Below are 57,671 nucleotides of genomic sequence, written 5' to 3'. Positions count from 1 at the left end.
TTAGTCGCTTTAGAGTCATTAACATAAATTACCCCATTATCTTCTGCAACCAGTTGGCAGCGGTGTGCCAACCCTGAGAATTGATTAAATGCACGCTTATAAATTTCAGAGGAAAGATTTAACCGAGATAACAAAGCCATTACAGCTAAAGCATTTAACTGGTTGTGAATACCAATTACTTTTAATTCACTGGTCTGGAGTTGTTTTTGACCATCAATGTTAAAAGCACCGTCTAATAAGTACAAATCCCCCTGTTTAATGCCAAAACTAACTTGAGGTTGATGCGCTGTATACGTTAATTCGTCATCGAGGTTAAGCACTGCAAGTTTGCTATGTAAATGAATACGCTGTTTAGCATTAACATAGTCTGCAAGGCTATCGTAACGATCCATATGGTCTTCGCTAATATTAAGCACACAACTTGCTTCGCATATCAATGAATGGGTTGTCTCTAATTGAAAGCTTGAAAGCTCCAAAACATAATAATCAAAATCTTGATCAACAACATCTAAAACAGGTGTGCCAATATTGCCAGCTAAGGCGACATCAAATCCTGCTTGATTTAAAACATCATAAGTAAGTGTAACAACAGACGATTTACCATTAGAGCCTGTAACGGCATATACAGGTTTAGTGTTGAGCCTTGCAAAGAGCTCGACGTCCCCAATTACTTCAACACCTCGTGCTATCGCATCTTGTATATACATATTTGATAATGCTATACCCGGGCTGATAACAATCAGTTCAGCATCATTAAACACCGAGTCTGTTAAAGCACCGAAGTGAACTCGAGTAGCCAGTTGCTCTGCAACCGCTAAATTCGGAGGTGTCTCACGGCTATCTACCACACTAAAATCAATATTTTTACGAGCAAAAAAACGCATTGTGCTCAGGCCGGAAACTCCCAACCCAAGCACTGTAATTCTTTTGTTTTTCAGTTCGTCTAAATAATTCATTTATCTCAACTTTAATGTTGCCAAGCCAGCTAAAACAAGCACAACTGATATAATCCAAAAACGCACAATAACACGTGGTTCTGGCCAACCTTTCAGTTCGTAATGATGATGAATAGGTGCCATTCTGAAGATACGCTGACCACGTAATTTGTAAGAGCCAACCTGCAAAATAACCGACAGTGCTTCCATAACAAATACACCGCCCATAATGACTAACACGAGCTCTTGGCGCACTAATACTGCGATAATACCAAGGGCACCACCTAATGCTAATGAACCCACATCACCCATAAATACTTGCGCAGGATATGTGTTAAACCACAAAAAGCCCAAGCCAGCACCAACAATCGCAGTACAAAGTACAACTAACTCACTAGCCTCAGGGATATACGGAATATGTAGGTAGTTGGCAAAATTTACATTACTCGTAACATAAGCAATAAAAGCAAAAGCACCTGCAACTAAAATAGTCGGCACAATAGCGAGTCCATCTAAACCGTCAGTTAAGTTAACGGCATTCGAAGTGCCCACAATCACAAAATAAGCCATTACGATATAAAACAACCCAAGCTGTGGCATAACCTCTTTAAAAAATGGCACAACTAACGCTGTTTCTTGCGGAAGTGCTGCGCTATAAAATAAAAATGCTCCCGCCGTGAGTGCAATAACTGATTGCCAAAAATATTTCCAACGGGCGATGAGGCCGTCGGTATTTTTACGAACAACTTTGCGGTAATCATCAATAAAGCCAACCGCACCTAACGAGCCAATTACAAACAAGGTAACTAATACATAGCGGTTACTGAGATCCGCCCAAAGTAATGTACTGGCAAAAATAGAGCCCAAAATCAAAATCCCACCCATAGTTGGTGTGCCTGATTTTGATAAGTGCGACTCAGGCCCATCATCACGTACCGTTTGACCAATTTGCATCAGTTGTAAACGACGAATTAATTTCGGACCAAAATAAAGCGATAGCATAAGTGCAGTTAATACACCCAAAATAGAGCGAAATGTTAAGTACGAAAATACGTTAAAGCCAGAGTAAAACTGGGTTAAATATTCAGCCAACCACATTAACATGACTGTTCACCTTTCTTATTATTTAGCTCGTCTACTAACAATTCCATGCGAGAACTGCGCGAACCTTTTATGAGTATTGTTGTGCGTTCGTTATTACTAGCTAGGTGGCCTGATAAAGCCTGCTTTAAAGCTTCAACGAGTTTTTCACGTGTTGAGAAGTGGCGCCCAGGCTGTTCAAATACATCACTTGCTGATTGACTCAACACACCTAATGTATATACATGGTCAATGCCTTTATTTTGGGCGTATTCGCCAACTTCTTGGTGATAGACACGTGCATCTTCTCCAAGTTCAGCCATATCGCCTAAAACAAGGATTTTTTCACCATTGATCCCACTGAGTAGATCAATGGCAGCACGAACAGAACCAGGGTTTGCATTATAGCTGTCATCAATTAATGTTAAATCGTCTGATACTTCAATAATGTTAACGCGCCCCTTGACCTGCGGCATGTTACTTAGACCCGACGCTACCTCAGAAAGACTAACTCCAAGAGGTAACACTAATGCTGCGGCAACAAGACTATTTGTTACATTATGTGAACCTGGAATTGGCAACTTAACAGGTACAGATTCACCTTTATAAACAAGGTTAAATTGTGCTCGACCAAAATCATCTAGCTCAATGTTTTCAGCCCAAATATCCTTTTGTTTAGTCGCGGAAAATTGCGTGACCTGTTTATCTTCAAGTCGTGCTAACCAATAATCAATAAACTCACTGTCAGCGTTAACAACCGCAACACCGTTATCTGGTAAGCCTAAGAAAATTTCACCTTTAGCACGTGCAACGCCAAATAAATCACCAAAACCTTCTAAATGAGCTTCAGCAACATTGGTAATAGCTGCAACCTGAGGTTTCACTAGATCTGTGGTGTAGGCAATTTCACCTAAGTGATTTGCACCGAGTTCAATCACGGCATATTGATGTTTTTCTTCAAGACGTAATAGGGTTAGGGGTACACCTATATCATTATTAAAATTACCATTGGTCGCTAGCACCTCACCGAGTTGCGACAAAATTGCGGCTGTCATCTCTTTAACTGTGGTTTTGCCCACACTGCCTGTCATAGCGACTGTTTTTGGTTTTACGTGAGCCATAACCGCAGCGCCTAATTTGCCAAGTGCAAGACGCGTATTTTCAACAACAAACTGTGGCATATCGACATCTTGAAGCGCTTCTACAATCAATGCTTTGGCACCAAGCTCTTGCGCTGTTTTGGCAAATTTATGGCCATCAAAGTTTGGCCCTTTCAGTGCTAAAAAAACTTCACCAGCCTGCAGTTGGCGAGAATCAGTTACGATTGTTGAAAATGGTGTATTTTCACCTTGGTAAGACACACCTAAGACATCCGCTATCCAATTGAGATCAGCCGAAATCATGCATTTTCCCCTTTTAAAATCTGCTGCGCAGCTAAACTGTCACTAAAGTGAACTGTGTTAGTGCCTATAATCTGGTAGTCTTCATGGCCTTTTCCGGCAATAAGTACAATGCCATCAGGTGAAGTGGAAGTAATCGCAAGCTTTATTGCGGCAAAGCGATCAAGCTCTACCACCGCTTTTTCTGGGGATTGAAATCCAGTAAGAATATCCGCTGCAATAGCATCAGCATTTTCAGTGCGTGGGTTGTCATTTGTTACAACCACTCTTTTTGCGTATTTTTCTGCAATCTGAGCCATCAATGGGCGTTTACCTTTATCGCGATCACCGCCACAGCCAAATACGCATGTTATGTTGTTACCAACATGGTGTGATAAAGCAACAAGCGCTTGCTCTAATGCATCTGGTGTATGGGCATAATCTATGATACAGGTTGGATAATTATCTGCGCTGAAAGCTTGCATTCTTCCGACTACCGCATCTAATTGTTCAATCTTATCAATTAACCAATCAAAGTCATATGCTAAATTCAGTAATGTCGCGAGTGCAGCGGTTAAATTATATAGATTAAATTTACCAAAAAGCGGTAAAGTAATTTGTCTTTCACCCCAGCTAGAACGAATAAGGCATTTGAGCCCTTGCTTGGAGTAAGTTGCATTATCAAATGAAACAAATGGATAGCTATTGTCGCTTGGCACATTTTCACCAAACACCACAGGGTTAGGTATTTTCTTTTCAACTAACCACTGTTTTACTTGCGCGTCATCAAAGTTAACGACATTACATTTTGTCGAAAACTCAGTAAGTAAGGTAAGCTTTGCTTCACCGTAAGCATGCATCGTGCCGTGATAATCTAAATGATCTCGACTCAAATTGGTAAACACTGCAATATCAAATTCACTATCATCAACTCGACCTTGTACTAAACCGTGTGAAGACACTTCCATTGCAACGAGTTCATAATCTCGCATTTGCGAGAACAAATGTTGTAATTCAATAGCTGAAGGTGTGGTATTTGCAAGTGCAGTGAGGTCATGTGTTTGTCCCCAACCAAGCGTTCCGATAACACCTGTTTTTTGCTTGGGTGCATTAGCAAGATTGGCGATCATACTGGTAACCGTAGATTTACCATTAGTGCCTGTTACACCGACTAATTTAAATTGCGCACTTGGCTTATTATAAAAGGCACTCGCAAACAGGCTAAGCTTATTTGCCAAGCCATCAATCACCAATACATTTTCACGCGCTGGTAAGTATTCGCATTGGCTATCAACCAACACGAGTGATGCGCCTGATGTCAATGCAGAATCAATAAAACGCGATGCATCAAGCTGATGACCTTTAATCGCAATAAACGCAGTACCGGGCGCAATGGCCCGGCTGTCTAAAGTCAGAGTGTTTGTTTCAATGCCGCAACTAGGTTCACCTATTGCGAGCAATGCGCGATCAATAGGTAACATAGTCTCGCCGTTGATTAAGTTGTGCGACCGCTTCTAAATCAGGTGCAACATTAAGAATACGAAGCGAGCCAGACATAATTTCAGAAAATGCAGGGCCAGCAACATCGCCACCATAATAAACATCACCGGCTGGCTCGTTAATCATTACAACAACAGCTAAGCGCGGATCGGATACAGGGGCTATGCCTGCGAAGTAGCCAACATATTCATCACCATAACCACCAAATGCGGCTTTTTTAGAGGTACCGGTTTTTCCACCCACACGGTAGCCATCAAGTTTAACGCGTGTTGCGGTACCGCCTCGCTCAAATACGCTTTCCATCATTTCAAGTACTGCATATGCATTACGTTTTTCAAATACACGCTCGCCATGCACCTTGCCATTTTGTTTTAGAATAGTTAGCGGGCGATTAATACCACCAGAACCAATAGCTGCATAAGCACGTGCCATTTGCGCGGTACTAACTGAAATGCGATAGCCATACGAAAGCGTTGCAACTTCAAAATCTGACCAACGTCCATGTGGTGTAAACAAGCCATCACTTTCACCTACCATGCCTGTTCCAGTTTCTTCACCAAAACCTAAACGTTGGAAGAAACCGATGAAATCTTGTTTTGGCATGGTTTGCGCTATTTTTGATACACCCACATTTGACGATTTTTGCAAAATTGTACGCAAATCCATTGGGCCATTATTCTTACCATCTGTAACAATACTACCGCCAACACGCATCCAACCTTTGGTTTTTATCACGCTATCATGGTCAATAGTGCCATATTCTAAGCCAGCTAAAACTGAAATAGGTTTCATCGTTGAGCCCGGCTCAAATAAATCAGTAATTGCACGGTTACGGCGTTTATGCGGTGCCGCATTTTTTAAATTGTTTGGATTAAATGACGGGCTATTCACCATCGCTAACACTTCACCAGTATGCACATCAACAACCATGGCACTACCCGAAGTGGCCTTATAGCTTAATACGGCAGATTTCAGGGAACGATAAGCCAATGATTGAATACGCTGATCAATGCTCAGCTGAATATTCTCAGGTTCAATGCGCGCACGCTCATCTAAAATTTCAATTTCTCGTCCTTGCGCATCTTTACGAATAGTGCGCTTGCCTGCTTCACCTGTCAGTGCTTCATTGTAAAGCTTTTCAATGCCTTCGATGCCTTCGCCATCGATATTGGTGAAGCCTAAAACATGTGCCGTCACTTCACCCGCAGGGTAAAAGCGTTTTGATTCATCTAGCAGATAAATACCCGGTAATTTAAGTTCAGAAATATAGCGTGCAACAGGCGGCGTAACTTGGCGTTTTAAATAAACAAAGCGACGTGAGCTATCACTTGTTAATTTGCCATCAACAAGTGGTTTTTGCAGGCGCAGCACTTCTGCTAAATCCTGCCAACGTGAATCGCTATTATAAATTTCTTCTTTTTGCTGTGCTAACCGTGCGGGGTCCTTATCAAGTGCAGCAACAGCTTGTTTAAGATCTAATTGATTTTCTCGGGCATGCTTACGGGTTAAGCTATAAGCCTTTGCAGTTAATGCTTTATCAAGTTGTTTTGGATCGCCATAAACACTTACTACAGGTACACTAATCGCAAGCTCATTACCGTGGCGATCTAAAATCAGGCCTCGTTGTACATTCACTTTTTCAACACGTACTGTACGTTTATCACTCTCAGACACAGCAAAATCAGGCTCAATCACCTGAATATATGCAGCACGAGCAACAAGGGTGGCAAATACTGCAAAAACGGTGGCGCACACAAGTAGGTATCGCCAGCGAATTATTGCGCCTTGTTTAGGTTTTGGGTTATTTCGTTTCATGGCAATACCACCAGCTTTTCATCCTTGCGTTCTGGTCGCTTCATGTCGAGTTTTTTCTTTGCAATGTCTTCAACACGGGCATGCTGTGCATAGAATTCACTTTCTACCACTAAATAGCCCCATGCCAGATCCAACTCATCTTTCTGTTGTAATAATTTATCTTGTTTGATCACTTCAGCACGTGACGCATCGGTGACCATCACAACGGCAAGTGCCGTCGCAAAAATAGAAAAAAGCAGCCCCAAAGTGACTTTCTCCCTAAAAAGTCCCTTAGTGATCTCGATAAACAGGTTTGGCTGACGCGTGTTATTTTTACTAGCCACTACAACCTCTTTGCGACCCTAAGTACGGAGCTGCGCGCACGGCTATTACGAGCTATTTCTTGCTCGCTTGGCTTAATAGCCTTTCCTATCGCTTTCAGCGTTAGGTTTTTATTTAGTTGATCTTCAGTTAAAGGCAGACCTCTTGGTACAGCCTCTCCTTTACTTTGCTTTTTAACAAACTGTTTGACGATGCGATCTTCTAGTGAATGGAACGAAATCACTGCGAGGCGACCATCTTGCTTTAATACGTCAAGTGAACCTTGTAATGCCGTTGTGATCTCTTCTAACTCACTGTTTATGTAAATGCGAATTGCTTGGAACGTGCGTGTTGCCGGATGCTTATTCTTATCTTTTACAGGCACAGCCTCATCCACTAACTTTGCCAGTTGTCTTGTAGTGGTAATTGGCGTTTCATCACGGGTTTCGATAATTTTTGTTGCGATACGGCGACCAAACTTTTCTTCGCCATACTTTTTAATCACAAAAGTAATTTCTTCAAGCTCAGCTTCCGCTAGCCACTCAGCTGCACTGCGGCCTGAACTCGGATCCATACGCATATCAAGTGGGCCATCGTTCATAAAACTAAAGCCGCGATCCGCTTCATCAAGCTGTGGGCTAGAAACACCTATGTCGAGTAGAATACCATCTACTTGATGTAACAAGTTCAAACTTTCTGCCACTTGGCGAATATTTGAAAAACGATCATGCACAATTTGAAAACGTGCATCATTTGCAAACTTTTTAGCAGCTTCAATTGCTGTAGGGTCACGATCTATCGCAACTAAACGACCATTTTCACCCAAGCGTTTTAAGATTTCACCCGAGTGGCCACCGCGACCAAAGGTACCGTCAATATAAATACCATTTGGCTTTATATCTAAAGCCTCGATCGTTTCATCGAGTAACACGGAAATATGTTGTTGGCTTTGAGACATAAGGCGCCTATTTATTATTAAAAATTGAAATCTTGTAGTCGTTCGCTAACGGTCAGATCTTTTTGTTGTTCTTGTGCGATATCTAGTTGAAGCTTCTCGTTCCAAGTATCTTCATCCCACAGTTCAAATTTGTTCAACTGACCTACTAGCATTAATTTTTTGTTGAGCCCTGCATGTGCTCTGAGTGGCGAAGATAATAAAATTCTGCCGTTCTTATCGAGCTGACATTCCATCGCGCTACCAAGCAAGATACGCTTAACGCGACGTTCGGCTTCAACCATGTTCGACAACTGGCTAAGTTTTTGTTCAACCTCTTGCCATTCACTTAATGGATACAGCAACAGGCAGGGATCTTTTAAATCAATCGTACACACTAACTGGCCTTCACAATCTGCCTGCAACAAAGCACGAAACTTGGTTGGTATTGCCAAGCGTCCTTTATCATCGAGGTTAATTGCATGTGCGCCACGAAACATGTGAGCGTTCCTATTTTGTTGTTAGTGCCGATCCACTGAGATCCATTTTTTACCACTTTTCTCCACAACGTTAGAGTCTAGGGCTTGACACTGGTATTTGTCAAGAATTGTAACAATATTATTTTTCTCGCAAGCCCTTTATTGATAAGGGCTAGAGCAAAGTTAATGAATTTAGTGGAAAAAAGTGGAGGGAGATCTTAGATCACGCCTTTACTAGCCTTGCATTGAACCTTTTTGCATAAAAAGCGATCGAATTGATTGTACTTTTTGTACAAGCTATTAACAGCATGCCTTGACGGCCTTTTACAAACTTTAACTGTAATTTATTGTTGTTATTTTTACCCTCTGGTAATTTGAAGCAATAAATTGCGATCTTATTAAAGGAAGACAGTTATGACATTTAGTAAAGTGCAAAAAGGAATTGCTCTAGCTTTATCCTTCTCGATGCTAGCAGCATGTGGGGGAAGTTCAAATAGCAGTTCAACAACTGACGTTGATAATGGCTCAACAGGTGGCACGCCAGGCAATGGTACAAACAATCAATGGGTCGCTGGCGAATTTAAAGCAAAAGAAGATTTTGCAAATAAGTGCGCAATAGTTCGCACTGGTTCCGATCCTTTCACTGGCGAAATATACAAAGATACAGCAGGTACATTAACTGATGAAAAAATGTGGCTTCGTTCATGGAACCACGAATCCTACCTTTGGTATAACGAAGTCGAGGATGTCGATCCTGCTAACTACACTACTCCACAAGCCTATTTTGAGGTACTAAAAACATTTGCAAAAACAGCCTCTGGTGCAGATAAAGATAACTTTCACTTTGCACAAGATACCGCTGAGTATCGCGAACGCACTCAAGGAGGCGCATCATCAGGCTATGGTATTCGTTGGCGCTTTGGAAGCACCACACCGCCACGAGAGTTATTCGTAGTTCAAACAGAACCAAATTCACCAGCGACAACCGCGGGCTTTAAACGTGGCGACCAAATCTTGGAAGTAGATGGTGTTGATCTTATTAATGGTGATGACGTAGAAACACTTAATGCAGGCTTATTTCCTGAAAATGATGGCCAAACACACACTATAAAAGTAAAAGATACTTTTGGTATTGAAAAAACACTGACAGTTACCTCTGGCAGCTATGAAATAGCAGCAGTAAAAGCGACTAATACGTTTGTGCATGATGGTAATACTGTGGGTTACATTCAGTTTGATACCTTTAGCATTGCCGATGCACAAACCGACTTAATCAATAAGTTCACTGAATTTCGAAATGCCAATGTGAATGAGTTAGTGGTCGATTTACGCTACAACGGCGGTGGGTTACTTGCACTCTCATCGCAACTCGCATACATGATTGCCGGCGACGTTAATACAAACAACCGCAGTTACTACACTTTGAAATACAATGGAAAATGGTCTGACGATCAAGTGCTCGGCTTTTATGATCAAGAAATCGACTGGGATAACAGCCGTTTCACAGGCGTTGATTTACCTACCGTCGCATTGAACAAAGTCTATGTCATTTCAAGTGGTTCAACCTGTTCAGCAAGTGAAGCTCTGATCAACGGCCTTGCAGGTATCGATCTTGATGTAGTCCTGATTGGCGGACAAACTTGTGGTAAGCCATACGGCTTTGTGCCAACCGATAACTGCAGTACAACCTATTTCACCATTCAATTTAGTGGGGTGAATGCGAAGGGCTTTGGTGAATACTCTGATGGTTTTATTCCTAAACAAAATCCAAATTTCCAAACAGAAATTCAGGGCTGTACGGTAACTGACGATCTGACACGTCCTATGGGCGATATTTCAGAAGGCATGTTATCTGCCGCACTGTATCATATGGAAACTGGAAGCTGCCCAACAGTCAAAGCTACAAAAGTAGTCAACCAAACTGGAATCAGTCAGAAAAATACAGGGCCTGCGTTACATAAGCCAGATAACCGTTTCGAACAAATGATTGAAAATAACGCGATCATCACACCGATAAAAGATGCATCGAATTAACGATTAGCACTATTTAAAAGGTGGCATATGCCACCTTTTAAATAGTAATTTATCTTTACATAAGGGTTTAGCGGAAAATAAAAAACAATGATATGCCTGCGATAGCCAACACTGTGCCACTCAGTGTTTTGATTGTAGGAATTTGCCCTTTTGCTATCGCAAAGAACAAAATAAATATAGGCGAAGTAGCTATTAGTGTTTGCGCTACAGCGGGGTTAGCATGCTTTAGAGCGACCTGCTGCAACCAGAGCGTTAAAAAGGTACCCACAATAATCGCAAGCAACAGCAAAGCAAATTCTCGGCTCGCTAATTTAGCAAAGCCATTTGCGATACCAACTAACTCCTTACGCTTCAAAACAACCAACATTAAGAAAATAACACCGACTCCCGCAAGTAAACGAATTAACGCACCAAGTAAAGGCTCAATATCACCGGCAACAAGTGCATAATGAGAAATAACCACACCACTTGCCTGACAAACGCTCGCCAATAAACCAAACCCGATACCAGTTATATTGACAGCTTGCTTATCTGTTTCAGGCTGCATCACCACTAACGCCACAGCAAAGGTGGTAATAACGACACCTAACCAGCTTTGCCAGCTTAATAAGCTACCTAATAACACAACAGCCAAAATACCTGATAAAGGTGGTGCGATAGATTCAAGCAGTAAGGTTTTATTCACACCTATTCGTTTTAAAGAAGCAAAATAAGCACTATCACCAATAGCAATACCAATTACCCCTGACAACAGTAAAATAAACATGTGCTGCTTTGATAAATCGAAATTTACATCAGGTAACAAAGGGAGAGTTATCAACATCAAGGATGAAGCGATGGCACCTTTAATAAGGTTTAATTGTAATGCGCTAAAGTGATGACTAAAACGACCATACAAAATACTGGCTAAAGCCCAAAAGAACGCCGCTAATAAAGCAGCAACTTCGCCTAACATCTTATTTCCTCGAGATAATTTTAATTGAAATTTTTTATTTAACTGCCAAAGTTAAAATAACCCAAAGTTAATAAATAAAGGAACTCACAATGGCAAACTGGATTGATGGCGAAGTCACAAAAATAAAGTGGTGGAATAAGAAGTTATTCAGCCTTACCCTTTCAGCGCCATTACCTAACTATAAAGCAGGGCAATTTACTAAACTTGCTATGACAATTGAAGATAAAAAAATTGCACGAGCTTATTCTTTTGTTAATACCCCTTCGCATTCTAACTTACATGAGTTTTTATTAGTGACCGTTCAAGATGGTTTGTTATCCCCTCCGCTGTCTGAGTTATCGGTTGGCGAGACAGTTCATGTAGCAGAGCAAGCTTCTGGTTTTTTTACCCTTGATGAAGTGCCTTCATCTGAATACCTGTGGCTACTTTCAACAGGTACAGCAATTGGGCCTTTTTTATCTATGCTTGGCGACCCAAGGATCTGGCAAAAATTCGACAAAGTAATTTTAGTTCACGGTGTGCGCAAATCAGAAGACTTGGTTTATCAAGAGCTCATAGCAAGCATTTGCCAATCTCAGCCTCTCACATTTGTACCTGTGATCAGTCAAGAAAATATAACGGACGGCTTAGCAGGGCGGATCACTAACGCACTTACATCAAATAAGTTATTTGACTATGTTGGACTAGAAGCAACACCTGAAAACAGCCAGTTTATGCTATGTGGTAATCCTGAAATGGTAAAAGAAACCACTGAAATTTTATTAGATTTAGGCTTTGCACGAAATCGTCGCGCAAAGCCAGGGCATATTACCGTTGAGCAATATTGGTAAAGCGTTATTCGCCTGCAATCGACATACTTTCAATCAAGATGGAGCCTGTTTGAATACTGCCACGCACGTCTACATCTGCGCCAATTGCAGCAACTTTTAAAAACATGTCTTTTAAGTTGCCTGCTATGGTTACTTCACTTACTGGGTATTGAATTTCGCCATTTTCAACCCAAAAACCTGCAGCGCCTCGCGAGTAGTCACCTGTAACAATATTCACACCTTGGCCCATCACCTCAGTAACTAGTAAGCCTGTGCCCATTTCCTTAAGCACATTTTTTAGATCTTGGTGCGATGCTTCCACCAACCAATTATGAATACCACCAGCATGACCTGTTGCTTGCATACCTAGTTTACGAGAAGCATAGCTTGCAAGTAGATAGGTTTGTAACTCACCCTCTTTGATAATTTCACGGTCAATCGTTTTCACACCTTCGCTGTCAACTGCTGATGATGCTAATCCACCCAAAATATGTGGTCGCTCTTGAATATTGACACGCTTGCTAAATACTTGAGTGCCCAAACTATCGAGTAAGAAGCTTGATTTGCGATATAACGCGCCACCACCGATTGCAGAAACTAAGTGACCAAACAATGAGCTTGCAATATCAGCACGAAAAACAACTGGATATTTACCAGTAGGAATACGACGACAATTTAAACGGGCAATGGTCTCTTCTGCAGCTTCAATACCAACACTTTGCGCACTGCGTAAATCTGCTTCTTTGCGTGCGATGGTATAGGCTGAATCGCGTTGCATCATGCCATTTTCTTCACCAATCACCATACAGCTCACACTGTGTCTACTGCGTGGGAAACCGATTAGCTGGCCATAGCTATTTCCATATACACGAAGACCGTTATGACTTGAGAAACTTGCACCATCGGAGTTAGTAATTCGTTTATCAAATTGCATCGCGGCATCTTCAGCTTGTTTACACAACTCAATTCCCTGTTCTGCAGTTACTTGCCACGGGTGATATAAGTCGAGATCACGTGGTGCAAAATCTAATAGTGCTTTATCAGCAACACCATTACATGGATCTTCAGAAGTGTACTTCGCTATTTCTACAGCTTTAGCAACCACGGTTTTTAGTGCGTCAGCACTGAGATCTGCAGTCGAAGCAGAGCCTTTTTTATTACCAACATAAACACTAATGCCTAATGCACCGTCTTGGTTGTACTCAATGGTTTCTAACTCGCCTAAACGTGTTGAGACTGACAATCCAGATGTACTCGACATCGCTGCTTCAGCAGAACTTGCACCTAATTGTTTTGCATAATCGAGCGCTTCACTCACAGCCTGTTTAACTTCGTTAAGGCGCTGAAAAATTGGATCGTTTGAATCTGCTTGCATAGGAAAATAAGCTTTAATTTAAATATTTTTTTAAGCATATCAAAAATACCGTGATAAGGCAGAGCATCGCAGCGACTTTTTCACGTATAATATAAAGAAATTACGTATTTACCTTTTAGTTATACTAACTAATCAAAGTAATAGGCGTAACAATATTAATTTGTGGAGACAGCATGGCCAAAAAGAATAAGGTTGATTTCGATACGCCTGAAGAAGAAATTATTTACGTATCCCGTGCAGAGCTAAAACGCGATGCAAAAGAGCTGCATGAGCTCGGTGCCGATATTGCTGCAATGAGCAAAAAGCAAAGAAAAACAATTCCACTTAACGAAGAATTGATTGAAGCGATGGAACTGGCTGATCGTCTCAAAGAAAAAACAGAGGCATACAGAAGGCACTTAAACTACATAGCTAAATGTTTACGTTTAGCAGCCAACATTGAAGAAATTACCAAAGCGGTAAACATTCTAAAAAACAAACATGCACAAGGTAATGTGTTGTTTCATAAACTGGAGCATATTCGCGATGAACTAATTGAAGTTGGCGACAATAAGATCAATGAGTTAGTATCAGAATATCCAGAACTAGACAGACAAAGATTACGCCAGTTAACACGCCAAGCTAAAAAAGAAAAAGCCGCGAATAAGCCAGCCAAAGCCTATCGCGAAATTTTCCAGTGTTTAAAAGAAGTAATCACACAATAAAAAACCGATAGCAACAGTTAAGGATAAGCATGAGCACAATAAGGTACCTTAGTATTTTACTTACTGCATCTTCACTTGCAGCGTGTAATGGCTCTTCAGGTAAAAATGAAGAAGTTACTCCCCCAGATCCAGATGCACCAACGTTAATTGCGGTATCTGTGCTTGATGAGAATTGCCAAGCAATCACATCACCTTCACTCGTTGCTGGTTCAACTTTTTGTATTCAGGCTCACTTGACCAAAAATGACGCTGGCATTGCAAACACCAGCGTCAGCTTTGAAACACCTTTGGGTACTCTTTCGCCAAATAGCAAGCTGACAAATAACGATGGTATTGCACAAGTACTCCTAACAAGTAACAGTGCAGACATTGGCGCTGCTGATGTAACAGCTTCAGCACAATCGGCTAGCGACAGTGCAAGCTTTGAATTTTTGCGCGATACCAACCAAGCTAATACACTGCCTGTTGTATCACTCTCAAGCTTTGTTGGTGATGCTGCAATTAATAGTGCTAAGCAAGGTGAAGTCATTACCTTAAAAGCAAACTTAGTTGATCAACAAAATAACCCTTTAAGCAATCAACCCATTCAATTTACCGCAGAAATTGGCGAGCTGAATGCCAGCTCTTGGCTCACCGACACTAACGGTAACGCAAGTGTGCTACTGACATTAGCCAGTGATAGCCAAATAGGTGCTGCAACAGCAGTGGCAACCTTTCAATTAGATGAAAGCGATAGTGTCAGCTCACAAATTAACTACCAAGTTGTAAGTGCCGATGATATCGATACCCCTGTTGTGCAAGCAGGCTATTTTGATAGCAATGGAAACTTTGTCGCCAATCAACTCAAATTAAGCGTTGCACGTCAAAGTGATGGCAGTGTGGATTTAGCTGCTGGCGGCACTATGGGTTTATCACTGGTGTTAGTCGATGAAAATGAACAAGTCCTAACAACACCAACCGCCGTAAACTTTAGTTCAAACTGTGTATTAAATAATAAAGCCAGCATTGATGAGCAAGTACTGACGATAAACGGCGAAGCAAACTCAACATATAAAGACGTTAGCTGTGCCGGTGCAAATGGTAACCAAGACCAAATCATCGCAAGTGTTACGGTTAACGGCAGTAATATTATCCTAACCCAAGATATTAACTTATCAGGCGAGGCACTTGGTGCGATTGAATTTGTTTCAGCGGAACCAGATTCAATTGTACTAAAAGGCACAGGTGGTGTTGGCAGGCAGGAAGTTTCAACCATTACGTTTCGTGTTAAGGGCAAGCAGGGGAATTTACTTGCTCAACAAGAAGTAAACTTTAGTTCCAGCACAGATGTTGGCGGTTTAGAAATATCACCAATGACAGCGATTACCAACTCACAAGGCGAAGTGAGTACAAAAGTTATCGCAGGTACAGTACCGACACCAGTACGTGTTACAGCCAGTGCTGCAACAACCAATGACGCTGGCGAAAACGTGGAAATTATCAGCCAATCTGATTTATTGTCTGTGAATACAGGTCTTGCTGATCAAAATAGTATGTCGCTTGCTGCACAAGTACTTAACCCAGAAACCCACAACGTTAATGGTGTAACAACGCAAATCACTGCATGGTTAGCCGATAGTTTTAATAACCCTGTGCCTGATGGCACCACTGTTAACTTTACAACGGAAGGTGGCAAAATAGAGGCAACCTGCCAAACAACTAATGGCTCTTGCTCTGTCCAGTGGGAAAGCAGTGAACCAAGAGTTTACAACCATAGATCAACAATCTTAGCCACAGCACTTGGTCACGAGACCTTTTTTGATACCAATGGTAATAATCAATTCGATAATGAAGATGGCGTAGCAGTTGTCAATACCAGCGTTTCCAGTGGTTTTGGTCGCACAGAATATTTACCGTCCGGCTTTATCGATATGTCAGAAGCATGGCGTGATGATAACGAGAATGGCAATTATGACCAAGGCGAGACCTTTATTGATTTCGATAACAATAAAGCTTTTGCTAACGCTGATGGCCAGTTTAATGGCCCTCAATGCAACGGTGATTTATGTGCCAACCAAGCATCAATCAATGTACGCAAGTCACTGGTACTTATTATGGCAAGTGGTGCAAGCAACTGGGCATTTTATGAGACGCAAGAAGTAACACCGGGTCAATTTACCGAAGTGCTTGTTGCCAGTAATCGTGATTCGGTTAACGATTTCCGAACTCCTATCGCTCGTGAATCAAGCCAAACTTACTCACTGTTTTTTGCTGACACTGCATTGCAAACACTGCCTTCGGGAACAAGCGTTACGGTTGCAAGTGATGCAGGTGAGTTAGTAGGACAAACGAGTTTCACTGTAGGCAATACGACTGGCACGAGTAAAGCGATTAGCCAACAAGACCTGAGCGATAGAATTACAATAAGTCAGGCTCGTAATGAGGGAACATTTGGTGGACAGAGCATTAGCTTTTCACTAAAAAACACACTGGGTGAAGGTGAACCTGGTACTACCGCGAATTTAGTAATAGAGATCACCAGCCCTGGTAATGTTGTTACTTCAAGACTGATTACCATCGAATTACTCTAATCGTTTTTATAGTTGGGACACTAAATTAGTGTGATTTAGTATCCCAACTCAAAGCAACTGGCCAAATAACAATTAGGCAGCTGTACCACCTACTGTTAACTCATCAATTTTAAGGCTAGGCTGACCAACGCCTACTGGTACACTTTGACCATCTTTGCCACACACACCTACCCCATTATCCAGTGACAAATCATTACCTACCATAGAGATTTTATGCATGACATCTGGTCCATTACCGATAAGAGTGGCTCCTTTGATTGGTTGTGTTACTTTGCCATCTTTAATTAAATAAGCTTCTGATGCTGAGAAAACAAACTTACCGGAAGTGATATCTACTTGACCGCCCGCAAAGTTTGTCGCGAAAATCCCCTCTTCAACGCTTTCAATAATCTCTTGTTGCGTGCTCTCACCAGCCAACATATACGTGTTTGTCATTCGCGGCATCGGTAAATGCGCATAAGACTCGCGGCGACCGTTACCTGTAGGCGGCACACCCATTAAGCGCGCATTGAGCTTGTCTTGCATGTAACCTTTAAGCACACCATTTTCAATCAGTACGTTATAGCCTGCAGCCACACCTTCATCATCAACATTAAGCGAACCGCGACGGTTATCTAACGTGCCATCATCAACAACAGTACATAAACTAGATGCCACTTGTTGTCCTACTTTACCGCTAAACGCCGATGAGCCTTTACGATTAAAGTCACCTTCCAAGCCATGGCCAACCGCTTCATGAAGTAATACACCTGGCCAACCACCACCAAGTACAACAGGCATGGTACCTGCTGGTGCTTCTACCGCTCGTAAATTCACATTCGCAAGGCGCACAGCTTCATCAGCATACGTCATCCAACGTGGTTTACCATCTACTAGTTCATAAAAATAAGCATAATCTAAACGCGCACCACCACCGGCGCTGCCGCGTTCACGTTTACCGTCTTGCTCTAATAACACTGATGTATTTAAACGAATAAGCGGGCGAATATCGGTTGCAAATGTACCATCACTGGCAGCAATCAACACTTCTTCATAAACCGCAGCCATAGAACAAACTACTTGCGATGCGTTAGGTGCAATTTGACGAATGTAGGCGTCTACTTGTTTAAGCAGATCAATCTTTTCGCTATCTTTTAAACTGCTTATTGGCATGATGGGTTGGATAATATGCTTATCCAATTCCACCACCTGAGTTTTACTTGTGGTAATGTCAGCACTGTTTTTAGCTGCTACTGTTCTAGCTGCAAGTGCAGCCTGGGTAATAGCATTTTTATTGATAGCATCAGAGTAAGAGAAACCTGTTTTCTCACCAGAAATAGCGCGCACACCAACACCGCGTTCGATGTTGTAGCTACCATCTTTTACGATACCATCTTCTAATACCCAAGATTCATGGTGGCTTGACTGAAAATACAAATCGGCATAATCAATATGGTGTTCTTGAATTAAAGACAAACTATCGAGCAAATCTTGGCGAGAAAGACCGCTTTGCGTTAATAAATGCTGTTCTACGTTATTGCTCATGTTTAAACTCATAATTAAATTGGTTATGAGACAGCAGCGGCATTCTTTGCCTTACTTCTGTCAATTTATCCATATTGGGTAAGTATACGATATTGTCAGGCTGTGTTGCTAACATCGCTTCAATTTCACCCCAGGGTGATATCACCACACTATGACCATAGGTTTCACGACCTCGATCATGAGTACCTGTCGTTGCGGCCGCTACAATAAACACTTGATTCTCAATTGCTCGGGCCTGAAGAAGCGGCAACCAATGCGCTTTACCAGTTGGCACTGTAAACGCTGAGGGCACCAAAATAATATCCGCACCTTGCGCGCTAAGCGCACCAAATAATCCGGGAAAACGCATGTCGTAGCAAACCGTCATGCCTATTTTGCCAAATGGTGTATCAACCACAACAAGGTCTTTACCCGCTATCGTTGAATTCGATTCACGGTAATTCTGTTTACTATCATCAACATCCACGTCAAATAAATGAATTTTGTTATAGCGTGCAACTACCTCACCATTGGAGTTTATCAAAAGTGATGCGGCATGATATTTATCAGCCTCACCAATAGGAATTGTGCCCGCATTAATCCACACATTATATTCTTTAGCTAACGCACGCACCGAGGCGATAAACGGCTCACTGGCATGTGCAAACGCCATTAAATCACTGGGAGTTGCATCAAAACAGGCAAAACCTTCTGGTAAGCAAACAAGTAACTGTTTTGTTTTATATTGTTTGCGAAGTTTAATGAGTTCTTGGTGCAAATAATCGAGGTTTTTTTCAGGAACTGAGCTAACCGTCCATTGAAGCACTGCAATCATTGTTCTTGCTCCCGTTCGCTCTGTACTGTTGGTGCTTGTTGCTCGGTAAGCGGGATTATTTTCTTTTCTTGGGGCAAATCGTCTTGTTTTGGTTGAGGTATTTCAATTTCGCGACTTTTCTTCCCTCTTTCAGTTACTACTGGCTCATCAAACGTGCCGGTAATTGTGTATTCAATCTCTGAAATAACCCGAGCCGAATGGAGCACTTTATCGATAGCAAGTGCTGCTAAGCCTGTAACAGGATTAACCATCCAAGCAACTATCACAGGAATACTTGAAGTCACTTCTGGGGCAATCCACATGGTGTAGTCTATTTTTCGGGTATTTAAATCGGCATAGCCTTTGATCGTTAAATCTGCAGGAACACCATTAAGCTCAGCATCATTAGTGTAAGCGACCCCTTTATCAATTTGCATTGTGCCTTTCATACTGTTATAGAAAAAGCCTTTTGCAAAAACATCTCGGAAGTCGAGTTTTAGTTTACGCACCAAAGAATCGAGGCTCAGTAATGAAAAAACGCGCGCTCCGCCATCGCTAATATCCGTAATATAACCATCGCCTAATCGCCACTTTAAATCCCCTGACAAAGAAGCAGTATTAAACTCGTAAGGGGTGCCATACCAAGCTAGGTCAATATCTATTTCAGCATTTGATTCTTTAATTGAACTTGTTAGGTCAAACTCATCAGTAAGTTCACCAATATCTTTACTTACAAGTTTGCCTGTTAAGTTAGATTTTTGCTTTTGCCAACTTCCTTCACCAATAAATTGGTGCTTGCCTTTGTCAATATTCAACTGGCTTATGAGCAAGCCATTCTCAGCGGGGTCGATATCGAGAAGAATCTTATCTAGTTGATAGCTATCCACTTTACAATCAGAACAATTGAAACGTATTGCGGGCAAATGCATTAACCACTCATTGTCTTTTGGACTATCAAAGCTACCTAAGGGAGTTAACCCCACCTCAGTTTCAGGTTGTTGTTTAAAGTTCAGTCTTAAATAATCCGCCTCAATGAATACCGGTCGCTGCGCTAACACACGCGGGATACTCACCTCTGCTCGCACTTCTTTGCCATTGATTTTCAACTGAGTCGATTGTGCTAGTGCTGATAAGTTTATCTCTAAATCATTAAACTCGATTTCTGATAAGGTAGCGTATTCAATATTGGCATTAACTTCTTTTAAACTGGGAAAAATCTTATTTGAGTTACTTGATTCACTCGGCGTGGTGATCAGATGATCAATAAAAGGGATCCATTCAACAATATCGGCATTAGCTAACTGAACAGAGACATCAAAACCAGACGCATTAATGCCTAAATCTTTTTCACCAACGATTAAATGTGCATTTGTTACCGCTGCTTTACGATTATCAATAATGCTATTGAAGAACAGCTTTTGATTGATATTTGCTGTGACCAAATTCGAAATTTCATCACCTTGCACTGTTAACGAAAGAGGCCAAACTGCATCACTTTTCTTAGAGTAAGGTGCAGGTAAGTTTGTACCAAATCCAACTAAATTTGAGTTAGCGCTTGCCGAATAATTAAAACCTTGCGGTTTAAGCTCCATGTTAAATGCAATATCAAACGGTACGACACCACTTAAATAGCCCGCCATCACACCTTGTGTATGCTTGACGATATCATTCACTTGCCAAAGTGCATCGCCAGTCAGTGAGAGTGCATAGTTTTCGTCCTTCTGCTCTCCTTGCAAATTAAAGTTAAACGGCATACCTAACCAGGTTGCTTTGGCATTTTTAAGTGCGATGTCACTGTTATTAAATATTAACGTCCCCGTGACATTATCAAATGGGATTCCCGGTTTAGCGATATAAACCGGTGTATTTGAGAAGTCGACTTCACCAGTAACCTCGACTTCGCCTTGCTTGCTAAGAGGCACTAAAATACGTGTTTTACCTAAAACTTCGCCTTTTCCTTGCACCGTTTCAAGCACAGTACCTACCGAATTATTTAATGGTGTTGCAGCAAAAAAAGGTTGCAGTTTTTCTGCTTGCTGAAGCGTTTCAATATCCACATTAAGGGTTTTTGCATTGGATAAATCATCAATGCTGACAACAACGCCTTGCCCTAAACGTAACCCGGCTAATTCACCTTGTTGTGAAAGGATATCCATGCGTTCGTTAGAGAAAATTAAATCTACATTAAGATCCGTGATATCCGGCCAAGCTTGGTTAAAATTAAAAGTCGCATCAACAACTTTCGCGTCGACTAAAAAGCGGCCATTGTGATCTCGATAAGGAAAATCACTCAATTTCCCCTGCCATAAGACTTTAGCGAGATCGATGCGACCACCTCGCAAGGAACGATTTAAGTAATCAATAGTACCTTGTGGCATATAACCGCGGGGGAAATAATGACGCGCTTTAAGTGTTTCTGGCCCTTGCATTTCAGCATATAAGCTCAACTCAGTTTGCTCGAACAAATCAAGCGAAAACTCAGCGGCAAATGAGAGCTCATCATTATCTAACCAAATTGTATCGCTTTGCAGCTGCCAACCTTCTGCTTGCTTAATAAAATCAATCGCAATATCTAATTGTTTATATGGAATTGCGCGCGTAAACAACTCACCTGTCATTAAGTAATCATCATTACCCTGCACAGACAACTTAGCGGCAGTTGGATCGGCAATAAATTCTAGAGATAAGTTTTGCGCACCTGGAACACCCTTAAAATGTTGCCAAGAAAGCCCTCGCGCCTTACCTTGAACAAAATAGTCCTGGCTGTCGTGATAACGAACATAAAGTTCAGGCACTGTGCCTTTAAGTTTTAATTGTTCAAGTACATGAGTTTCTTCAAAAGGCAGTAACGGTGCGATATCACTCAACAGTGCGAGTGGAAAGTCACGCCAATGGGCAACTAGGTTTTCGCCAAGGAAGTCAAGTTTGCCGCCAAATACTGGCCATTGATTTTGATTCGCCCCAATATTTAATTCTGACGTTTCCAGTGTCCAAGCAGTATTATTGGGTCTTAAACGAAAAGTGCCGTCATTAATTTGAAAGCGTTTTTTCTCTTTCCCTTGTTGCCAAGAAATATTACTAGGTGACCAATCTAGTTGTACATTTTCAACTTGGAACTCTTTAAAACGCGCCCATGCTTTAAAATTAATATCACTTTTAACTTGGCTTACATTATCTGCCAGCACATCGCTCAGCCAGCTGCTGGCATTAAGGTTTTTACTTTCTAAAAACAAAGTGCCAAATGACTCAGCAAAATGCGCACCGTATAGATCAAGAATAACTTCTAAACGATTGTCTGAAATACCAGGTAAGGTGATGTAACCAACCCCTTGGTGCTGCGTATTGCGGTTTTGCCAAGTAACTCGTTCGATAGCTATTAATCGACTTTCATTTCGCTTAGTTCTAATAAATAGCTGGCTATCTTCAACAGCAAAATGACCGCTTTCGGCAAGAAATAAGGTTTCCAGTACTTCAATCAAGTTTGCACTGTCTTGGTTTTGCGAACCACTTGGCATTGTTTGGTTTAAATCAACTTTTGCCTCTAAACCCGACAACACAAAATAATTAGACACAAGGCGACGCTGCAAAACGGATTGCCACACATTGACATGTAAACGAGACTGCTCAACATACAGGCCAAGTGCTAAAGATTGTTCTTTACCAAATGAGACTTGGTTTAAAACCAACGCTGGGCCTGTGTGCTCCCACCCTGCAGAAATAGACCCAATAGCAATATCGGTACCCACTTGCTCTGTTAAAAGCGCCTCAATTTCGCCTTTATAATCATTAGCATAAGGCAGAGTATATTTTAACAAGGATACAAGCACAGCGACCAGCACTAGGCTGATCGCGAATATTTGCCAAATTTTACGTAAACACCAAAAACAGGTGTGCCTTACTTTTTGCACTACATCATCACCACATCAAACTGCTCTTGATTATACAAGCTTTCCGTTTGAATACTGACTTGTTTCTTAATAAAAAGTTCAAGTTCAGCAAGGTTATGATACTCATCATTGATCAACGCTTCACTGACCGCAGGCGAGGCATAAACAACAAATTTAGTGGCATCATATGCACGATTAACACGGACAATTTCACGTAAGATCTCATAGCAAACAGTTTCAACTGTTTTTAAAGCACCACGCCCTTTGCACACAGGACACTCACCACACAAAATATGCTCTAAACTTTCCCGTGTGCGCTTGCGCGTCATTTCTACAAGCCCTAATGCCGAAAAGCCATTTATATTCGTTTTTGCACGATCCGGTGCCATGGCAGTTTCTAAACTGTGTAAAACACGGCGTTTGTGCTCTGGGCTGGCCATATCGATAAAATCAATAATAATAATGCCCCCCAAATTACGTAAACGCAGTTGTCTTGCGATTGCTTGGGTTGCTTCAATATTTGTATTAAAGATAGTTTCTTCGAGATTACGATGCCCAACAAAAGCCCCGGTATTAACATCAACCGTTGTCATTGCTTCGGTCTGATCAAAAATGAGATACCCACCTGATTTAAGCTCAACTTTACGTACCAATGCTTTTTGAATTTCATGCTCAACACTAAACAAATCAAAAATTGGGCGCTCACCTGGGTAATATTCAAGTGCTTTAGCGAGTTCTGGCACAAACTCTTCCGTAAACGCGGTTAATTGCTGATAAGTCAGTTTTGAATCAACCCGAATACGCTCCATATCCTCACCAACATAATCTCTGAGCGTTCTAAATGCTAAGGTCAGATCTTCATGTAAAATAGATTCTTTACGGGTTTTTTTGCGTTTTTTAGAAATTTTATGCCAGAGTTTTTTTAGAAACTTTGCATCATGCTCAAGCTCAGCTTCTGTTGCACCTTCTGCTGCGGTGCGCACTATAAAACCCCCTTCTTGATCATGAAATGGCGCGACTATTTTTTTCAAGCGTTCACGTTCATCTTCACTCTCAATACGTTGAGATACGCCCACATGTGTGGCATCAGGCATAAAAACTAAATAACGAGATGGAATGGTAATGTCAGTAGTTAAACGCGCTCCCTTGGTACCGAGTGGATCCTTCACCACTTGCACCATAATAAATTGCCCTTGCCTAACCAACTCACGAATATCTTGTACTTTCTTGAGAGGCTGATCATCAACCCCTTCAGCAATTGAAGTGCTATTAACAATGTCTGATGCGTGTAAAAACGCGGCTTTTTCTAGCCCGATATCAACAAATGCGGCTTGCATGCCTGGTAATACACGGCTGACTTTACCTAAGTAAATATTACCAACAATACCTAAGTTGCCTTCGCGCTCAACTTGAATTTCTTGCAATACACCATTTTCAATAAGTGCAACGCGGCTTTCACTAGGTGTAACGTTAATTAATAATTCTGAACTCATACACCCTCCGCTATAAATTCGTTAAGTAACTTTTCTGTTTCATAAAGTGGCAATCCCATCACTGCAAAATAGCTACCATTGAGGTTAGTAACAAATCGCCCTGCACCACCTTGGATACCATAACTGCCGGCCTTATCAAGCGGTTCTTTCGTTGCACAGTAGTCGTTTATTTCTTGCTGGGAGAGATGCTTAAAGGTAACTTCTGTTGTTACCAGCATAGATTTAACTTTGCTTTTGTTAGCAAACGCTATAGCTGTCATCACTTGATGAGTTTGACCTGAAAGTGCTGTTAACGTGGCTATTGCATCTGACTGGTCTGTTGGTTTTCCTAACACTTGACCATTTAAAACAACGATCGTATCGGAACCAAGTACGGGATAATCTTGTTCAGCAATCTCAACACCAGCGAGCGCTTTTTCTTCGGCTAAACGGCTAACGAATGCCTCTGCAGTCTCCCCTTCTACCTGACTTTCATCAATATCTGTTGCAAATTGCTCAAACGCCACATCTAATTGTGAGAGTAATTGTTTTCGCCTTGGTGAAGCTGAAGCAAGGTAAATTTTTGTCGACATTAACGAATCCTAAAATGACGTCGATATTTACGTAATAATAAAAATAACCATGGCCATGCGAGCGCACCGGTTAAAACTGGCCAGAGATATTGAGGTAAGAAGTAAATATCAAGTAAAAAGTGGTTTAACCAAAAGACTAGCAGATAATAAAGTGCGAGGAAAAGTGCCACTAAAATTGCTTGCTGCCACACACTAAAATTCCGGATTTTTTGATAGTTGCTGGCGGTAATATAAATTACGATAGCATAAGTGAGTGAGCGCACACCTAGTGGCGAACCGAGTGCTAAATCAATAATCAGTCCGGCAAACCACGCAAACCCGATATTGACTCTATGTGGCAATGCAATCGACCAATACATTATCACCAATAACACAAGATCAGGGCGATACATTTCAAATGCTATCGGCAGTGGCATCAACGCCAACACTAAAGAAACAAATACCGATAATAAAATAAAGCCCATATGCTTAGTCATCGGCTACCTCTTGACGCCAGAGTAAAATCAATAAACGAATACGATCCAATTCTGCAATCGGGCTTGCATAGACTTCTGAGAATGGGCGTCCTTCATTGCGGTTAATACTTGTTACGGTTGCAACTGGGTAACCTTCAGGAAACACACCACCTAAGCCTGAACTTACCAATACATCGCCAATACGAATATCCATACTATGAGGCACATGCGATAGTTTTAACTGGTCAATTTTCCCTATACCTTCAACCACTGTACGCACATTATTACGCAAAATTCGAACTGGAGTCGCATGTTGAGTATCAGTAATTAACAACACTCGGCTGGTTGTGCTGCCAACACTGGTAACTTGACCAACAATACCTTTTTCATCAATCACTGCTAAGCTTTCTTTCACATCATCCAGCAGGCCGCGGTTGATCAATACCTGATGACTGTATGGATTTGAATGAACAGAGAGTACTTGCGCAATAAGCTTTCTTTCTTCTAGCTTATTAGATGAGCCTAATAATGCTCGTAGTTTTTGGTTTTCGAGTTGTAAAAATTCGTACTGCTGTAATTTTTGGTTTTGGATTAACTGTGCTTCTCTCAAAGCATCGTTTTCAACCATTAAACGTTGATGAGATGACAGGTTTTTACTGCCTTCTTGAAACATCTCATATGGTAGGTTGGCAAGATAAAACAAAGGGCTAACAATTGTGTTTAAGCTAGCCCTTACTTTAGAACCACCGTCGGTGAAACGGTCGCCGATAATTAAAACAACACTCAATACAATGGCAATTACTAAACGCAATTGCAATGAGGTATTTCTACCGAAAATTAAATTCATTGTACCCTCAAAGAGGTCAAATAATTGTGTTTAGTTACTAGTCGTAACTAAACACATCGCCACCATGCATATCGATCATTTCAAGTGCTTTACCACCACCACGCGCAACACACGTTAGAGGATCTTCAGCAACTACAACAGGAATTCCCGTTTCTTCCATAAGCAGACGATCTAAATCTTTCAATAATGCGCCACCACCAGTTAACACCATACCATGCGCAGAAATATCAGATGCAAGCTCAGGTGGTGACTGTTCAAGTGCCACCATAACTGCACTTACAATACCTTGTAACGGCTCTTGTAACGCTTCTAAGATTTCTGTTGAGTTAAGTGTAAATGAACGTGGTACGCCTTCTGCAAGATTGCGACCGCGCACTTCAATTTCTTTAACTTCATCACCATTAAATGCCGAACCAATTTCGTGCTTAATACGCTCAGCAGTTGCTTCACCAATTAAGCTACCAAAATTACGACGTACATAGTTGATAATTGCTTCGTCAAATTTATCGCCACCAATACGGACAGATGATGAGTAAACAATGCCGTTTAAGGAAATGATAGCAACCTCAGTAGTACCACCACCAATATCAACTACCATTGAACCTGTTGCTTCCGATACAGGTAAACCAGCACCAATAGCTGCCGCCATAGGCTCTTCAATTAAGTATACTTCGCGAGCACCGGCACCCATAGCAGATTCACGGATAGCACGCTTTTCAACCTGTGTTGCACCACAAGGAACACATACTAAAACACGCGGGCTTGGACGTAAAAAATTGTTGTTATGCACTTGCTTAATGAAGTGCTGCAACATTTTCTCGGTTACATAGAAGTCGGCAATTACACCGTCTTTCATAGGACGAATGGCTTTGATGTTGCCAGGTGTACGGCCAAGCATTTGTTTTGCCTCATGACCAACAGAAGCAACGCTTTTCGGGCCACCAGGCTTATCATGACGAATTGCTACTACTGATGGTTCATTTAACACTATGCCCTGATCTTTGACATAAATAAGTGTATTAGCAGTTCCGAGATCGATTGATAAATCGTTAGAAAAAAGACCACGTAATTTTTTAAACATGGAACTGGGGTATCCTTGTAACGAAAGAGGCTCAGTTTTATTGTTGTTAAATAACTAAACGCTCAAATTTAAATAATTAGTTGTTTAGCGCTCACGCACTAGACGAAAACCGATGTAATTAGCACGAAAGTCCGTAGCTAAAATCAAACGAGTAGAAGCACGTGCTAGTGTAGGTGCAAAATTCCATGCACCGCCACGAATGGCAACATCTGAACGACCAGCCGTTTTTTGCGTCCACTCCCACACATTACCAACAGTGTCGTATACACCAAAACGGTTAGCACTAAATGAACCTACTGGCGCAGGGCTACTGTTAGACCATTCACTACCACACCACCCACAGTTTGCTTGGTTATTACCAATGTCATTACCCCAAGGGTAATCTGTTCTGGTGCCAGCTCGCGCAGCATATTCCCACTCAACCTCTGTAGGTAAACGATATTCATTACCCGTTTTTTCACTTAACCAATCAGCATAAGCTTTTGCATCTGAATAAGTTAGGCAAACAACCGGAAAGTTATCTTTTTGTTCATAACCTGGATTCTTCCAATTTAAAGATGCTTCCCAAACTGGTTCACCATTTAAATAGTATGCACAACCCTGACCACTTTCAGCTTCAGTTTGATAGCTTGTCTCAGCAACAAACTCATTATATTGGGCTACCGTAACTTCTTTTTCACTCATCGCATACGATGCACTAAGAATTTTCTTAACTACAGGTTGCTCATTTGCCAAACCATTACCCGTTAAATCTCCCATTTCAAACTCACCAGCAGGAATCACCACCATACCGCTCGTGCTTGCTAGGTTTCGCGCAGATAATGAAGAGGTGTTACTATTTGATGGCTGGGTTGAACGTGGTTGGTTAACGTTTGATTTAGAAATGGTTTCTTTACGAAGATTTGCACGCACTGTTTGCGAGCGTTTGAGGTTAAGTCTTCGTGTATACGTTTGATAGCCCGACTTGCGGATTTCAATATCATAGTTTCCAGCTGGTAACGACACATCTAAGCGAGTCGAACCATAGCTAACACCATTAATATACACTTCATCATCACGCACATTAGAACGCAGTGTTAACTGGAATAAACGCTCTTTTTTAGGGGTATTTACCTGAACCGTATCTCGGTTAGTAACCATGCTAGTTGATGATGGTGTGTTTTTATTATCTTTAAAGCGTACAACTGGTTCATTATAGGTTGCATTCATCACCGGTTGGTACACATTAGGGATGGCTGAACCATAATCAGAACAGAAGCTGTTATCCAGGTTAAGTAAATTACATAATCGACTTGCGTTCACTTCGCCGCGCATCGTAACGCTTAAATTGGTGTTGTAATTACCTTGTCCGCTAAATGAACTGCTCACAACATGGCTGCTCAATACTTGAACCTGAGCACCAGACATATTGCGTTTTGGTTCAACCACTCTTTGCTCTGTAATATTGGCAAAAATCTGATCCATAAAACGCTTGGTTGCTTTTTGCAAACCTTGCGATTGACCACGCTGTTCACATGCCGCTAATGTTTCGGTACGTTTACAATTTACCGTATGATTTACTTCAACAGTGCCTTCACGGGTAAATTCATTACGTAATCGCTCAACACGTGCAGTGTTTTTCTGTTGTTTTAAGCTTTCTAAAGTATTCACTAAGGTATGCTTAGAAACACGGATCGCTTCAATATCTTTACGGTGAGAAGCAATTGCAACTAGTTGTAAGTCGATATCATCTTTGTTTTGTTGAAGATCGCTAATGGCTTTTTGATAGCGCGCTTGCGCTGCACTGATATTGAGCGTTGGATCTTCAATTAAACGACGATACAAATCATTCATTGCATCTAATGCTTGATTGCGTTCTTTTTCTAATGAAATTGAACGTGAACGAAGTAACTCCAACTGCTCTTGCAGTTGCTTTTCTTGCTTTAAGTGCTTATCTAAAACACTTGATAACTCTTTGAATTCAGACTGCTTTACATCTATCTCAGCTTGAATACTTGATACTGTATTAGTGTCTTGTCCATGTGCTTGCCAAGTAAACAGGCTAAGCGAGATCACTAATGACAAAGGTGCTAATCGCATATAATTATTCCCAAAACGGCCGATTTTTGGATTTCTTGTTTTCGTTTTTATCGTAAGGGCTAATTACCCTAATGCTTTATGCTATTTTTTTGTTATGCAAAACACAAGCTTTGTCTTAGCTTTATGGCAAATTTTCAACTAAATAGTGAAAGATGCTTTAATGATTTAAATTTTTGTTAAAGTATCAGTGACAAAAATAGGGTTTTCAACCTTGTTTCATCGCAACCTGAGTGTGTAAGTGAATTGCAAGTGCAAACTATTCAACCCATTAATTTTCGCGCCAATAAATAACCCGATCATTTCCCCTGAAACGTCCAAATTGTAAAACGCCTCTCGGATTGTCATTAGGGTCATTAAAGTTATTGTCTCCATTCCAGTCATAGCGCAGCCAAGTTTCTGGCGAGTTATAATCAACTGTAAAGCTGCGAGGTGTATTTGGCGCTTGTAATTGAATACCCAAACTGCCCTCTAAATAAGTACCATTTGTAAATGTGCCATCATGGCCATTCACGGTTGCCTGGTTATCCTCAATTACTAGACGGCTTTCAATGTACTGACTACAAGTGTCTGCGCGATTAAGAATGAAGTTTGTCCCGTTCCAGTATTCTACCTTCATAGGAATCTGTAAATTTTCAAATTCGCTACCAAAGTTATCACTTATAACATATCGGCCAAAACGCATTTCAAAAGGCCCAGCAATAGTTTTGCTGTCGAAGGTTGTGGTAGCGCCTGCCGCGAGGTTCGCATCTTGGTCTAAATCATTTAACGCTTTACCGTCGGGATCCGTTAATCGGACTAAAGGTAATAATTGCATCATCGGTGAACTTGGTAAATTGCCTAGTGCAAGTCCTGCAATATCACGATTTAGTTTGGCATCGGTGCTGTTTAAGAGATATTTTCCTTTATCCCAATTGATTGATGCAGAAGTTAAACTGTATCTACTTGATAACGCTGTGGCAGGTTGGTATTTGGCAGCATCAGGATCATCATTTTCAATTAAGTTTTCAATTGTCGCTTTGGCATAATTGTTAGTCGCAGTTGCATCATAAAGGTAGTTGCTAACAAGATTACCTAGCACATCTTCTGCGTGCACTTCATAACTAAAACTATTGAATGGCTGACCATAATAACTGAAAGTATTGCAACCACTGGTAATCACGGGGTTTGCCATTGAGAATTGTGCAGGAATAAAACGCCCAACATTCTCTTTAGTACCTGTGATTGTTGCGCCATCGCTATGATTTAGGTAATTGCTGCTCGCAAGGCTAGCACGTAATTGAATAATCCCTACTTCATTGAATTTTACATTGGTAAGCGTAGCAACACCTGAAGTAAAACCATCAGAAGGCACAGCACTGGGTGACAAAGTACCAGATACACCAGCCAAAGGTGCTTGCAAACTATGCGTTAAGTCAACCGAACCTGTTATCTCTGCATTATTAAAGTTAGTTGTTATATCTCCATTTGCGTTGTGAGCTTCAACCCGCACGGTAAAATCTTCAGACGCCATTTTAAAGATTGGATCTTCTGCATCAGATGCATTCGGATCGCCAGATACAATAATATTAAACCGTGCAGGGCGCACTACATAAGAATTTGATGTATCTGTTAAGCTCGCCCCATTAGGTGCGGTTGCAGAAACCGATAAACTGAGCCTTCCTACATCTAAATAATCTAAAGCCAAATTTGCTTTATAGTTATTAGCTGGGTCAAAGTTAACAGTCACAGGTGTAACATTTGTTACTGGCGTATTATTCACTGTAAACGCCATTGATGAGGGGCTGCTCGGTTGCACAAAGTTATTGGTAAAGTTAACTGTTTGTGGGCCTGTAAAGACACTTTCACAGGCACCTGTGTCATCATTTTTCCTCACAGCTAATAACTCAGCTGCATACGGAATACCTGAAACTTGATCAGAGATCGTGCTCAATTTAAATCCAGTATCGACAAACTCGGTATAACAGTTAGCCAAAGAAACTTCACTACCGCCGACAAAACACCTTAAGTTTGAAGTTGGGTTAGTACTGCCACTATTCAATGAATATAGTATTGTACTTGCTTGCGTATTATTTAAGCTTATATTCAAACTGCCATTCACAGTAAACGGGTTTGAAGGTGACCAACTAGGGCTACCTCCACCACTTGTTGCTAATGCAACCGTTGCTGAATTTGGATAATAACTACTACAGCTATCATCCGCACACGCTTCGATTTTCATTGTTTCAGCTTCACAAGTTAGGCCGGTGTTATCATTTAGTGTCAACCTATAATGATCTACACTTGGCACATTGTCACAGGTACGTACTGTGTTCATATCCGTTTGAATTTCTGCTTGTTGTAGAGCACGCGAATAAATTCTAACTTCATCAAGGTAGCCTTTAAAATATCGGTCACTACGAACACCACCACACTGGGTTGAAGTATTTGTGCCCACATCCACCCCGATAAAAAACTTACAAGGGGAATCTGCAAGACCATCGGTATAAGTGCGAGATGCATCCGCAACACCATTAATGTACATGCGTTGTAACCCTGATTTATAAACCACAGCCACATGAGTCCATTGGTTAAGAGGCACAGTGCGCGAACTGGTAAATGATCGCGCTTGGCGAGAAGCGTTTTGCCACCACCAAAATAGTCGATTATTTGAGTCTAAGTGAAATTCAAAGTGTTCATCTTTTGAGACTAAACTACGCAGGCCGCTGCGGTTTTCTGTTGGGTAAACCCAAGTGCTTACAGTCAGTTCTTGGTAATTAAATTCACCACTATCATCCACAGATGCATAGTCATTCCCATCAAATTCAACATAATCACATGTACTTTGACTGCCAATAGTGTTCGCAGGTCCAGGAGACGTTATTCCAAAGGTTGGGTTACCTGTTGGGGATAAATCATTTGGATTAGTTAAGTTTGCATCAAGAAAATCATTATCGAGTTGCCACCAGCCATTTGCACCACAATAATCGTTGCGAGCTGCGCCATCCCAGCCTAATCCTTGATTTTGGTTTTGGTATATTGTTTGAATTTGCGTATCACTAATAGCCTGATCAAAGATTAACAGCTCATCGAGCATCCCTCGAAAGCGCTGGTTAGTGTCAAATCCACCGCCCAGTGAATCTTGCTCTTGACCCAACATTAAACGGTTGATGTTCAATGCACCATTACTGGTGTCAGAAATACAACCAACCGATTGTCCGTTAACATAAAAGCAAGAGGTAGCACCATCACGTTTCCAAACGAAATGACGCCACTGGTTATCAGAGAAATCTGTTAAAGCTATTCGCGAACCGGGGTTTTGTTTAATCCAAGGTTCAAATAACTGACTGCTTGGGTGCCACCAAATTAATTCATTTGCATTATTGTTATTTTGCGCACCAGAGACTAAAACCTGACTTCCTGTAAAACTACTTTTGACCCAAGCTGACAGCGTAAACTGCCTACCACTAATTAAACTCTCATCCAAATCAATTCGTGCATTAGTGATCCCCTCGTCAAAATAAGCTGCATTACAAATTTTGCCTTCAATCGGTTGTAAATTGAAAGGGGTCGCATGCGTGCCATTAATAGATTCAATTACTTGGTTATTAACACCACTTAGCCATGAAAATTCATCGAAGCGGAACTCTGCAACAGGGGTGGCATCAGGTATATTTGTTGCGGCTCCACAGATACCGGTGAAATTATTAATGACGCTCGGGGTCGAATAGGTAACATTCGCACCATCACGAATAATGCCATATGCACCAGCTGTAAACGCACCATTAAAGGTCACACCTTGTTCGAGATCGATATAACTTTCTGAGTAAAGGTAGCCACCAAATGAAATATTTCTTGCCGTTGAAACACTGCCCGCGACATAAATAATTAAATCATCTGGTTGCGAAACATCAATGTCTGAAAAAATTGACAGTGAACCTTTTACTACGATCCGTGTTGGGCCTGTGACACGTAAGTTTGGCCGAGAAAGCAGAAGCGAACCTGCGAAATAATAATCACCTGATAATTTGCCGTTATTTGGAATGGTTGTACTTGGGTTATTTAATGTCGGCTCACTAATTGTTTCAGCATTTGTGCCTGATTGAACGCATTTAGTGCCACATGCAGCAGGATTACTATCAGATAAGTTGGTTGTTACAATAATATTATCGCTTTGACCGGAAACTCTACCACCGCTATCGATATATGCAGTGCCATTATTAAATGTCGCTACACCAGATGGAAAAACATCTTCACAGGCAGGCAAATTTGCCCAAACCATATTAGGTAAAAAAAACAGTAAGTAGAAAAAGCTAGTTAAGGGTTTTTGCTTCAACATTTATACTTCTCTGTGTTGTCCACTGACCAGAATCACAACTCGCCGTACTGGTAATTCGATATACTGTTACCAATGCTGAGCCACCTATCGAGTTAGCATCGCTTACATCATCAATTGAGCGACATGACAACTCAATAAACTGACAGTTTTCCATATATTTTGCATTAGTAAAATCATTTGGTGGTACCGAATTATCACAGGGGCCGTTTGAATTATCTAACGGAAATAACTTCTGCAACTTCCACTCGATTCCTGACTGTGCTGTGAGAAAAGCTTTCGAACCATAATATTCAACAGCGTTTGCTTGCGCGCCGCCTTCAATAACTCTGGTTAACGCCAAACCGATAGCTAACAACACAATCGCGACAAAAAGTGATGTAATCAGTAGGCTGCCTCGTTGTTTAAACCTTAACGTCATCGCTCTACCTATGGCACATTCGGAATATGCACTTCGTGATTAAATACTAAGGTCTCTGAGTTGTTAAATCCCATTACCATTTTTATATTAACAATAGCATTTCGCGTAAGGCTCGCATTATTAAACTCAAAGACATCCTGATTGGAGATGTACTTAGACAATAACTGCCCCTTTACACCACCTAGTACATTAAGCAATGTTGGTGTTGCTTGGGTTTGTGAAAAAGCATAGCCTTGATAATAATATAAACGGTCGCCTTCTACGCAAAAGCTAACCGGGCTCGCGTTTAGAACAAACAAGCGTTGTGTAGGTGATGCTGCGGCGAAGCCATTATCAAAGGACCAGCGCTGTGTTTTATTAGCCTCCTCAACGACAGGATCAGCATTAAGCAAACGCACTCGATTGTTACTTAAATTATAAATATCATCAGGGCTTTGCGGATAAAGCACTACACGATCATTCTCAAATGCTTTGTCTTCATTATCAAATGCCACCACTATCAATTCACCTGAGTTATTAATATCAAGCGGTGGGTTATTAACGTATGTGCTGCTCGCTTTAAATGGTGTAAATTCGAGGCACTGGAAATTTCTACCAGCTACATTTCCGCTGGTTATTCTGATGGAGTTTGGCGTGGTTTGACGTAGCTCTTTACTTAACCTTACAAGTGTAAAACGAGCTTGTGCTACCACTTCATCTCGCTCAGTACCTGTGGCATAAATTTCAGCACCAAACTTGATAAACTGCATTGTACTAATACTAACAATGCCAATAAGTACAATAACAATGATTAACTCAACTAGGGTAAAGCCATTTTTAAGCAATCTTGGCATTAGTAATTACCCCGGTAAGCAGCAAAGCCATAAACATCACCTGTTGGGGCATTTACCTCGACGGTTATTAATTTAAGCTTATTAAAATCCCCTGTTGTGTCTGCTACTCCATTGGCATCATCATCATAAACTACGCTAACCGACACACTGAAACCGGCATAATCCGCCGCAATATTTTGGCCAAGACTGTTAGTTAAATTAGCTGTATTATAATTACCGATAAAGTCATCAACATCATTAAATGCTACCCGTGTTTCTCCGTCAGGGCCTAAATCTGCTGGTGATGTACAGCTACTAAAGCCCGCCTCACCACAGCGGATATAGGGTGGACTTCGGCGCGAGTTTTCATCAAACGAGCGTCCCAATATTTCATTCATCATCGCTTGACCCAATTCATTTGCTTTTACTTGAATCACAGGGTCGGCACTTTGCCTTGCTTGCGGCGCTAAAAGGCTTGTAACGATAGTAAGTACGATTGCCATCAGCACAATGCCAAAGATCATTTCAACTAAGGTAAAACCTTTTGGCTTATTCGCAGGCATAAATGCCACCTTGCTCAGAAATGCAAATATCAGCGTCACCAAAATCTATTTTGCAATTTGTTATGCAGTTTAAATTTGGTCTACCAAAGTCATCAAATTCGATTTCACTAAAGGCCGCATTGTTTGAATCCATAGCCCGGACTCTTGTTGCGGTACTATTTGTTGGAATATTAAGAACTAAGTAAGCAAAATTAAGCGCGAGACTTGTACAGTTATTCGTTTGTGCTGGGGCTATTTGGCTGGCGCTAATACACACCTTGTGAGACATCGTATTACTCGTGTTTTGCATTGCACGAAGTTGCATAGTGCGCAAAATGGTGAGTGTTCTATCGCGAAATTCATAACTGTCAAAAGTTTCGTTCGTAAAAAATTTAGGCACCACAGTAACTGCCAAGGTGCCTAAAATTACCAAGGTTATAATTAGCTCTACAAGACTAAAACCTTGTTGTTTCATTTAAAACTTATTAGCAGTCTGTTGTCACAACTGTTGTTGTAGCTGCATTATAAACAAAATTTGGTGATGTACCTGTGCGAGTAGCAGGCGCGTACCAAACAAAACAACCAGCATCGCTCACAGCTGTCGGTGCTGTTGAACCATTAGCGTAAAATACGCCTGCACCACTTATAACATCAAAATTGAAGTCCGCAGAATTAGCAACTCCACCGTTGTTTAGGTCTGCTACATTTACATCCATTGCAACAACAATGCCTGATGCAGCTCCGCTAGTTAAATCAACACTTGGATATCCATATACAACACCTATAGACTCACCTGTATCAGCTGTAATTGTTCCAGTTGATTGCTTTTGTAAACCTGCAATCACAGATTTACCATAAACAATAGAACTAGCACTATCCGCTGCTCCAGCAACACCTTGAATAGTTGATGCATTTGCATCCCCTTGTAAATCTAAAAATTTAGGCGCTGCAGTTACCGCTAAAATACCTAAAATAACGATTACAATAATTAATTCTACTAACGTAAAACCTGTTTGCTTTTTCATTTGAATTACCTCTTAATTCTAAATTAGTTACCAAAAACGAGTACTTGACCCGTAGCTGGTGTGTATTCAATACCACGGAAATTTGTATCTAATGCATTACCTGGTAGTGCGGTTAAATCTAATGTGCTTACAAGATAGTATAGACAAGTATCGCTCGCACCGTCAGCTGAGCCATTATTAACAAAGCGAACCAAGTAAGTGTTTTGTTCAACAGTCGCTGATGCCGTTGAGGTTGTATTTGATGGGGCGCTTTGTAGCACAGAATTTAATACTGCCTGACATTTTGCTGAACTCATTGCCGTTGTTTCTGTAGTACCTGCAACTTCGTTGCCAGACGCGTCAACGCCAGATGTTGGGTAGCCTACATCAGGATCAATCCCTACACGGGTTGTGTCATAATCAATAAAGTTCGTAGTAGTATTATTATCCGGTCGACCTAACACTTCCCACTGAGCACGTACTAGACCAACCGCAGAAGCTAATCCACCTGCAACACCTTCAATTGTTGAGCGTTCAGCATCTTCTTGAATATCGATAAAGCGAGGTAATGCAGTCACAGCCAAAAGGCCCAAAATTATCACAACGATAATCAACTCTATAAGGGTAAACCCTTTTTGTTTAATTAGATTACTCTTCATATTTTTGCCTCGACGACGTAAAGGTAACAAACAGTTACCATTTAAATTAATTACTGCTAACTATGCCATTTAAGAACAAGTACTTAAACAACATTTTCGAATTTTTAGTGTATTTACACCCGATAACTTGACCACGATCTATAATTTCAACACTATTTACTTCCGAAAGTGCAATTGCCTGCAGATATTTAAACAATCCATCACATTGAGAGTGCTCTGTAGCAAGCACCTTTACCGCAAAGCCTTTTTCATTAACTAACACACTAAGCTCACTATCGTGCGCCAAATTTGTTTGTCCAACTAGCTTGATCTTCACTTCAGGTTGTTTATCTCGCATCCACTGCTGTCTAATGTGATTGACGCTTGTAACAAAGTCTTCTTTTGATCTTTGAACTGATACTTTTTCAACATCATCATAAATTGTGAGCATTTTTCCTGCCAATACCCAATAAAGCAGGCTAAAAACAATTATTACCAATAAGAATCGATAAATACCTGAACTACTCTCGTTCATTTCTTTTATCGCCCTTTAATTGCTGACATCATATCCCACATTGGTGTGAAAATACCCAATGCGAGCACCAGTACCATAGCTGCAACAAAACTGATTAAAATGGGCTCTATTTTCGCTGTCAGACTTTTTAGGTCAAAATCAACTTCTCGCTCGTAAAATTCTGCAGCTTCCTGTAGCAGCTCTTCTACACGTCCAGTTTCTTCACCCACAGCGACCATTTGTAAAACTAACTGGGTAAATAACTCACTGCTTTTAGAAGCACGTAATAAGCTTTCGCCCTTTTCAATACTTCTACGCATATCAATTACTTTTTCTTCCATAAATGCGTTATCAATTGCTTCAGCAACTAGTGATAATCCTGTTGTCATTGGCACGCCGGCTCTTAAAATCATAGCAAAAGAACGGCTATACCTTGCAAGTAAAGAGCGCTCGATAATACCACCAACAATCGGAATTTTAAGTTTAACTTTGTCCCACTTTCGCCTGCCAACGGGTGTATTTAAATAACTTTTAATCGCAAAAAAAGTCACTGTTATTGCAAGAATTAACAGATGCCAATAAGCGACAAAAAAGTTTGATGTTCCAATTAATATACGGGTCATTAATGGCAATTCAGCATTAAACTTACTAAACATTTCAGCAAATGTTGGGATCACAAAAATATTTAGAATGAACAAAGCCACTGCGAGCGCAATAATGACAAAAGTTGGATAACGCATTGCAGCTTTTATCCGTTTGCGTGTTTCATGCTCTTGTTCAAAGTAAGTAGCGAGTTGTAAAAAAGCGTCCTCTAACTTACCCGTGCTCTCACCCACCACAACAATTGAAATCATCAAACGATTAAATACTTTTTTATGGCTTGCAAATGCCGCAGACAAGTTACGCCCCTGCTCCAATTGTTTTGCAACATCAAGTAAGGTTTCGCGAAACACTGGGTGAGTAGTAGTTTCTGCAAGACCAACAATGGCACGAATAATTGGGATACCCGCCTTCATTAAAGAATACATTTGGCGAGAAAAAATAATCAGCTCATCAAGCGACACTTTTGGTTGAAAAAAAGCCGTAATCGCTGACTTTTCACCTTCTTTGTTGCCATTACTTTGTTTGATAGAAAGAGGTATTAAACCGCGCCTTAATAGCGTATCTGCAACCGCATTATCATCTTGCGCTTCAAGTTCTCCGTTAACCGGATTCCCTTGTCTATCTTTCGCTTGATACGCAAAAAAAGGCATTTTATTAACCTACCAGCTCAGGTAAGCTTTCTGCCACTCTGAACACTTCCTCAAGTGACGTAATTCCTTGCGCTGCATAATCAAGCGCCATAACTGCTAGTGCTTCAAATTCAGGGTTAGCTCTCGCTGCATCGGAAAATGCTTGGGTATCAGCTAATCGCAATGCATCCATCATAGGCTCGTTCATTTCAAGCAATTCAAATACACCTATTCGTCCGCGATAGCCCGTTTGATTACAACTATTACAACCTTTACCTAGCTTAAATTTAGCGCCATGATAATGTTCGCTAATATGATTAACCCAAGCCGACTCTTGTGCATCGGGTGTGTATTCTTGTGCACATTTATCGCATACCCTTCGCACTAAGCGTTGCGCTAAAATAGCCCGTAGTGAACTTGCAACAAGATAACTAGGCGCTCCCATATCAATTAAACGCATTGCACTGGTGATAGCATCGTTGGTGTGCAGTGTAGATAAAACCAAGTGACCAGTCAGTGCGCCACGTAAACCAATTTCAACAGTTTCTTGGTCACGCATCTCACCAACCATCAGAATATCGGGATCTTGACGAAGTGTTGTGCGAAGTACAGACGCGAAATCTAACCCAATTTTACTGTTAACTTGAACTTGGTTTATCCGTGGCAAGCGATATTCGACCGGGTCTTCTACTGTGATTATTTTTTTACTTGATTGATTTAGCTCACTTAATGCGCCATAAAGAGTGGTGGTTTTACCTGACCCCGTAGGCCCAGTAACCAAAATCATGCCGTGAGGTCGTTTTAATGCAGTACGCATTTTATTCAGCACTTTTGCTGGCATACCGGTTTCATCAAGCGTTAACAGCCCCGCCGACTGATCTAATAAACGCATTACCACAGACTCACCATGTTGTACCGGCATAGTTGAAACACGCACATCAATATTATGGCCTTTTACCGTGATATTAAAACGGCCATCTTGTGGTAAGCGTTTTTCTGAAATATCTAAACCAGACATCAACTTAAGGCGTAATACTAACGCTGCAGAAATCGCTACTTGGTCAAGGGTGTTCTCATGCAAAATCCCATCTATGCGCTGACGAATACGCAGAATACCTTCATCAGGCTCGATATGAATATCAGATGCTCGCATTTGTACAGCATCTTCAAAGATTGATTGCAGTAACTTAACAACGGTTGCATCTGAAGTATTTTCATCAATTGCATTGAGTTCAAATTCTTCTGTTTCTTGATATTCTTCTTGTAACTGGGATGCAAAACTCTCAATGTCTTGTGTTCGACGATATAAAGAATCAAACGCGTTTAAAATTTGCTGCTCTTGTGCAACTACAAGCTCAATTTGTTTAGGGGCAACCAATGGCGCAATTTGATCCAGGCTCGACAGATCGGCTGGGTCACTCATTGCTATCTGAATTGACTCACCTAAATCAGCCAAAGCCAACGCTCTAAAACGTCGCGCATAAACTTCAGGAATAAGTTTTACAACTTTAGGGTCAATGCTTTCATTATCTAAGTTTACAAACGCAACGTTTAGCTGTTGTGCCAAAAAGCGGAGTAATTGCTTCTCTTCAATGACGCCCTGCTCAATCAGAGTTGCACCCAATTTACGACCAGTTGTTTTTTGTGCTTGTAATGCATCATTTAATTGTTGTTCTGAGATGATGTGTTCATGTACTAACAAATCACCCAATCGCATTTTGAGTCTAGGACGCATTTAATTGACCTCTTAAAAACTGCAATCGCTCAACAGCATAGCGTTGTGAAGAAGGCGATAAATTACCGATTTGAGTCGCTGTTGTATAATACTGAATGGCGTTTTGCCACTGTTTTAGCTGCTCTGCCGAACGTCCCATTGCCATCCACCATTTACCTTGTTGCGGCTCTGACAATGTCAATTTTTTAAAACTGCGTAACGCAACTTCATGTTGTGCTAGCTGCTGTGCTGCTAAGCCTTTTAAAATCCAAAAGTCACTGCCACCTTGATTTTCAAATTGCTGGGGTAATACACTGAGCACCTCGTGATATTGTTTGTTATCGGCATACACTTTTGCCAATAAGGTTCGCCACTCAATACTATCTGGACGTAAGCCTAGCCCCTGCTCTAATACGCTACTGGCTTTGGTAATATCTTTTCTACCATAGTAAGCCGCTGCCAGTAGGCTGCGGCACTCAATATGTTCTGGCAAAACACTAATACATTGCTGTAACTCAGCAATTGCTTCACTCACCATGCCAAACGTAAACGCTTTTTTACCTGCTTGAAAATATTCTTGTGCTTTTTGTGATGCGCTTACTTGCGCAATCTCCTTCATCGACAGCTCAGATGGAGGTGCGGATTTATTTTGAAGCTGTATGTTGGAAGTAAGATTCTGACTAAGTTTTGGTTTAATTTGCTTAGCTGGTAGTGGCTGTTCTTGCGCTGTTAGATTTGTAACAGTGGTAGATGGTTTTAAAGGTTTACCTTCCATAGAAGCGAGTGATTTAGTTTCTTCACTTACTTGCTCTGTTAAGGTGCGCTGTGCAATTTCACCATTTGCCTCATCTAAGTGCTTATCCCTAACCTCTTCAATGTTTGGCTCAGAAGAGACATTTGCTTGTTTCTCGCCTGCATGATTATGAGCCGATGAAAAGACATCTTTCTTATAAACAACGTACCCAGTCAATAATACTGCAACTAAGATTAAACTTGGCAAAGCAAATTTGTGAAGACTATCAGCAATGTCAAATACCGGTTTTACAACAACAGTTTGCTCACGCTCTGATTCGTTTGTTTTTGTTGATTGGCGCTGCTCTAACCCTTTGAGCGTTTTATTCAATACACTCATAGTTGTTCCTTCATAATAAACCACACCGCCAAGCCAATGATTGAAAACAACAACAAGTATATCGGCCATATGCGAGCACGTGATAACTGACAGTCTTCAGTATCCTGTGCAGCCGAATAAACATAGGCTTTTTTGGCTTTTAGCGTGCCTTCACCATATCCTTGAATAAGCACTTTATGACTCAACAAATTAACTAAACGAGGAATACCGCGGCTCGCTTTAGCAATTAATAAACACACCTTGTTAGAAAATAACATGGAAGCATGTGCCGCCCCCGCAACCTCTAAACGGTGTCGAATATAATAAACAACCTCAGCATTGGTCATTGCACGCAGTGAATATGAAAAACTGATACGTTGCCTTAACTGACGCACTTTTTGATTGGCCAAACGAGTATCCAATTCAGGTTGACCAAATAACACGACTTGAACCAGCTTTCGCGTTTCAGTTTCGAGATTAGTAAACAACCTAACAGCTTCAAGGGCATCCCAACTTAGGCATTGTGCTTCATCAATGATCAGCACAACCCGCTTACCTTGATGATTTAGTTCTAACAATTTGTCCTGAATTTTTTGACTAAGTGACTGCTGATCAAGATCATTTGCAACGTCAATTTGTAATTCATTTGCAATGGCATAACGCAATTCGTCGGGACTTAAATACGAGTTCGCAATATAAGCAACAATGGTTGAGTCATCAAAGCTGTTGAGTAATTTACGGCACAACAAGGTTTTGCCTGTACCAACTTCTCCAGTCACTTTGATAAAGCCTTCACCCATATTAAGCGCCGTTACTAGCACTTCCATTGCCTCATTATGAGGTGCTAGCGCACAATAAAATTGTGTATTCGGTGTTAGCGAAAATGGTAATTCAGTGAGCCCAAAGTGCGACAAATACATTATTTACCATACCAAGAGTTTAATAACTTAAGACTTCGCTGTTGTTGTTGCTGCCAAGTATCAGCCATGACAACAGTAGGGCGAATTAAAATAACTAACTCTTTTTTGCTTTGAACACGACGAACGCTTTTGAATAAATTACCCAGCACAGGCACATCCCCCAGTAACGGGGTTTTTGATTCTTGATCGGTCGTTAAGGTTTGCATCAAGCCACCAATAATCACTATTTCACCACTTCCTGCGCGAATAACCGTATCTGATTCGCGGATATTACTTTGTGCTAACGGCAATACGTAATCTTGGTTATTTAGTGTTACTACCTTATTTTGTTCTTCAGTTTCGGTTACTGATGGGTGAACATGTAAAATTACCGAACCAAACTCATCAATTTGCGGCGTAACATCGAGTGCTATACCTGAGAAAAAAGGCGTTAATTCAATTTCAGGTGAGGTAGTAGTCGCATTACCAGTAACTGTAGTACTTGATACTTCCGTGACAAAGTACTCATCCTCACCTACTTTAATCACAGCTTTTTGATTGTTTGTTGCTGTCACTCTTGGATTTGAAAGCATCTGTACATCACCTTGCGTTTCAAGCAAGCTAATCACACCGCTAAAATCGGCATTTTTAAATACTAAATTTGTAATACCACCCAATTGCGAAGAAATTGTGTTACCAATTTGACCAGCTGCAGTCGTTGAGAAAGTGAGATCTGTACTGCCAATATGGCCAAGAACTTCACTCCAATTTACACCTTGCTGGTATTCATCTTTGAGTGTTACCTCAATAATTTTAGCTTCAAGTACAACTTGCCTTTGTAAACTTTCTTCACTGGCTTTTAAAAACTCTTTCAGCGAGGCGATTTCACTCGGTAAAGCATTCACGGTAACAAGGCTTGCTTGTGGACTAACAATAATAAAACGGCCATTACCAACACCTACAAGTGACTCAAGAGCAACCTTTAAATCTTTCCAAAAGTCGGTTTCACTGCTAGTTTGAATGCTCGCGCCATTCATTTGCATATTTGAACTACCACCAAACGCATTATTACCGCCTGCATTTTGGTTGTTACCGAAGTTATTGCCGCCTGAGTTACCATTACCGCCTGAACCACCGCCTTCATCATATTGACTCACGCCACCAGCCATAACACTCACATTAGACATACCACTGCGTTTCATCATCAAATAATTTACAGGGATCGATTCTGTTCGCATTTTGGCAGGGAGTACTTGCACCACCTTGCCTTCACGAAATACATCAATACCGTATAAACGAGAAACAATTTTTGTCACTTCATCCATAGTGACATCTTTCAGCGTTAAGGAGATTTCACCTGACACTTCTGGGTGTAACGCAACACTGTATGGCGTATCCGCAACAAGTCCAACAAAAAAGTCATTTACAGAGACTTTATTGGCATTAACATCAAACCGCGTCATTTCAAATTCTTTTGGCAATGCTAAATTAGCGCCAACAGACGCTAGTAACTCTTGTTCAAAATCAATAGGTGCAGCCACTTGCTCAGGTTGTTGTTCACTTATTGCGCCTGGCTTAGCATCGAGTTCGTTTTGAATATGTGGCTTTAACGCTTGCTCAGAAGTTAACTGACAGCCAGAGACCAGTAATGCTGAAATAGTCAGCCAAGTTTTGAGTAAATTATTTTTTAATTTCATGCTGATATAGTCTCAATTTTTTATTCGTTTGGCCTTGCTCAAGCGTGACTGAATTAGGCGTTATTTTTTTTACTTTGTAACCTTGCACCTCGTCACCGACCTTAACCAATTCGCCGCTTATTACACCCAAGTACCCTGAGCCTTTAATAAATACAGATTGTAAAACCAATTGCTCTTGATTGGATTCACTATTGACTGGCGCGCCTCTCGTTTCAGTTGTTATTTTTGGTCGAGTGGGATCTTGTAAGTTTTGCGCAAGCGCAGAAAAACTCAAAATAAAACTCAGTAAAACAATGTTATAACGCAATAAATTTATCATTCGCACTTACAGTAGCAATGGTTAATGTTAATTTACCGGTAGGGTATTCATCCACACGATAATCAAATTCTTGAATAAACAACTTTTCTTTGATCTGTTTTATTTGCTCTAGGTAACTGAGTAAAGAAAAGTAACTGCCCTCAATTTGTAAACGCATGGTGTGTTGATAAAACGCTATTTCTTTTTGCTGATTATCGCGTTCACTATCACCTTCATCTGAAACAGAAACTGTGCGTTCAGCAAAAATTGGCTGCACAGAGTTTATTTTAAATTGTGATAAGGTTAATTCTTTGTGTTTTCTCAATAATTGTTGCAAAACTAACGCCATTTTTTCGGGCGAGATGTAACTGAGACTAAATTTCGCTAAATGCGTGTTGATTTCATCCATTTGCTGATCGATCTGCTGCTCAACAGCCACTAACTCAGAACGATAATCTCTTTTTAACGCTTCGTTAATCATAACCAGTTGTTGATTAGTATTGCCTTGCTGACGCGTTAAATTAGTAATACGCGTTTTATTATTTGAGTAGCTCGTTTGCAATGGTGAAATAACAAACCAAATAGTTAAATAAGCTAGTAGAAATAAGCCAACAACTAAAATCATTAATTTTTCGCGCTGCGCCATTGCAGCAAATTTTTCAGACCACAACTGCCAATTATCTTTCATCGTTGCCTCCTAAATGTTCTAATTTAGTCGCAACCTGAAACTCGACACCTTGTTCTTGTTTTTCAAACTGCAGTAATGAAAATGCCTTTGCACTAAAGTAATCTGAATTTTTTAACCCATTTAACCACTCAGGGATCGCAGCACCGTGGTTAGCCGCACCCACTAAGGTAATTTCTTCACCAACAAAGCGAAACTCGTTGAGCCACACCTCGCTATGTGTATTCGCTGCTAAATCGGTCATCACTTGCGCATAATCAAATTTAGCTTGCTCTGTTTTGGTCAGCATAAAATCCAATAAGCGTTGCTTTTCCTCGATTTCGCTTTTCTTCTTCTCAATTCGACTCAGATGCGGTGACTTGTCTTGCTTAATTTCTAACGCTTTTTGCGCTTTGGCAAGTTCAGCTTTACGTTGGTCTAATTGTGATTGTAATACCAGCATTTGCTCTTTGCTGCTTTTATCCAAATGGTTAAAAACACCAATCACTAAAACTAACAATGTTGTTAGCGCAGCCCAACACAATGCAACATTTGCAAGCGTTAGAAATTCTCGCTTTGGTTTTAACTCATCAAGGTATAAATTAATGCGTGTTTTCATCTTTGCCTCGCGAATCTAACGACAGCGCTGCCGCAATGGCAAATTGCATTTCAATATTTTGTTGCTGACATAATGGCAAAATAGGATTAAAAGGTATTACTTTTGCCGGGAAAAACTGGCTAAGCTCTTGTGCTAAACCATGTAACTCTAAATTAGGTATCGCCAGTTGTAAGCTTTTAATTGGCGGCTGTTTTAATTGACTCTCAAAATAATCTAAAGAGCGCTGCAGTTCTAGGCCAAACGCATCCAGCAAGCCTAACTTTAATTGATTAAGTGGTTGTTGTGCTAACCCCATTAGTCCTCTTAACTTACGGGACAATAATAATTCACCATTGCGAATAATATGTAAGCTTGGTTCGCTATTAAACTGTTGAGACACCAACATATGCGCGCCATCATCATGCTCAACCATGTCACATAGGATCATTTCACTTGTGGTCACAGTAGATAATTGCACGCTTGAGTCGTGAAAGGTTTTTAGCAAAGGGCTAAATAGTGTTCTACTTGTTACAGCAACATTAATTTTTTCGACACCGCCTTGCTTCAAAGACAAATCATAATAATCTGCAATAATGTCTGTCGGCTCGAGGCTGACTAGCTCTTTCACAGTCCACGGCAGAGAAGTAATAATTTCCTGCTCAGGTAAGTTGGGTTTGTCTAGCTGCACCCATTGATAGGTATTTTCAGGGATAACCAAGCATACAGCAGCATCAGAAGGTAAGGTTGCCAGAGCCTTAGTGAGCGCGGGGAGTTTTTCACTTTCCTGCTGAAATGGCTCAATGGTTGTCGCGTCAATTTCCCACGCATTATCAACACGGTGCAAAACAACAGACACAACTTTATCGCTCGCAATGTAAATACCAACTAAAAGCGAGTCTTTATTTTTACTGTTGAGCCATGGAAAACGTGCTAATAATTTCTTCATATTTGTTATTATTTAATATGTTATCTAACAAACGCACTATTGTTCTTAGTGTAGCAAGCAAACTAACCTAAGCAAGGAGTTTCGTACTTTGAGCATTGATTTACAACTAAATATTGACGAAACACCGATTCAAAAAATCATCCATCCAATATTAGTTGAAAATAACGTCAATTTATTTGTTAAACGTGATGACTTAACCCACCCTCTTATTAGCGGCAACAAATGGCGAAAGCTTAAGCATAATCTTATATTTGCAAAGCAACAAAATATAAACAAGTTAATTAGCTTTTCAGGTCCTTTCTCAAATCACCTATATGCACTTGCTGGGGCATCTCGTTTATTTAATTTTAATAGCGAAGTAATTGTGCGTGGGCCACAGCTCGATGCTAATAATCCCTGTTTAAAATTCGCAGCGGCGTGCGGCGTAAAATTAACGCCTGTAAGTCGACTTACTTATCGCAGGCGAAATGATCTTGATTATTTAACCGAGTTACAAAATAACAAACCTGATAGCTTAATCATCCCCGAAGGCGGTAGTAATCAGCTCGCAATAAAAGGCATGATTGAATTAGCACACAGTTTACCTGATGTGGATGAAGTATGGTGTGCAACAGGAAGCGCTGGCACCTTAGCTGGACTGGTTGAAGGTTTACCCGAAAAAACCAAGATACGCGGCGTTGCCGTACTTAAACAAGCTGACTATTTAAATGAAACGGTAAAACAGTTAAGTCCAAAAGCGCAGCATCAAACTAATTGGCAATTGCTCACGGAGTATCATTACGGCGGATATGGAAAGTTTAACGCTGAACTTTGGCAGTTCTGTCAAAATTTACGTCACCAACTGCCCCTTGAACCTATTTACACTGGTAAGCTTCTATTTACGCTTTTTAACCTAATAAAACAAAGAAGATTTCCAGCTGGAAGTAAACTATTGGCAATTCATACCGGCGGCTTACAAGGACTTAACGGGTTAAGATATCGCAACCTAATTTAACCCTAAAGCAATATTGTGCTCCCCTTGATGAAAAAAGTTTCCACTCGCGCCAACAAACTGGAATTCAACTAAAACTGCAAGCTGGTTTGCGGCATCAATGCCAGCAGCAAAAAGTTGTAAATGCTGTGATTCTGCAAAACCAGAAATCGCATTGAAAAGAGCTCTTTGTTGCACTTCTGGTAACTGAAAAACATCTTCATCAATATACGCACCTGATAAAAATGACACATTGCTTTTAAGGTTGATCAAAGCACCATGACAGCACTCAGCGACAATACCAATACCTTGTTTTTGCACCCGATACAATTGCGCATCAATGTGATGATAGTCATTTACTAACACGCTTTCTGAAATAGCAAAACGGATAATTTGACTAAAACCAGCCTTTTCCACCATGGATATCAATTTTTCAATCGCGCCAGCACTTCGCCAAGAAGCTGCGTCAATACTCAGCAATACAGGGTCGTTACTACTGTCTTGCGCCAAAGTTTTAATTAACTGTTTTAGTAAGTGCTCATCTAATGCCAACAACTTATCACTATCGAGGCAGCCGAGTAAAAACTGCTTAGCATCGCACAGTCCCACTTTTTGATGTCGAATCGTGATGCCCACATGATGAAATAATAACGCTTCGCCATGTACGCTAAACACAGGCTCAAATAACAACAAAAATTGACGATTAAGAATATCATTTATCATTTCAGGCAATGAGTACTGCAATAATGCTAAATTGGTCTGATTAAGCTTTAACACATGGGATTTGCTTTGCTGTTTAGTTTTCGCAATAGCTAAAGCGAGCTCTGCTAATTGATATACATTTAGCTGCTGGCAAGGCTCGCGATACAAACAGGCACCAAACTCACACTCATTAATATGCGTTTTAAGCACTTCAGAAAATCGTTTATTAAATTCAATTTCATCGCAAATTTGTGGACAGAGAATGGTCACACTTAAACGCCCCGCTTTAAGCTGTTTACAAGAAACTTGCTTGCTTAAAAAAGTGCGTTCGAGCGCTTTTTTTAATGTAACCTCATCAATATTAACTCCACCACACAACAACGCAAAAACATGATAAGCATTATTTGTCAGCACTGAGAGAGGTTGTTGTTCAGGTTTGGCTAATAATTTAAGTGATGGTTTTGAAAGTGACAAAGAGGGAGATTGAAGAAAAACAAATATTAAAAAAAACAGGATCACGGCGATACTGACAATTACGCCAACTAACTCACCAAACAACCAATAAGCCAACGCACATGCTGTAATTCCGCAAACAAAATAAAGTATCGTTAAAATACGTTTTTGCTTGTTTTGCATTGCACACCCGCCTAACCACCCAACTATCTATAAGTGTTGACGAGGTTAGCGAGATGCGCAAGTCGCGTATAACGGTTACTTCAGCCGTTCGCTGAGTAATTTATTTAGCTCAACAATTTGCGCTTTTAACTCAAGCACTTCACCTTTGGTGGCAGGTTCATCTAATTCGTCAGTATTTTCTTTTACAAAATTATCGTGCTCTTGCGTCATCACTTCAAGCACCACACCCACCATCATATTTAAGAAAATAAACGCAGTTAAAAAGATAAACGACAAATAGTAAATCCAACTTAGCGGGTGCACCGCCATGGTTTCGTACATTACATCTGTCCAATCTTCAAAGGTTGCCACACGGAACAGCGTCAGCATTGAAATCGAGACATCGCGCCAAAGGGTTGGGTTAATTTCACTGAACATCATGCTACCAACAGCGGCATAAATGTAGAAAATTACAAACATTAGTAGTGCGATGTAACCCATTCGCGGAATTGCTTTAATCAGCGCATTCACCAGCATACGTAGCTCAGGCACCATAGAAACCAAACGCAGCACACGGAAAATACGCAGTAAACGCGCAATAAACACCGTTGAACCCGCAACCGGTAACAAGCTACCTATTACAATTATAGTGTCGAAAATGTTCCAGCCTTTAGAGAAAAAAGCTTTAGGCCCTTTTGAAGCAATAAAACGAATTGCAATTTCTACCGCAAAAAATACTGTAATGCCTTTATCTAACAGCAATAAGAGATTTTCCATCCACACAGGCAAGGCGTAAGTATGCGCACCAACACTAAGCGCTGATACCACAATGACAAAAATAACAAAGGCTTGAAACGCTTTACTGTCGTCGATTCGTTGAAATTGGCTTTGCATGGCCGTGAACATACTGAATTTCTCTTACTGGTTAGCAAAATAAAAAACGCATTATAACCATCCATTAAGCGAAGATCTAACGGATAAATTAACGCACTGTAACAACATGTTATGTGCTAAAAGCAGCGGTTAAAAAATTATGCTTTATGTAGCTCCTTGCCCTTTATGGGTTTTATTAAAAAGTGATAAAGTGAGTTTTTTGCTATCAAGAACTCTTATGCGCATTATTCACACATCTGACTGGCATCTTGGCCAGAGCTTTTTTAATCAGTCTCGGCAAAAAGAGCACCATTTATTAATCAAATGGCTAGCTGAGCAAGTTAAAACGCAGCAAGTAGATGCGGTGATTATCGCAGGAGATATTTTTGATACAGGCACGCCGCCAAGTTATGCGCGCAGCCTCTACAGCGAGCTTATTTTGGCAATGCAAGCAGCAAATTGTCAGTTGATTGTTACCGCAGGTAATCACGATTCAGTTGCTACCCTTAACGAGATTAAAAGCTTAGTAAAAGCGCTTAACTGCCATGTGGTATCGCAAGCAAGTGAAGATGTCGCAGAGCAAATCGTCGCTATCTCTAAAGCGGAAAAAACATTAGGCTACGTTTGTGCCATTCCGTTTTTACGCAGTAAAGACATTGTCACCAGCCGCGCCGACGAAAGCATAAAAGAAAAACAAGACAACCTTGCCAAAGGCATTTACGAGCACTTTGAAAACACCTTTCAAGCCGCGCAAACATTAAAAGCAGATCAAGATATACCGATTATTATGACGGGCCATTTAACTGCGGTAGGCGCATCTAGCTCAGAGTCAGTGCGCGATATTTATATCGGCCATCTGTCAGGTATAAATGCCCATCAACTGCCAAACGCCAATTACATCGCCCTTGGTCATATTCATGGCGCTCAAAAAGTTGGTAAAGAAGGTAATGTGTTTTATAGCGGCTCGCCAATCGCCCTTAGTTTTGATGAATTAAAACACACAAAATCGGTCAACTTGGTTGAATTTAACGGGCAAAATGTGTCGCAAATAAGCCAACTTGAAATCCCGCGCTTTCAAGCAATGCAAACCATAAAAGGCAACCTCGCCGAAATTAAAAACGCATTAACTGTATTTGCAGAGCAAACTGAAACGACCTGGCTGAGCATTGAAGTTACCACCGACGACTATATTAGCGACCTGCAAAATACCGTGTTAGATCTCACCAAAGACTTGCCTGTTGAAGTATTACAACTAAAACGTGCGCGTAAACATGTAGCTAAACTTAGCCAACAAAAGCAAGAAAACCTGTCTGAAATAACCCCTTTAGAGGTTTTTGAGAAACGTATTGCACTTGAAGAATTTACAACAGATGACGAACTTGCCCGTAAAGAGCGTCTAACCCAGCACTTTATTTCACTGCTGAATACGGCAAAAGGAGCGCAGTCATGAAAATATTGTCACTGCGTTTTGCCAATTTAAACTCGTTAAAAGGCGAATGGAAAATCGACTTTAATAAAGCGCCATTTGCCGAAAGCGGTATTTTTGCTATCACTGGGCCAACCGGCGCCGGTAAAACCACCATTTTAGATGCCATTTGCTTAGCGCTTTATAACAGCACGCCAAGGCTTGGTGCAATCAGCGCAAGTAATAATGAAATAATGACCCGTGGCACCAGTCACTGTTTAGCTGAAGTTGAATTTGCCGTAAATCAAGGTGTGTATCGTGCCTTTTGGTCAATGCGCCGTGCCCGTAATAAGCCAGATGGTAATTTACAACCAGCAGAAGTAGAGCTTGTTGAAGTGGCGAGCAACAAACCCATTGCCGCGCAAATTAAAAAGAAAGATCAGCTAATAGAGTCACTCACAGGTCTTAACTTTGCCCGCTTCACAAAATCCATGATGTTATCGCAGGGGCAGTTCGCCGCATTCTTACAAGCCAAAGAAGCCGACCGCGCCGAATTACTAGAAGAACTCACCGGTACAGAAATTTATGGGCAAATTTCGCAATTAGTACACCAACGCTTTGGTGATGCACGCGATGCACTTAATGTACTAAACGCTAAAACAGAGTCGCTCGAACTGTTACCTGAAGAGCGCATAAATGAAATAAACCAGCAATTTAGTGAGCTGCAAACACAACAAACTAATTTAAAAAGCGAGCTTACAAGCCTGCAAGCAAAACGCGATTGGCATAACCAAGTCACACAAAACCAACAGCGTTTAGAAAAACTGCAACAGCAAAAAATTCAGCTTGAAAATGAACTTGCTGAAAAACAGCCAGAACTAACACGCCTTGAAACTGCCATGCCCGCACAAAAGCTCGCAGTTGATTTAGATAGACTCGCATTGTTAAACAACGCCAAACAAAACCAAATTGCCAGTATTGAAAGTTATCAACAACAAGCAAACACTCTCGTAAACGAGCAAGCAAAGGTAGTTGAGTTAACTCACTCATTAGCCACTAAATTCGATACTGCCAAGCAAGCGCAAAAAGAGTTATTTGAGCTTATTGATAATCAAGTAACGCCACTTGATAACCAACTTGCGCATAGCAAAAGCAAATTAAGCGAGTTAAATCAGCGGCTGGAAAACTTGTATATACAAGAAAAAGAATTGATTGAAGCGCTACAACAAAGTGAAAGCAACATTCATAACCTTGAAGCTGAAAAGCAGCAACTTGCCGCAAGCTTTGATCAAACCATCGATATAGAGCAATTTGAACACCAGCTTTCAGAGTGGCTTGATGAGCACGCAAAACTGCAACTAAACGCACATTCTTTGCAGCAGCAACAAAACCAGCTAACCGAGTTAGCCGAGAGCAAAACCACCTTAAACCAAGCAATTGGCGAGCAACAAACAGGTATCGCAAAAGAGCAAACAGAGCGTGAACAGCATCAGCTACAAGTTACGCAGTTACAGACACAGTTAAGTGAATTTTGTGATAACAGTGAGATTGATGTTTCTGAAGACACAATTGAATCGCTAAAACAGGCGCTAGATAAAGCCAAAACTGCAAAACAACAGCAAACTCAATGGCAACAAATAACAAACGAAATCTTTGCGGATAAAACGCAAATTAAAACATTACAGAGTGCCCAACCTGAACTGGAAACGCAGCTTGCTTCACAAAATGCACTACTGAAAGCTCAGCAACAAAGTTTAGATACCTCACTTCGCTTACAAGATGCAGAGGCCCAATTAGCACTGCTACGACAAGATTTAGAAGAAGATACTCCCTGCCCACTTTGTGGCAGTGCTCAGCATGACTTAAGTCATTTTGAGATTGGTAACACGTCAGGTGATGAAAACACACATATCGCAACGCTCAAACAAGAGATAAGTGACTTACAACAAAACATAATTGAGCTTTCCGCAGCACTTAGTAGCAACGCCCAACAAATTGATGCACTCAATACTGCAATCACCAGAAAAACCCAGCAACTAGATTCAATCGCTACAACTTGGGGGATTGAACAGATTGCGATTAGCGATGAAACTGCTTTGCTGACGTTTATTGCAAAAACTGAGCAGCAACTTGCAACTGCGTTACAAAACCATGAACAAGTTAAAATAATAAATACTCAGTTAACTGAGGCGCAACAAGCAGAACGCGAGTTAAACCATCAAATACAATTACTGGCTGAAAAACTTAATAGCACGACTGAGCAATTACAAAACCTAACAGCCAAAGAGCAAAAGCTATTAACAAGCTTTAATGAGCAGCAAAAGGCTTACCAATCAGCACTTTCAGAACTTGTATATACAATCAACACGTCGGGATATTCCTGCCAAGAAGGTGGTTTAGCCAACTGGTTTAACGAACAGAAACAGCAATTAAATACACTTAAAACACAGCATAAAAAATACCAACAGGTACAACAGCAACTCGCTCTGGCACAACAGGCATGCAACCATTTAACACAACAGCAAATGGATGTTGCAAAGCAACAAAGAGAATTAAAAAATCAGCACGAAACCACACAGCAAAAAATTGCAGAGCAAGCACACACACGCCACAAGCTGTTTGGTGATAAATCGACCGCAACTGAAAAGCAACAATCAGAAGCACACTTAGAGGCGCTTCACACAGAAGTAAAAACCGCCGAAACACACACCCAACAAATTCATGCTGCGCTCACCAAACTCAACGGTCAGCTAAGCGAAAAACAAGATCAACTTAACGATACCAATGTGCAATTAAATGAGCTGCAAACCAAACTAAAAAAACTTCTGGAGCAAACCCCTTATGCGACCATTGAAGCGGCGCAACAAGCACGTTTACCAGCAGATGAGTTTGATAAACTAGCCGAGCTTAAACGCCAATTAGATGCAGCGCTTACACTTAACAGCGAGCAAATAAATACCGTTGAAAATGAGTTAAAAGCTCAACAAACACATGAGTTTAATGCGCTAAACCTAAATAGCCAGCAACTACAAAGCGCCTTTGACGAACTAAATGAAACCCTTGGCCAAACCAACCAACAACTGGGGTTACTGAGCAACCAAATTAATGAAAATGTAGCGCGACAAGAGAAGCTTAAAGATTTAAAACACGAGCTCGATTTACTTAACCGCGAGTATCAAGATTGGCATTATTTACACGGTTTAATTGGCTCGCAAAAAGGTGATAAATTTAGAAAATTTGCCCAAGGGCTAACGCTTGATAATTTGATTTATCTTGCCAATCGACAACTTGAAAAGCTCACTGGCCGCTACCGATTAAAACGCAAGGAAGATCAGTCGTTAGAAATGCAAATTATCGACCTTTGGCAGGGCGAGCAAGTACGCGATACCAACACCCTATCTGGCGGTGAAAGCTTTTTAGTGAGCCTTGCTTTGGCGCTAGCCCTTTCTGATTTGGTTAGTCATAAAGTGAGTATTGATTCACTGTTTCTAGATGAAGGTTTTGGCACACTCGATAAAGAAACCCTCGATATCGCCCTTGATGCGCTTGATAACTTACATGCCAGTGGCAAAACTATTGGCGTAATAAGTCATATCGATGCGATGAAAGAGCGTATACCAGTGCAAATTAAAGTGCGTAAAAAGTCAGGTTTAGGCATCAGCGAACTCGACCGCACCTATAAGTTTGATACAATAGCCAGCGAAAACTAGTTAAGAGATTTATCCATGTCACAAGCTTTTGTTGTAGAACTTGAAGAGCAACCGATTGAATTATGTAACTTATTAAAGCTACTTGATCTTGTTGAGTCTGGCGGCCAAGCAAAAATGCTAATTGCCGACGGCTATGTTGCTCTTAATGGTGAAATTTGCCTACAAAAACGCAAAAAAGTATACGCAGGTGACACGGTAGAATTCAACGGCCAACTTTTCCAAGTTGCCGAATTTTCAGGCGAAAGCACTGAGGGTGACTACCAAGATAGCGAATCATTTGAAGACGACTATAAAGACGATGACGCGGCTGAATATCAGCCAGTAACTGAACCGTCAAAAGCAGCAACTCCGGCGAATAATCCGTCGCCTGCAAAAGCGAAAAAGACGGATAAAAAACCAGCCGCTAAAAACGCAAAAACTAAAGATAAAAAAACCGGCAGAAAATCGATTTCGTTTGGATAAAGGATTGAGGTTTAGCTTTTGATAGCCACCTTGCCGCTCTGGTGACATTACTTTAGAGCGGCATTTAAAAACCCACACTTGCCTCCCTGCATTTATCTTGCGTCATCCATGACGCACTTGTTTTTTAAAAGAGTTAAATCAATTACTCCATTCGGTATAATTTAAAGGTGCCTTTTTGAAGAGTTACACCTTTGTGAACCGAATAAAAATAGCCTTCAAGTACTGATTCAGTATCATGAATGATTAATTTGTTTGCAAAAACTTTATTTTCGGTAGTGATCTCAATGTAATCATTTTTACGAATTATGTTTTCTGGATAAAAATCGATATTCATAGATGAATTTTCTCCATTTAAAAATCGGACAAAATGAGATTTGCCATTTTCATTAATCTCGAAGCTGATCAGTTCACGTCTATCGTCAAAACTTAATACACCTAACCAAAACCCATAAATGCCATAACTTTTTAGTGAGCTTAATCTATCGATGCTTGATTTATATTTCTCAACGAACTCTCTTACGGTCGACTTCTTTTTTTGTGGTACAACATCGTATGTATGAGAAAGAATATACTTCCCTGCGTTATTAAGATAAGTCTCTACAATTTTATATCCGCCTGCTACAGGATAAAGAGCTAAATAAACTTGTTCCTTTTCTTCTAAAATTGAAATGGTGCATTTGACATTTGTACAAGTAATATCCTTATCAGTAAATTCCCGTAACCTACCCTTTTTGAATGCACTGACAATTCTCAACGAAAAAAATCGATGCTTCCCAGTATCATTAACCTCTATTAGTTTGTAGGTAAAATCCGCTTCATTAACCCCCTCGAGCAAACCAGTATCAAGCTTCAATAAGTGCTCTTCTGTTGCACAAACTTCAAATGAAAAACAAAAAGCAATTAATATGATGGTTCTTGATAGGAAAGACATAATACTTTACTCCTCTTAATTATTGTTTTTTTAACGCTGTATTTAACACAATATCAATCAGTTAAAAGTCACCTTACCACTCAAAAATTAAACACAATTTCAAAGCTTTCACCTTCATTTAATCTCTCTAGCCCCTTATACAGCTGCTTAGGATCTAACACTTCAATAGCAACTCTAGAGGCTTGGTATGTTTTTACACTTGTATTGGGAAAATCACGAAAAAAGAATATTGATTTTACATTTTCTATTTCTTCTTCTGACATTTCGATATTTTTCATCAAGAACGGAGCACGATAATCAACCTTGATTCCTGCTCCCTCAATAAACCAAGCTGGTAATTCTGTTTGCTCTACAAAAAAATTCGTTCTATATCTCACCTCTGCGTGTACTAACTCGTGTGCTATTACGTCGACATTTAACCCTTTTGGTCCCAAAAAAACACATTCTCTAAAAAATGCTGAATTCTGCATCCCCGTTGGGTTTAAGCCAAATTTTTTATAGCTAAGATTATTTGTAGCGATAATTCGTGAAGGCGATTGTGCTTTGCCGTAAACCTGTTCAACACGGTCATAAGCGCTCGTTATTGCTGAATTCAATAACGAGCGCTGTTGGCTCGTTAAGCTCTCGTCGGTGTACACATTGGGAGATATCTCTTCAAAGCCTAATAAAGATATAGTTTCGCAAGCTAAAGCTTCTTTCTTAAAAAACAAAAAAGAAAACACAAAAAAGAATAGCGAAGTCACTAAAGTAATTTTTAAAAAACGCACTTACTTTCCTTGTAAAAAATCACATTCAGAGTGAAACAATTAAACTCTATTAAATCAACAAATAAGTTACCTTAACACTTTAATAACAAGCTCTCTTTTAATAGTTCACTATGCAATCAATGAGGTCAGAGGTTTTGAAAAAATTTGAAACTTTCTTCATTTGAAGTTTATTGGTTCGCTTGGCTCCCCCCCCCTTAAATCAAACCTGAAAACGATTTTTTAAATGAATAATGC

48 protein-coding genes (1 of these 48 cut by a window edge) are annotated in these 57,671 nt (G+C 40.7%); 8 read left to right on the top strand and 40 right to left on the bottom strand.

Annotated elements, in window-relative coordinates; all coding sequences use genetic code 11:
* The 8 genes in view from murD to mraZ are tightly spaced (at most 17 nt apart) and all read right to left on the bottom strand, a layout consistent with a single transcriptional unit that may run on beyond the window.
* On the bottom strand, positions 1-956 hold the 5' portion of the coding sequence (murD, locus tag OM33_RS04875; RefSeq protein ID WP_038639438.1) for a UDP-N-acetylmuramoyl-L-alanine--D-glutamate ligase. Its footprint begins 352 nt before the window's first position; the window shows 956 of its 1,308 coding nt (coding positions 1-956); it begins with the start codon at positions 954-956; its stop codon lies beyond the left edge, outside the window.
* A complete protein-coding gene (gene mraY / locus OM33_RS04870) occupies positions 957-2,039 on the bottom strand; it encodes a phospho-N-acetylmuramoyl-pentapeptide-transferase (RefSeq protein ID WP_038639435.1) in 1,083 nt (360 codons plus the stop codon). It lies immediately after the preceding gene.
* Positions 2,033-3,418 (bottom strand): UDP-N-acetylmuramoyl-tripeptide--D-alanyl-D-alanine ligase, encoded by a 1,386-nt coding sequence (locus OM33_RS04865; protein WP_038639430.1) that lies wholly within the window; start codon positions 3,416-3,418, stop codon positions 2,033-2,035. The genes mraY and OM33_RS04865 overlap by 7 nt, the downstream gene beginning before the upstream one ends.
* Entirely contained in the window at positions 3,415-4,875 is a 1,461-nt protein-coding gene (locus OM33_RS04860; protein ID WP_038639427.1) for a UDP-N-acetylmuramoyl-L-alanyl-D-glutamate--2,6-diaminopimelate ligase, read from the bottom strand. The genes OM33_RS04865 and OM33_RS04860 overlap by 4 nt, the downstream gene beginning before the upstream one ends.
* Positions 4,862-6,709: a peptidoglycan D,D-transpeptidase FtsI family protein gene (locus OM33_RS04855; RefSeq protein WP_038639424.1), complete on the bottom strand. Its 1,848-nt coding sequence runs from the start codon at positions 6,707-6,709 to the stop codon at positions 4,862-4,864. Before OM33_RS04855 ends, OM33_RS04860 begins: the two co-directional genes overlap by 14 nt.
* A complete protein-coding gene (gene ftsL, locus OM33_RS04850) occupies positions 6,706-7,032 on the bottom strand; it encodes a cell division protein FtsL (protein WP_038639421.1) in 327 nt (108 codons plus the stop codon). Before ftsL ends, OM33_RS04855 begins: the two co-directional genes overlap by 4 nt.
* Entirely contained in the window at positions 7,032-7,967 is a 936-nt protein-coding gene (gene rsmH, locus OM33_RS04845; protein ID WP_038639418.1) for a 16S rRNA (cytosine(1402)-N(4))-methyltransferase RsmH, read from the bottom strand. Before rsmH ends, ftsL begins: the two co-directional genes overlap by 1 nt.
* A gap of 17 nt (positions 7,968-7,984) precedes the next feature.
* A complete protein-coding gene (gene mraZ / locus OM33_RS04840) occupies positions 7,985-8,443 on the bottom strand; it encodes a division/cell wall cluster transcriptional repressor MraZ (RefSeq protein ID WP_038639415.1) in 459 nt (152 codons plus the stop codon).
* 393 nt (positions 8,444-8,836) lie between these two features.
* Between mraZ and OM33_RS04835 the strand changes: the two genes are divergently transcribed.
* Positions 8,837-10,456 (top strand): S41 family peptidase, encoded by a 1,620-nt coding sequence (locus OM33_RS04835; RefSeq protein ID WP_038639413.1) that lies wholly within the window; start codon positions 8,837-8,839, stop codon positions 10,454-10,456.
* A 67-nt stretch (positions 10,457-10,523) separates the two neighbouring features.
* Here the strand turns inward: OM33_RS04835 and OM33_RS04830 are convergent, their stop codons facing one another.
* Positions 10,524-11,411 carry a DMT family transporter gene (locus OM33_RS04830; RefSeq protein ID WP_038639410.1) on the bottom strand — a complete coding sequence of 296 codons (888 nt, stop codon included), beginning with the start codon at positions 11,409-11,411 and terminating at the stop codon, positions 10,524-10,526.
* Positions 11,412-11,500: 89 nt separating this feature from the next.
* Here OM33_RS04830 and OM33_RS04825 point away from each other — a divergent pair, with 89 nt between their 5' ends.
* Positions 11,501-12,241 (top strand): ferredoxin--NADP reductase, encoded by a 741-nt coding sequence (locus tag OM33_RS04825; RefSeq protein ID WP_038639407.1) that lies wholly within the window; start codon positions 11,501-11,503, stop codon positions 12,239-12,241.
* A gap of 4 nt (positions 12,242-12,245) precedes the next feature.
* Here OM33_RS04825 and pmbA read toward each other — a convergent pair whose 3' ends face one another.
* Entirely contained in the window at positions 12,246-13,595 is a 1,350-nt protein-coding gene (gene pmbA / locus OM33_RS04820) for a metalloprotease PmbA (protein WP_038639404.1), read from the bottom strand.
* 173 nt (positions 13,596-13,768) lie between these two features.
* On the opposite strand from pmbA, the gene yjgA reads away from it, so the two are divergent.
* Positions 13,769-14,299 (top strand): ribosome biogenesis factor YjgA, encoded by a 531-nt coding sequence (gene yjgA, locus OM33_RS04815; protein WP_038639401.1) that lies wholly within the window; start codon positions 13,769-13,771, stop codon positions 14,297-14,299.
* 29 nt (positions 14,300-14,328) lie between these two features.
* On the top strand, positions 14,329-16,869 hold the full coding sequence (locus tag OM33_RS04810) for an Ig-like domain-containing protein (RefSeq protein WP_038639399.1): 2,541 nt from the start codon (positions 14,329-14,331) through the stop codon (positions 16,867-16,869).
* 72 nt (positions 16,870-16,941) lie between these two features.
* On the opposite strand, the gene tldD is transcribed toward OM33_RS04810, so the two are convergent.
* The 26 genes from tldD to OM33_RS04680 form a co-directional block, all read right to left on the bottom strand.
* A complete protein-coding gene (gene tldD / locus OM33_RS04805; RefSeq protein ID WP_038643023.1) occupies positions 16,942-18,393 on the bottom strand; it encodes a metalloprotease TldD in 1,452 nt (483 codons plus the stop codon).
* Positions 18,383-19,207, bottom strand: coding sequence for a carbon-nitrogen hydrolase family protein (locus OM33_RS04800; RefSeq protein WP_052140897.1), 825 nt, complete (start codon positions 19,205-19,207; stop codon positions 18,383-18,385). Before OM33_RS04800 ends, tldD begins: the two co-directional genes overlap by 11 nt.
* A complete protein-coding gene (locus tag OM33_RS04795) occupies positions 19,204-23,094 on the bottom strand; it encodes a YhdP family protein (protein ID WP_052140896.1) in 3,891 nt (1,296 codons plus the stop codon). Before OM33_RS04795 ends, OM33_RS04800 begins: the two co-directional genes overlap by 4 nt.
* Positions 23,094-24,566: a ribonuclease G gene (rng, locus tag OM33_RS04790; RefSeq protein WP_038639396.1), complete on the bottom strand. Its 1,473-nt coding sequence runs from the start codon at positions 24,564-24,566 to the stop codon at positions 23,094-23,096. Before rng ends, OM33_RS04795 begins: the two co-directional genes overlap by 1 nt.
* On the bottom strand, positions 24,563-25,138 hold the full coding sequence (locus OM33_RS04785) for a Maf family protein (RefSeq protein ID WP_038639393.1): 576 nt from the start codon (positions 25,136-25,138) through the stop codon (positions 24,563-24,565). Before OM33_RS04785 ends, rng begins: the two co-directional genes overlap by 4 nt.
* The gene (gene mreD / locus OM33_RS04780) at positions 25,138-25,614 is read right to left on the bottom strand and encodes a rod shape-determining protein MreD (protein ID WP_038639391.1); all 477 of its coding nucleotides are present in this window, start codon (positions 25,612-25,614) and stop codon (positions 25,138-25,140) included. The genes OM33_RS04785 and mreD overlap by 1 nt, the downstream gene beginning before the upstream one ends.
* Positions 25,607-26,440, bottom strand: a complete 834-nt coding sequence (gene mreC / locus OM33_RS04775; RefSeq protein WP_038639388.1) for a rod shape-determining protein MreC — start codon at positions 26,438-26,440, stop codon at positions 25,607-25,609. Before mreC ends, mreD begins: the two co-directional genes overlap by 8 nt.
* Positions 26,441-26,477: 37 nt before the next feature.
* Positions 26,478-27,521 carry a rod shape-determining protein gene (locus OM33_RS04770; RefSeq protein WP_038639386.1) on the bottom strand — a complete coding sequence of 348 codons (1,044 nt, stop codon included), beginning with the start codon at positions 27,519-27,521 and terminating at the stop codon, positions 26,478-26,480.
* Positions 27,522-27,605: 84 nt separating this feature from the next.
* Positions 27,606-29,600, bottom strand: coding sequence for an SUMF1/EgtB/PvdO family nonheme iron enzyme (locus OM33_RS04765; protein ID WP_038639383.1), 1,995 nt, complete (start codon positions 29,598-29,600; stop codon positions 27,606-27,608).
* Between the two features lie 268 nt (positions 29,601-29,868).
* A complete protein-coding gene (locus OM33_RS04760) occupies positions 29,869-33,915 on the bottom strand; it encodes a LamG domain-containing protein (protein ID WP_038639381.1) in 4,047 nt (1,348 codons plus the stop codon).
* A complete protein-coding gene (locus tag OM33_RS04755; RefSeq protein ID WP_038639377.1) occupies positions 33,890-34,333 on the bottom strand; it encodes a hypothetical protein in 444 nt (147 codons plus the stop codon). Before OM33_RS04755 ends, OM33_RS04760 begins: the two co-directional genes overlap by 26 nt.
* A gap of 8 nt (positions 34,334-34,341) precedes the next feature.
* Positions 34,342-35,166 (bottom strand): prepilin-type N-terminal cleavage/methylation domain-containing protein, encoded by an 825-nt coding sequence (locus OM33_RS04750; RefSeq protein ID WP_038639374.1) that lies wholly within the window; start codon positions 35,164-35,166, stop codon positions 34,342-34,344.
* Positions 35,166-35,708, bottom strand: a complete 543-nt coding sequence (locus OM33_RS04745) for a type II secretion system protein (RefSeq protein ID WP_038639370.1) — start codon at positions 35,706-35,708, stop codon at positions 35,166-35,168. The genes OM33_RS04750 and OM33_RS04745 overlap by 1 nt, the downstream gene beginning before the upstream one ends.
* Positions 35,695-36,162: a type II secretion system protein gene (locus OM33_RS04740; protein ID WP_038639367.1), complete on the bottom strand. Its 468-nt coding sequence runs from the start codon at positions 36,160-36,162 to the stop codon at positions 35,695-35,697. Before OM33_RS04740 ends, OM33_RS04745 begins: the two co-directional genes overlap by 14 nt.
* A 10-nt stretch (positions 36,163-36,172) precedes the next feature.
* Positions 36,173-36,712 carry a prepilin-type N-terminal cleavage/methylation domain-containing protein gene (locus OM33_RS22950; RefSeq protein WP_038639365.1) on the bottom strand — a complete coding sequence of 180 codons (540 nt, stop codon included), beginning with the start codon at positions 36,710-36,712 and terminating at the stop codon, positions 36,173-36,175.
* 23 nt (positions 36,713-36,735) lie between these two features.
* Positions 36,736-37,350 (bottom strand): prepilin-type N-terminal cleavage/methylation domain-containing protein, encoded by a 615-nt coding sequence (locus OM33_RS04730; protein WP_038639362.1) that lies wholly within the window; start codon positions 37,348-37,350, stop codon positions 36,736-36,738.
* A gap of 46 nt (positions 37,351-37,396) precedes the next feature.
* A complete protein-coding gene (locus tag OM33_RS04725; RefSeq protein WP_038639359.1) occupies positions 37,397-37,864 on the bottom strand; it encodes a hypothetical protein in 468 nt (155 codons plus the stop codon).
* A gap of 5 nt (positions 37,865-37,869) precedes the next feature.
* Positions 37,870-39,096 carry a type II secretion system F family protein gene (locus OM33_RS04720; protein WP_038639357.1) on the bottom strand — a complete coding sequence of 409 codons (1,227 nt, stop codon included), beginning with the start codon at positions 39,094-39,096 and terminating at the stop codon, positions 37,870-37,872.
* A gap of 4 nt (positions 39,097-39,100) precedes the next feature.
* On the bottom strand, positions 39,101-40,810 hold the full coding sequence (locus OM33_RS04715) for a GspE/PulE family protein (RefSeq protein ID WP_038639356.1): 1,710 nt from the start codon (positions 40,808-40,810) through the stop codon (positions 39,101-39,103).
* Positions 40,800-41,921: a tetratricopeptide repeat protein gene (locus OM33_RS04710; protein WP_038639353.1), complete on the bottom strand. Its 1,122-nt coding sequence runs from the start codon at positions 41,919-41,921 to the stop codon at positions 40,800-40,802. Before OM33_RS04710 ends, OM33_RS04715 begins: the two co-directional genes overlap by 11 nt.
* Positions 41,918-42,820 (bottom strand): ExeA family protein, encoded by a 903-nt coding sequence (locus OM33_RS04705; RefSeq protein WP_038639350.1) that lies wholly within the window; start codon positions 42,818-42,820, stop codon positions 41,918-41,920. Before OM33_RS04705 ends, OM33_RS04710 begins: the two co-directional genes overlap by 4 nt.
* Positions 42,820-44,496 (bottom strand): pilus (MSHA type) biogenesis protein MshL, encoded by a 1,677-nt coding sequence (mshL, locus tag OM33_RS04700; protein WP_038639347.1) that lies wholly within the window; start codon positions 44,494-44,496, stop codon positions 42,820-42,822. The genes OM33_RS04705 and mshL overlap by 1 nt, the downstream gene beginning before the upstream one ends.
* Positions 44,480-44,815, bottom strand: a complete 336-nt coding sequence (locus tag OM33_RS04695) for a hypothetical protein (protein ID WP_038639344.1) — start codon at positions 44,813-44,815, stop codon at positions 44,480-44,482. The genes mshL and OM33_RS04695 overlap by 17 nt, the downstream gene beginning before the upstream one ends.
* Positions 44,793-45,482 carry a type II secretion system protein GspM gene (gene gspM, locus OM33_RS04690; RefSeq protein WP_038639341.1) on the bottom strand — a complete coding sequence of 230 codons (690 nt, stop codon included), beginning with the start codon at positions 45,480-45,482 and terminating at the stop codon, positions 44,793-44,795. The genes OM33_RS04695 and gspM overlap by 23 nt, the downstream gene beginning before the upstream one ends.
* The gene (locus OM33_RS04685) at positions 45,472-46,077 is read right to left on the bottom strand and encodes a PilN domain-containing protein (protein ID WP_038639339.1); all 606 of its coding nucleotides are present in this window, start codon (positions 46,075-46,077) and stop codon (positions 45,472-45,474) included. Before OM33_RS04685 ends, gspM begins: the two co-directional genes overlap by 11 nt.
* The gene (locus OM33_RS04680) at positions 46,061-47,002 is read right to left on the bottom strand and encodes a hypothetical protein (RefSeq protein WP_038639336.1); all 942 of its coding nucleotides are present in this window, start codon (positions 47,000-47,002) and stop codon (positions 46,061-46,063) included. Before OM33_RS04680 ends, OM33_RS04685 begins: the two co-directional genes overlap by 17 nt.
* 88 nt (positions 47,003-47,090) lie before the next feature.
* On the opposite strand from OM33_RS04680, the gene OM33_RS04675 reads away from it, so the two are divergent.
* Entirely contained in the window at positions 47,091-47,996 is a 906-nt protein-coding gene (locus tag OM33_RS04675; RefSeq protein WP_038639333.1) for a 1-aminocyclopropane-1-carboxylate deaminase/D-cysteine desulfhydrase, read from the top strand.
* Here OM33_RS04675 and OM33_RS04670 read toward each other — a convergent pair.
* Together OM33_RS04670 and OM33_RS04665 are read right to left on the bottom strand one after the other, a co-directional pair.
* A complete protein-coding gene (locus OM33_RS04670; protein ID WP_038639331.1) occupies positions 47,988-49,310 on the bottom strand; it encodes an EAL domain-containing protein in 1,323 nt (440 codons plus the stop codon). The genes OM33_RS04675 and OM33_RS04670 overlap by 9 nt on opposite strands.
* Positions 49,311-49,385: 75 nt before the next feature.
* Positions 49,386-50,195 (bottom strand): ion transporter, encoded by an 810-nt coding sequence (locus OM33_RS04665; RefSeq protein WP_038639328.1) that lies wholly within the window; start codon positions 50,193-50,195, stop codon positions 49,386-49,388.
* Between the two features lie 205 nt (positions 50,196-50,400).
* On the opposite strand from OM33_RS04665, the gene sbcD reads away from it, so the two are divergent.
* Genes sbcD through OM33_RS04650 form a run of 3 tightly spaced genes read left to right on the top strand, consistent with a single transcriptional unit; the run spans position 50,401 to position 55,739 of the window.
* Positions 50,401-51,612 (top strand): exonuclease subunit SbcD, encoded by a 1,212-nt coding sequence (gene sbcD / locus OM33_RS04660; RefSeq protein ID WP_038643020.1) that lies wholly within the window; start codon positions 50,401-50,403, stop codon positions 51,610-51,612.
* On the top strand, positions 51,609-55,277 hold the full coding sequence (locus tag OM33_RS04655) for an AAA family ATPase (protein WP_038639325.1): 3,669 nt from the start codon (positions 51,609-51,611) through the stop codon (positions 55,275-55,277). Before sbcD ends, OM33_RS04655 begins: the two co-directional genes overlap by 4 nt.
* Before the next feature lie 15 nt (positions 55,278-55,292).
* Entirely contained in the window at positions 55,293-55,739 is a 447-nt protein-coding gene (locus OM33_RS04650; RefSeq protein WP_038639322.1) for an RNA-binding S4 domain-containing protein, read from the top strand.
* A 142-nt stretch (positions 55,740-55,881) separates the two neighbouring features.
* Here OM33_RS04650 and OM33_RS04645 read toward each other — a convergent pair whose 3' ends face one another.
* Positions 55,882-56,670 (bottom strand): hypothetical protein, encoded by a 789-nt coding sequence (locus OM33_RS04645; RefSeq protein WP_038639318.1) that lies wholly within the window; start codon positions 56,668-56,670, stop codon positions 55,882-55,884.
* An 80-nt stretch (positions 56,671-56,750) separates the two neighbouring features.
* Positions 56,751-57,437, bottom strand: coding sequence for a hypothetical protein (locus tag OM33_RS04640; protein ID WP_038639316.1), 687 nt, complete (start codon positions 57,435-57,437; stop codon positions 56,751-56,753).
* Between the last annotated feature and the right edge of the window lie 234 nt (positions 57,438-57,671).

The organism is Pseudoalteromonas piratica, assembly GCF_000788395.1.
Taxonomy (GTDB): Bacteria; Pseudomonadota; Gammaproteobacteria; order Enterobacterales; family Alteromonadaceae; genus Pseudoalteromonas; species Pseudoalteromonas piratica.
This window is presented reverse-complemented; position numbering and strand designations above follow the sequence as displayed.

Coding starts and splice junctions, on each gene's coding strand:
- pmbA (WP_038639404.1), bottom strand. CDS start 13,595: ATGCAAGCAGATTCAAACGATCCAATTTTTCAGCGCCTTAACGAAGTT.
- OM33_RS04730 (WP_038639362.1), bottom strand. CDS start 37,350: ATGAAGAGTAATCTAATTAAACAAAAAGGGTTTACCCTTATAGAGTTG.
- OM33_RS04705 (WP_038639350.1), bottom strand. CDS start 42,820: ATGTATTTGTCGCACTTTGGGCTCACTGAATTACCATTTTCGCTAACA.
- OM33_RS04830 (WP_038639410.1), bottom strand. CDS start 11,411: ATGTTAGGCGAAGTTGCTGCTTTATTAGCGGCGTTCTTTTGGGCTTTA.
- OM33_RS04810 (WP_038639399.1), top strand. CDS start 14,329: ATGAGCACAATAAGGTACCTTAGTATTTTACTTACTGCATCTTCACTT.
- OM33_RS04680 (WP_038639336.1), bottom strand. CDS start 47,002: ATGAAGAAATTATTAGCACGTTTTCCATGGCTCAACAGTAAAAATAAA.
- OM33_RS04860 (WP_038639427.1), bottom strand. CDS start 4,875: ATGTTACCTATTGATCGCGCATTGCTCGCAATAGGTGAACCTAGTTGC.
- OM33_RS04755 (WP_038639377.1), bottom strand. CDS start 34,333: ATGACGTTAAGGTTTAAACAACGAGGCAGCCTACTGATTACATCACTT.
- OM33_RS04685 (WP_038639339.1), bottom strand. CDS start 46,077: ATGAAAACACGCATTAATTTATACCTTGATGAGTTAAAACCAAAGCGA.
- sbcD (WP_038643020.1), top strand. CDS start 50,401: ATGCGCATTATTCACACATCTGACTGGCATCTTGGCCAGAGCTTTTTT.
- OM33_RS04655 (WP_038639325.1), top strand. CDS start 51,609: ATGAAAATATTGTCACTGCGTTTTGCCAATTTAAACTCGTTAAAAGGC.
- rng (WP_038639396.1), bottom strand. CDS start 24,566: ATGAGTTCAGAATTATTAATTAACGTTACACCTAGTGAAAGCCGCGTT.
- mreD (WP_038639391.1), bottom strand. CDS start 25,614: ATGACTAAGCATATGGGCTTTATTTTATTATCGGTATTTGTTTCTTTA.
- OM33_RS04745 (WP_038639370.1), bottom strand. CDS start 35,708: ATGCCTGCGAATAAGCCAAAAGGTTTTACCTTAGTTGAAATGATCTTT.
- OM33_RS04710 (WP_038639353.1), bottom strand. CDS start 41,921: ATGAGTGTATTGAATAAAACGCTCAAAGGGTTAGAGCAGCGCCAATCA.
- mraZ (WP_038639415.1), bottom strand. CDS start 8,443: ATGTTTCGTGGCGCACATGCAATTAACCTCGATGATAAAGGACGCTTG.
- OM33_RS04750 (WP_038639374.1), bottom strand. CDS start 35,166: ATGCCAAGATTGCTTAAAAATGGCTTTACCCTAGTTGAGTTAATCATT.
- OM33_RS04670 (WP_038639331.1), bottom strand. CDS start 49,310: ATGCAAAACAAGCAAAAACGTATTTTAACGATACTTTATTTTGTTTGC.
- rsmH (WP_038639418.1), bottom strand. CDS start 7,967: ATGTCTCAAAGCCAACAACATATTTCCGTGTTACTCGATGAAACGATC.
- OM33_RS04825 (WP_038639407.1), top strand. CDS start 11,501: ATGGCAAACTGGATTGATGGCGAAGTCACAAAAATAAAGTGGTGGAAT.
- OM33_RS04865 (WP_038639430.1), bottom strand. CDS start 3,418: ATGATTTCGGCTGATCTCAATTGGATAGCGGATGTCTTAGGTGTGTCT.
- OM33_RS04760 (WP_038639381.1), bottom strand. CDS start 33,915: ATGTTGAAGCAAAAACCCTTAACTAGCTTTTTCTACTTACTGTTTTTT.
- OM33_RS04835 (WP_038639413.1), top strand. CDS start 8,837: ATGACATTTAGTAAAGTGCAAAAAGGAATTGCTCTAGCTTTATCCTTC.
- mraY (WP_038639435.1), bottom strand. CDS start 2,039: ATGTTAATGTGGTTGGCTGAATATTTAACCCAGTTTTACTCTGGCTTT.
- OM33_RS04800 (WP_052140897.1), bottom strand. CDS start 19,207: ATGATTGCAGTGCTTCAATGGACGGTTAGCTCAGTTCCTGAAAAAAAC.
- mreC (WP_038639388.1), bottom strand. CDS start 26,440: ATGAATTTAATTTTCGGTAGAAATACCTCATTGCAATTGCGTTTAGTA.
- OM33_RS04650 (WP_038639322.1), top strand. CDS start 55,293: ATGTCACAAGCTTTTGTTGTAGAACTTGAAGAGCAACCGATTGAATTA.
- tldD (WP_038643023.1), bottom strand. CDS start 18,393: ATGAGCAATAACGTAGAACAGCATTTATTAACGCAAAGCGGTCTTTCT.
- OM33_RS04725 (WP_038639359.1), bottom strand. CDS start 37,864: ATGAACGAGAGTAGTTCAGGTATTTATCGATTCTTATTGGTAATAATT.
- OM33_RS04855 (WP_038639424.1), bottom strand. CDS start 6,709: ATGAAACGAAATAACCCAAAACCTAAACAAGGCGCAATAATTCGCTGG.
- OM33_RS04765 (WP_038639383.1), bottom strand. CDS start 29,600: ATGCGATTAGCACCTTTGTCATTAGTGATCTCGCTTAGCCTGTTTACT.
- gspM (WP_038639341.1), bottom strand. CDS start 45,482: ATGAAAGATAATTGGCAGTTGTGGTCTGAAAAATTTGCTGCAATGGCG.
- OM33_RS04695 (WP_038639344.1), bottom strand. CDS start 44,815: ATGATAAATTTATTGCGTTATAACATTGTTTTACTGAGTTTTATTTTG.
- mshL (WP_038639347.1), bottom strand. CDS start 44,496: ATGAAATTAAAAAATAATTTACTCAAAACTTGGCTGACTATTTCAGCA.
- OM33_RS04645 (WP_038639318.1), bottom strand. CDS start 56,670: ATGTCTTTCCTATCAAGAACCATCATATTAATTGCTTTTTGTTTTTCA.
- OM33_RS04785 (WP_038639393.1), bottom strand. CDS start 25,138: ATGTCGACAAAAATTTACCTTGCTTCAGCTTCACCAAGGCGAAAACAA.
- OM33_RS04665 (WP_038639328.1), bottom strand. CDS start 50,195: ATGTTCACGGCCATGCAAAGCCAATTTCAACGAATCGACGACAGTAAA.
- yjgA (WP_038639401.1), top strand. CDS start 13,769: ATGGCCAAAAAGAATAAGGTTGATTTCGATACGCCTGAAGAAGAAATT.
- OM33_RS04770 (WP_038639386.1), bottom strand. CDS start 27,521: ATGTTTAAAAAATTACGTGGTCTTTTTTCTAACGATTTATCAATCGAT.
- OM33_RS04715 (WP_038639356.1), bottom strand. CDS start 40,810: ATGCGTCCTAGACTCAAAATGCGATTGGGTGATTTGTTAGTACATGAA.
- OM33_RS04720 (WP_038639357.1), bottom strand. CDS start 39,096: ATGCCTTTTTTTGCGTATCAAGCGAAAGATAGACAAGGGAATCCGGTT.
- OM33_RS22950 (WP_038639365.1), bottom strand. CDS start 36,712: ATGAAAAAGCAAACAGGTTTTACGTTAGTAGAATTAATTATTGTAATC.
- OM33_RS04740 (WP_038639367.1), bottom strand. CDS start 36,162: ATGAAACAACAAGGTTTTAGTCTTGTAGAGCTAATTATAACCTTGGTA.